The sequence below is a fragment of the Mucilaginibacter oryzae genome (assembly GCF_003148845.1).
GTDB classification, from domain to species: Bacteria; Bacteroidota; Bacteroidia; order Sphingobacteriales; family Sphingobacteriaceae; genus Mucilaginibacter; species Mucilaginibacter oryzae.
Window position 1 is genome coordinate 115,343 of the sequence record NZ_QGHA01000006.1, and the last position, 57,671, is coordinate 173,013.

Sequence of the window (57,671 nt, forward strand, 5' to 3'; positions counted from 1 at the left end):
CTTACCTTTTTAAGGTCGTTTTCGCATGCCGATAGTAATACTGTTGATGATAACAGCAGCAGGCAAAAAACCTGTGTATATCGGGCCGGGCTACGCATAAAAAGGAGGTTTAGTCGAACTTATATTTGGTAAACCACTTATCGTTAAGGGTAAAGCCGAGGTGTATATTCACGTAGTTTTCCTTAACCAAACCATTCACCAGCGAACCGCGTTGACCGATTTCGGCAGAGATGTTGATTTTATAAAAGCTGGTACCATTGTTTGAACGTAATGGCAAACCTATACCAAATGTACCTGCATATCTTTTAATGGTGGTACCATTGATGTGCATATAGGTTTGGTCATAAATGGCGCCTATACGATAGTCAACTGTAGCAAGATAATTCCTGATGGTATTGATGTTAGGAATAAATGAGGCGCCAATATTAAATGTTTTGCTATCCTGAAGGCCCTGGTTTACACCGGCAATAGATAGATCCGACCATTTACCCATGGAGTAATCGGCACCCACTAAAAGCTTACCGTCGTTTTGGAAAGAGATACCGAACCTGTTGATCAGCGGCAGCTTAAGCTTCGATTTCGGGCCTACATTGCTTACCACACTATCAGCAGGAAGATCCTGGTTTCCGTTGGCATCGTTAAAATACTGGCTTACAACAAATGTACTTTGGGTATGTAAACGGGTGCTTGCCGAACCTGAATAACCGAATGTAAGGTGCTGGCTTTCTGAAAAATCAAATGAATACTGCGCGCCAAAATCATAATTTAAGCCGCCGATGGCATTACTGGTTTGAACTTTCGAGTTTATGGCACCTGCAAGGCCCGGAATTTCGGTTGTGGCCAAATCTTTTATATTACCAAAGATATATGATACGTTACCACCTAATAACAGGTGCTTACCTAAACCAAAACCGTAACCGATATAGGCTTTTGATAAGCTGCCATCGCCGCTGTAGGTATAGTTAACCGTGCTGGTATCAGCCGGCGAACCGGAATTACCCAGTTTACTTACCGATCTTTTATAACTATATCCCCGTTCGCTGTAAGGCAACAAGCCGAAACTTAGGGCCGAGCGCTTTGATGTAGGAATGGCGAAAGCCACATGGCTAAGCCTGAAGTTGCTGTTTTTTTGATTTGCCGCACCTGTTTGAGATAGCGTTAAAAAATTGCCATACAAACCAACATCAAAGGTGGTGAGGTTGATAGCACCGTATGACGCGGGATTTATAACGTTGATATTATTAAAAAGGCCTATCCTGTTGGTTGCTACACTAATGCCGCCCATACCGGCGTTGGGGCCCACCAGTTGAGGGTCGATTTCGCCTATGCCGTACCGTGAATATGGAGAGCTTGATGTAGCTGTTGATTGCGCCTGGGCCGAACAAGCGGCAGCAGCCAGTAAAAGAGTTATAAAAAACCGGGTATATTTAATCATTATGCTTTTGTATAGCTGCGTTTAATCCTTTTAAAACCAAATATGGTTCAATTTTTACATAGGGGGCAAAGATGCTATTTTTCAATAGAGTATCAAAAAATTTGCTGTCTCCGCCGCTCAGTATAATATTCAGTTGTTTGTTGCCGGCATTATAACTTTCAATAAAACCGGTAAGCTCATATTTTATTCCGTTCTGTACGCCCGACCGTATGGCCGATGCCGTGTCATTACCATATCCGGCATTAAAACCGGCATCAGCCTCTATAAGCGGTAAGGCCGCGGTATAGTAATTCAAAGCCTTATAACGCATATTTAAGCCAGGCGATATGCTGCCGCCAAAATAATTTCCCGCACCGTCAATACCATCGTAGGTAATGGCGGTTCCGCCAGTTATTACCAAACTGTTTTGACCGGGATACACACTGGCAGCGCCTATAACGGCGGCCAGCCTGTCGGGGCCAAGTGTTTGGGGGGTTAAATAGTGGTTGTTTATTCCGCTCGTCATTAAGGTATTAAAATGCACAAGCCGAATTTTCTTCTCCAGGCTGCCTTGCCATACTTCGCCGATTTTCTTTACAGATGATATAATGCCTTTTTGGGGTTTATATTTATCAAGCAAATGCACCAGCAAAGCCGGCTCAACGGTTTCGTATTGGTTAGCCTCAAGCAATTGGTTTTGTTCAAATACCGCTATTTTGGTGAGGGTGTTACCAATATCGATAACCAGGCAGGCCATTACGCCCTAACTATTGATAGTATCGATTCAAAAATTGCCAGACCATCTTCGTTAGCCAATAAACCATCAGCAGCACGCTCAGGGTGCGGCATTAAGCCAAACACGTTACGGGTTAGGTTAGTAACACCGGCTATATTTTCTAATGATCCGTTAGGATTGGCATCAGCGGTTATGTTCCCTGCTTCGTCACAGTACCTGAACATTACCTGATCGTTATCATTAAGCGCCTTGATCACATCGGCATCGGCAAAATAATTACCTTCTCCATGGGCTATTGGGATACGCAGGGGTTGCTGCGGATCAAGCTGGGCGGTAAGTAGTGATTGCGATGTTTGAGGTTTTAAATAAATATTGCGGCAAATAAACTTGCGGTTGGTATTATGCAGCAACGCGCCGGGTAGTAAACCGGCTTCGGTAAGGATCTGGAAACCATTGCAGATACCCATTACATAGCCGCCTTTAGCCGCAAACTGGATCACTTCCTGCATAATTGGCGAAAAACGGGATATGGCGCCCGAGCGCAGGTAATCGCCAAATGAAAAACCTCCGGGTAAAACAACAAAATCAACGCCCTGCAAATCATGGTCTTTATGCCATAACCTTACAACCTGCTGACCCATTATTTTTTCCAATACATAGATGATATCCTCATCACAATTAGACCCGGGAAATATAACTACTCCAAACTTCATCAGAAATTATTTTTAAAAAGTGGAATGAAACTACTTTAACATAAAAAATAGTTTCACGTTACAAAACTAACATAACCGCCGAAATAAGGACGAATGTAAAAGTTAAATTTTGTTAAACTGAAAGTAGATGATGCTGATAAACAACAGTAAATACAGCGTTTCGTAAAACCAGCGCTTGCCCGCGTACAAAAAATAATAGGCAAAAAAAGCAGAAGCCGGTACCGTACATAATAAAAAATGGCTTAACCTGAACTGGGGGTTGATATAAAATGAAAGCGAGGTGATCAGGAAAATAAAAAAAAGCAACTGGAAGGTTTTACGTGTCTGGATATAACTTTTGAAAAAATTTTGCTGCAGTTTAAAAAAGCAAAGTACCAAAATGATAATAACCGGAACAAGCAACAGGTAGGTATAGGAGGTGATGCTGATATGATCGGGAAATTTTTTACCAAGCGGGAGCCAGATACCACTAAAACGCGGCAGCATATCATTAAGGTAATAAATAACCGCCAGAAAGAAAAACACGGTGGCGTATCCCAGCACCGCGATCAGCCACTCGCGCCAGTAAAAAGCCCTGAAAATAAGCAGTGCTATCCAGATGGCTAAAAACAGGTAGATGAACGGAAAATAAATGAGAGAACCTACCGCCACGATCAGGCCCAGATCATACACGGTAGATTTTGCATCATCACTTTTATAAAGATTGATGAGTTTGAACAACATCCAGATCAATAAAAAATTACAGATCAGCGGCGCGCTCAATGTTAAAAACGGGGTAAACAGGCCAGAAAGGGTTACATACATCAACGCCGGTAAAAAACTGGGCTTACCCAGCAGGTTATGGTGGTTGATGAGCGAATTGATAAGCAGCGCCTGTACAAATACCAGCACGGCAGCCAGCACCACGTTAAGTGCAGGCGAAAAGGCATATTCATATTTTACCGGTACCAGCAGCCGGGCAAATGGCTCAACAAAAATAAACTCCAGCTTTTCGGGCACCTGCACCAGGTAACCAAGGCGCAATGCAAACAGCAAAACAGCCAGCCAAATCACATTTAATGGATTATAATTTCTGAAGAGGTTGATCATAACAAGCGGCTGTAAAAGTAGCAGAAAAAATTGTCTGAATCAGAATTTACAGGATAGTAAACATTGTCTGAATCAGAATTTGAGAATTAACAGCATAACGAATCCATTAATTGGTAGAACACTGAAATTCTTTGATTTTGGGTCAGATGCTTCTGCCGTATTGCTTCACCAGTTTATCCACAATCTGCGCTGTTTCATCCGGAAAATCAACAATTACCTTTTTACTGTCGTTAATCCAGTTATTGAGATGGGCGGGGAACTTGTCATCAATCTCCTTTACTACGGGCACACCCAGTTTAGAAGCCGATAGTGCGTTACATTGCTGCTCGTACTGCCCCTTCATGGGTATCATCATTACCTTTTTTTGGAGGAAGAGAGCTTCGGTCGGCCCTTCAAAACCACCGCCGGTGAGTAAACCTTCGCAACCGGCAAGGCTTTTATTAAAGGCCTCGTTATTTACCGGAAAAATTTCAACGTTGCCTGATTGATAAGCCTGCTTCTGCCGTTTTGAAAAAACCTGCCACTTTACATCTTTAGCGGCGCTTAAGTACTTTAAAAGCGTTTTATCATCATAAGCGGGCAGGTAAACGGTGTAATGGCCAAGGTTGCTGGTTTCCATCTGCCGTATTTCACTGCGGATAACAGGGGTATTGATAAAGCTGTCGTAACGTTCAAAGTGAAAACCCACATGGTAAGTAGTGGGCGAGTAGTTTTTTAACAGCCATTGCGCAAAAGGATCTCTTTTTTCGGGGCGTGGCGTTTTGGGCGATACAAATGAACATTGGTGACTTAAAGATACCGATGGTATCCCCCTCAACTTACAGGCCCAGGCGCTGACGGGCTCAAAATCGTTAATAATTAAATCGTACTGTTTTAAGGGAAGGCTGCGTAAATCGCGCTGAAACCGGCGCAGGTTCATAATTTTCCAGGTGGCCCAGTTATCAACACCGCCGTTGGTTCCAAACACAAAGCTTACCCCATGAAAACGGTACTTAAGCGGCTGCGATAAAGAAACCTCGGCCTCGGTACCGCTCACCAGCAAATCAACTTCGCCGTATTGCTGTAGTAAGGGCACAATTTCGCGCGCCCGGCTTATATGTCCGTTACCTGTTCCCTGTATGCCAAACAGTATTTTCATTAAATATTTTCAAAAAGTTGATGCAGGCGCCCGAAATGCAAATAATGCATTACTTAAGGCAAAAATTTCAAGCGCTTAAATTAGCAAAGAAAATGTTACCGTGAAGTAATTAATGAGGATCCTGTTTAAAACGCTCCAGTAAATTTTTAACATCCAGCATGGCGTTCAAATCTTCCGAGTCGGTTTTATCATCCTCGTCTACATCGGTTTTAAAATTATCGGGATGATATTTGAATATGGTCCAGTTACCCTCGTTGTATTCAAGGGCGCTGAGGCTCTCCACCCAATCGCCGGAGTTAAGGTACATTACCGAGCCTGTATTTTGGGTTGAAGTGATTTCCCTGATCTCGGCATGGTGAATATGGCCGCAAATTACGTAGGCGTATTGCTTATCCACAGCCAAATCGGCCGCGGTTTGTTCAAACTGGTTAATAAATTTTACGGCCTCTTTAAAACGCGCTTTAACTTTTTGCGAAAAACTCATTTTTTGCCTGCCCATAGCAGTCAAAAGCCAGTTAACTATGCTGTTGATCCAGATCAGGGTATCGTAACCAACCGCCCCCAATTTAGCCAGCCATTTGGAGTATTGCATGGTAACGTCAAATACATCGCCATGAAAAATCCAGGCGCGTTTGCCATCAACCTCAAGCACCAATTTGTCAAGCAGCTGGAAAGTGCCCATGTTAAAATCGGTGAATTTGCGCAGCATTTCATCATGGTTACCTGTTAAATAGTAAACAGGTACGCCATCGGTAACAAATTTGAGGATGCGGCGCAGCACTTTGGTATGCTCTTCGGGCCAGTATGATTTACTGAATTGCCAGATATCGATAATATCGCCGTTAAGGATCAGGATTTTGGGTTTAATGCTTTTTAAATACTTAAGCAGTTCTTTTGCGTGACAACCGTAAGTACCAAGGTGCACATCGGATATTACAGCAATATCAACTTCACGTTTTGCCATTAATTATTGGGGACTATTTTAGGGGCCGACAGGTTATGCCGGAAAACAATATATTTTAATTTATAAAACAACGGTTATTCGTCGTCCTCATCTTCGTTAACGGTCAGCTCATACGGGCTTACGTAAAAGCAGCCTACCAGTACCAACAACCCGATAACCAACAGATATGCGTACTCAAAATTCATCACAAAGTTTTTTACAAAGGTCTGAAATATAACATTATGCTACTGTTAAGACTTCGTTAAATATAAAAGGTTACTTTGCCGATGCAAATTTATTTTTGATGCGCTCCAACTGCTTTAAATGATGCTGCAAATGCACCCTGATAAACTTAAACCATTGCCTGGCATTCAGCATCCCCAAAGCCGGGTGTTTATATTTATTAACAGGTAAAGATGTTTTAATAAGCGGCGTGGTGGTATCTATACGGCGGCGGCATTTAATAATAAGGTTTTTGGCTTCTTCTTTACTGATCTTATCCACCGCCACCCTGGCGTTAACCTCGGCGGGTACTTTAGCTTTTACCGGCGGCAGGCAGCCAAAAAGCATCACGAAGCGGCCGGCCAGCGTAAGTCCTTTTTTGTTGGGTTCGCAATTGTCATGGGTACAACGCTCCAGCGCTATTGATGAGCCGAGGGTGGCCTGCATTATGTGGCTGTAAACCTCGGCGTAACTCCAGCTCCCATCTGCCGGGGTTACATCAAACTCCTCATCGGGGATATTATCTAACCAGCGGCGGTATTCGTCGAGGGCGGCATCGATGGCTTTACGTTCTTTGGCGATGTTCATGGATTAATCTTTAAGATCGATACCAGCCTGTTTAAGAATAGCGTGCAGTGTGCCTTTTTTTAATTCTTTTGAATGCATAGGTACAACTGTTCTTTTACCGTTGGTATAATTTACAAACATTTGGTGACTTCCTTTAGTCCGCACGTGCTCAAAACCATGTGCCAGTAAAATGGCAACGATTTCTTTAGGCGTATAGGATTTCACTTACAGCGCAACGGTCAGTGAGTACTCAAGGCTACGGCTATCATCAGGCACAGGTTCACCTTCTTCCTCTAACGTTTCAACGTATAAAGCTATAGCCTCTTTGGCCATTTCAATAGCCTCGTCAATAGTTTCACCCTGAGTAAAACAGCCGGGTAAAGCAGGTACAGACACACTAAATCCGCCTTCTTCTTCCGGGGTAAGCAATATGCGATATGTACGTTGTTTCATAATTCAAATTTAAACAATAATTATCTCATCAAATACCTATCACTTATAACATTACCATCAACTCTTTTAAATGAGTTATCTGTATTAACACATCCTCCGGCTTTTCGAGTTGATAAGGATTAAAGTAAATGGCATCCATACCAAAGTTTAAGGCTCCGCGGATATCGGCTTCTATGCTATCCCCTATCATTACACTCTCGGCCTTAACCGCCCCTGCCAAATCAAGCGCGTGTTGAAAAATGGCTTTATCGGGCTTGTTAACGCCTACATCTTCAGAGATAATGATATGCTGAAAATACTTAGCCAGGTCAGAACCGGCAATTTTTGTTCGGGTGGAATCTTTAAAGCCGTTAGAGATCAGGTGCAACGTATATTTTGATTGCAGGTATTCAAGCGTCTCGTGGGCGTGCGGAAACAGGTTGGTTTTGGTAGGGCAAAGCTGCACGTAAGCATCTTCAAAATCAGGCGGAACCAACTCCGGGTGCAGACCGAGATCGGTAAAGGTTGATTTGAAGCGGGCATCACGCAATTCATCTTTAGTGATCGCCCCGATATGATATTGCGCCCAAAGGCGGTGGTTGTTGCGGGTATAGGTTTCGATGAATAATTCTGCAGAGCGCAGGCCGATCTCCTGAAGTTGATGGATCAGGTACAACTCTCGTAAAGCCTCTTCGGAGTTCTTGTCAAAGTCCCAGATGGTATGATCAAGATCGAAAAAGATGTGTTTGTATTTTATTTCAGATTTGGGATGTTCGATTTCGGATGTTGACATTTTTTTTGGAAATTTCGGATGTTCGATTTCGGATATATTTGACCCTCTATCTGAAATTCAAAATTAAGCAAATTCAAATTTATCAAATCCGAAATCGAACATCCCAAATCCGAAATCAATCTATGCCTTCTCCCCAAACGCCAAATCCCCCGCATCGCCCAAACCCGGCACTATGTACGCCTTGCTGGTCATCTCGTCATCCACGGCGCAAACCCACAGTTTGGCTTTAGGCAGGTTGGCGCGTACATGGGCCACACCTTCGGTACTGGCAATTACGGCGGCAATGTGCAGTTCTTTGATGTTATATTGCGCGGTTAATTCTTTACAAACCTGTACAACGCTTTGGCCGGTGGCCAGCATGGTATCGCACAAAATAAAAACCTGATCGTCAAGGCTGGGGCTCGAGATATGATCAACCTGGATCACGAAGCTGCCATTGCGTTTTACCTTTCGGTAAGCAGTGATGAATGACGCGGACGACCTGTCAAAAAAATTCAAAAAACCCTGATGAAACGGCAGCCCGGCACGTAAAACCACTCCGATAACCGGCTCGTCGGCAGGGATATTGATGCTCGCCGTTCCTAACGGGGTTGCAACCTCTTTAGCTTCGTACCGCAGCGTTTTACTGAGCTCGTAGGCTAAAATCCCGCCCAGTTTTTCCTGGTTAGCCTTAAAACGCGCCTTATCCTGCTGGATAACCGCATCACGTAATTCGGCAAGGAACTGGTTAGCAATAGTATCGGTTTTATTAAGAACAAAGATCATATATCAGTTGGCTAAACGGTTGGCGATTGTTAGTTGCAGTAGGCAGCGGCAGCAGTTTAGTAAAAACCTATGCAATCTACCTGAAAAAAATCAGACTACCAATACTATTGGTAGCAGTTAGTTAAAAGACAATCAATCTATACCCCAAAACCACACATTTATTCTATCGCTTTACATAAATTTGCGGCTATTTTCTGCTACTGCTACTGCTACTGCTACTGCTACTGCCCTACTGACATACAGCTGTCATTATCACCCGCTTATTTTGCCATCAAAACCCTATTGGCAGATTATTTGTATTTTTACATAACAACATGGATTTTAAATTAACATCACAATATAAACCAACCGGCGATCAGCCCGAGGCTATCCGCCAACTGGTTGAAGGTATCCGCAACGGCGACCCATACCAGACCCTGTTAGGCGTTACCGGATCGGGCAAGACTTTTACGGTTGCCAATATTATTGAGCAAACCCAGAAGCCTACGCTCATATTGAGCCACAACAAAACGCTGGCCGCGCAGCTTTACGGCGAGTTTAAGCAGTTTTTCCCCGAAAACGCGGTAAACTACTTTGTATCTTATTATGATTATTACCAGCCGGAGGCCTTTATTCCTACCACCAATACCTACATTGAAAAAGATCTGCAGATTAACGACGAGATTGAAAAGCTGCGTCTCCGCACTACCTCGGCCTTAATGTCGGGGCGGCGGGATGTGATTGTAGTGTCGTCGATATCCTGTATTTACGGTATGGGGAACCCGGACGATTTTGCCGATTCGGTTTTCAAATTCGCGGTTGGTACCCGCATTAGCCGTAACGCTTTTTTACACCGTTTGGTCGAGATTTTGTATGCCCGCACCACGGCCGATTTTAAACGCGGTACCTTCAGGGTAAAAGGCGATACCGTTGATATTTTCCCCGCTTACCTGGATTATGCTTACCGCATCTCATTTTTTGGCGATGATATTGAAGAGCTGAGTTCATTTGATATAGGCACCGGCAAAACGCTGGAAAAAATGACGCATATGGTGGTTTACCCCGCCAACCTGTACGTGGCCCCGCGCGAGCGTTTCCTGCAATCCATCTGGGCTATACAGGAAGAACTGGAAACCCGCAAAAAGCAATTTATTGATGATGGCAGGTTTTTAGAAGCCAAACGCCTGGAAGAAAGGGTGAATTACGATTTGGAGATGATACGCGAACTTGGTTATTGCTCGGGTATCGAAAATTATTCCCGCTTTTTTGATGGCCGCAAGCCGGGTGCAAGGCCATTCTGTTTATTAGATTATTTCCCGGATGATTACCTGATGGTGATTGATGAAAGCCACGTAACCGTTCCGCAGATCAGGGCAATGTACGGGGGCGACCGTTCGCGCAAAATTTCGCTGGTTGACTATGGCTTCCGTTTGCCGGCCGCGCTGGATAACCGCCCGCTTAATTTCCAGGAGTTTGAGAACCTTGCACCGCAAACGATATATGTAAGCGCTACCCCCGGCGATTTTGAACTGGAAAAATCGGGTGGTGTGGTGGTTGAACAGGTGATCAGGCCGACAGGCTTGCTCGACCCGGTTATTGATGTGCGCCCGGTTATCAACCAGGTGGATGATTTGCTGGAGGAGGTTGATAAAACCATTAAACAAGGCGACCGCGTGCTGGTAACCACCCTCACCAAACGCATGGCCGAAGAGCTGGCTAAATACATGGACCGGCTCGGCATTAAGTGCCGTTACATCCACTCGGAAGTTAAAACCCTGCAAAGGGTGGAGATTTTAAGAGGTTTACGTTTGGGTGAGTTTGATGTGCTGATAGGGATCAACCTGTTGCGCGAGGGTTTGGATTTGCCCGAGGTTTCATTAGTTGCCATTCTGGATGCTGACAAGGAAGGTTTCCTGCGTTCGGAACGTTCCTTGATCCAGACTATCGGTCGCGCGGCCCGTAATGACCGCGGCAGGGTGATCATGTATGCCGATACCATTACCGATTCGATGCAGATAACGATGGACGAGACCAACCGCCGCCGTGAAATCCAGATAGCCTATAACACCGAACATGGTATTACGCCGCTCACCGTTGGCAAATCTCGCGAGGAAATCATGGAACAAACATCGGTGGTTGATTTTAAGGGCGGTGTGCAACAGGCTTACGTGGAAATGGACACTGTTACCCTTGCCGCCGACCCGATAGTACAATACATGACCAAAGCCGACCTGAAAAAATCCATAGAAAACACCAAAAAAGAAATGCTTGCCGCAGCCAAGAATATGGATTTTCTGCTGGCCGCCAAGCTGCGTGACGAGATGTTTGCTTTGGAGAAAACGATGGAGGAGAAGTATTAGATTTTTTTTGATGTGCAGATGTGCGGATTTCAGATGTGCAGCTGATTTTGAACCTGGATTTATGGGATTATTGGTTGACAGTTTTGAGAGATTTTAATCATCTGCACATTTGCACATCTATTATTAACTTTGAATAAAGCTGAGTTATGCAATTATCAGATCTTGATTTTTCAAAAACATATTCATACGCCGATTACTTACAATGGACGTTTGAAGATCGTCTTGAATTGATAAAAGGCAAGATTTTTAAAATGACGCCCGCACCGGCGTCGCTACATCAAAAAATCTCAATGAGATTATCAAGTGAGCTTTATTTTTTTCTTAAAAATAAGCCTTGTCAGATTTACGCTGCGCCTTTTGATGTACGCCTCGCTCGCAAAGGAGAAAGCGAAGACAAAAAAATATTTACTGTTGTGCAACCCGACATTTGCATTATTTGCGATCCTTCAAAAGTAGATACCCGTGGCTGTACCGGCGCGCCCGATATTGTGGTTGAAATTCTATCGCCCGGCAACAACCAAAAAGAACTTCGCAATAAATACGAAGTGTATGAAGAATCGGGCGTTAAAGAATATTGGATAGTATCGCCGCAGGATAAAACCTTCCTGAAGTATACCCTTATTGCCAACGGCTATCAACCGTCAAAACTGATGACCATGGGCGATATCATCACTACACCAATTCTTCCCGGTTTTGAGTTAAGCCTTGACATCGTTTTTGCTGATAATTAAAAACATCCGCACATCTGAAATCTGCACATTTGTAATCTGCACATCAAACAATCCGCGCATCTGCCTTCAAAATCATAATCAAACAAATTAACCGTTATATACTTATATTTGTAAGCTTAAAAGTACAACAGCATGTATCTCATTCGTTTCCTGATCATGTCCATCTGTATCCTTTACATCATTCGCAGTTTGGTGCGTTACCTGCTGCCGTTTTTGTTTGAGGGGCTGGTGGATAAGGCACAGCAGCAATATCAACAACAGCAACGTAACTATAACGAGGGTCCAAAACCGGATGGCAAAGTACGCATCGACCATATCCCGCAGCCTAAAAAAGGCAGCGTACCTGATAGTGAGGGCGAGTTTGTTGATTATGAAGAAGTAAAATAAACCTATCAACAAATATGAACACCAACCCGGTATTTAACAGGCGGCAAAATCACAACAATACGCCAGCTTCGGTAACACTGATTATTACCAACTTTATCGTATTTGGCCTGGCTACCCAAATGCTTACCTCATGCGCCGGGATTAAAAGCTTTTTTTGGGTTGTACTGGCAGCGTTGGCGGTTTACAATTACTTCACCATCCGCAAATACCGCGAGGAGTATGAAAAGCCCCAGATCATTGCCTATATATTGAGCCTGGTAGTAATGCTTGGCCTATATTTCGTTCTGCGCTACGCACAGCACTGCTAACATTCCTTAACAAAACTTATAATTCCTATTCTCATTGTATTTTCTATTTTTGGGGAATATATTATCCATTTCAAAAAATTTAAATGAATAACTGGTTCAAGCGTAACGGCATACACTTTGCCATAGCTGCAATTTTTTTAGTGATCTGCTTTATCTATTTAACCCCGGCTTTCCAGGGTAAAACATTAGGGCAAAATGACGTTACAAGGGCACAATCAACCCAAAAAGAAATTAACGATTACAAGGCAAAGGACACCACCATACTCTGGACCAACCAGATTTACGGCGGTATGCCTACCTACCAGATTTGGGCACCTTATAAGGCTAATTTAGCCAGCCATGTAGTAGATGCTGTTAATCGTACATTTCCTGCCCCGGTAGGCACCGTATTGATCTTTCTGTTGGGCACGTATTTTCTATTCATCGTATTAAAAGTAAATCCATGGCTTGCTGCTGCCGGAGCCGTAGCATTTACATTTTCTTCGTATAATATCATTTTGCTCCTTGCAGGGCATGCCAATCAGGCCTTCGCCATAGCTTTTTTTGGGCCAATACTTGCCGGTATTATCCTTACACTGCGCGGCAAACATCTGTTGGGCTTTTCTGTAACGGCTCTATTTCTTGCAATGGAGATTAGGGCCAATCACGTGCAGATGACCTACTATTTGATGCTGGCTTTATTGATCATGCTTGGTATTGAACTGTATCATGCCATCAAAAACAAAACTTTAAATGCTTTCATAAAATCAGCAGGATATATCGTGGCTGCACTCATATTAGCAGTTGCTGTAAACGCCTCCATGCTATGGAGTACAGCAGATTACGGCAACGAAAGTATCCGCGGTAAATCAAACCTTACCAGGCAAGCCACTGAACCCGCTAACGGCTTACCACGCGATTACGCTTATGATTGGAGCCAGGGCGTGGCAGAATGTCTTACATTTTTGGTACCGAACGCCTACGGCGGCAACAGCCAGGGCTCTATCGATCCAGAATCGCATGTTATCAAAACGCTTGCAGCTACGGGTGCCGACCCTAACCAGGTTGTTGGCATTTCAGCGAGGTATTTACCACTCTATTGGGGTAATAAACAATTTACAGAAGGACCTTTTTACTTTGGCGCTGTAATTTGTTTATTATTTGTGTGGGGTTTAATGATTGTTAAAAATCGCATTAAATGGTGGCTATTAGGTGCTGTTGTATTAACGATGTTGTTATCATTTGGCAAAAACTGGCCTTATGTATCCGATCTTTTCTTTAATTACTTCCCGCTTTACAATAAATTCCGCGCTGTCGAATCGATATTAGCTGTCGCAGGTTTCTGCTTCCCAATACTTGCTGTATTGGCAGTAAATGAGGCTATCGTAAATGAAGATAAAGAAAGCCTGTTTAAAAAGTTAAAAATCGCCTTGTACATCACCGGTGGCCTTGCGCTGATTATTGCAGTGGTTCCATCTGTGCTTTTATCGTTTAATGTGAGCGAGCAAACCGCGGGGGTCATCTCGCAAATTGCTCAGCAATTTAAAATTGACGGACAAGCCGTTACCAACGCATTAAGGGCCGATAGAGAATCTTTAGCACAGGCAGATGCCGTGCGCTCGCTGATTTTTATAGGTATCGCATTTGGTTTAGGCTGGGCATTTTTGAAAAAGAAGATCAGCCCGACGATTCTATCAATTGGCATTTTGGCTTTAGTGTTGGTAGACCTTTGGGCTATCGACAAGCGGTATTTAAACACCGATAGCTTTACCCCCAAACAAGATAACCAGGCACCGCAACCTCGCGAAGTTGATCAGTTTATTATGAAAGACAAAGACCCGGACTTTAGGGTATTCGATGCTACAACATACCTTCCCGGCGATGGTGTTACCCCATTTTTTTACAAATCACTGGGTGGATATTCGGCAGCAAGGTTGAAACGTTGGCAAGAATTATTTGACAATCAGCTAACCAAGGCCATAAACCAAGACGTTTTAGATATGATGAACGTGAAATACATCATATCAGCCGATCCGAAAACCCAAAACCTGGGTATGCAGGTAAACCAAACCGCCTGCGGCCATGCCTGGTTTGTAAAAAGCATTAAATACGCTGACAATGCCGACCAGGAAATGCAGGCTATCAGCAGCTTCTCGCCAAAAGATGAGGCTATTGTTGATAAACAATACAAAAGCGTTATTGATGAAAAAGCCCTCGGCGCGGGCGTAGGCGATGGAAAAATAGAGCTAACCAGCTACTCGCCAGATCATATGGTTTACCAAAGTGGATCTACATCCAACCAGGTAGCGGTATTTTCTGAGGTTTATTATAACAAAGGCTGGAAAATGTACATCGATGGCGTTGAAAAACCATATTTCCGTGCCGATTACCTGTTACGCGCGGCACAGATCCCGGTAGGTAACCACAAAATTGAATTTATTTTCCACCCGGCATCCTACTACACCGGCGAAAATATTTCGTTAGCCGGCTCAATATTGCTGGTTCTTGCTTTAGGCGGCGCTGCTTATACCGAAAATAAAAAGAAAGCTCCGGCTGCAAAACCTGCGGGTAAAAAAGCTTAAGGTTTAAATATTAAAAGGAAAAGCGATGGGCTGAAGCTCATCGCTTTTTTTGTATCCAACAATTCAGTTGAATCAAAACACATTGTCATTTTGACGAACGGTGGGGAGGGATTTGAGTGTAGCGTGAGGAGAAATCTTATACGCCCTGCTTTAAAGCACGCATAATGGCTTAGTCGGGCGTATAAGATTTCTCTTTCGCCCCGACGCTCATTTCCACTCCGCTCTATCGATTTGACAAATTTCTATAATAACTTTCATTTCGGTTAATCATTAGTCCTTCTGTTCTTCAACCAATACCAGCCCAAATTAAAAGCGATAACAAAATGATTAAAAACCGTAGGCAATAACCCATAGTTACGTTTCATAATATCAAAGCGCTCCATCAAGCTCTGACGGTGCCTTTTCTTCGACATGCCCCCTACCAGGTATTTGGCTACATAGCGGTTAATATTGACTATTTTTTTTGACTTTTTAGCCGCGTGGATAATCCAGTCGATATCTGAACTTAATTGGTAACGGCGGTCGTAGGGTTCCGCCAAATCCCGTTTGATGTATATAGCCTGGTGACTGATGCTCATGCCGTATTTAAAACCACGCCAGGTAAATTTTGCAGGGGCTTTATGTCGGCGCCGGCCTAAACTGCTGCCATCATCGGCTATCATTTCGGTTTCACCGTAGTAGATATCGGCATCCTCGGCCGATGCAAAAACAGCGTCTACAGTTTCCTCATCATAAAACTCATCGCCCGAATTCATGAAAATTACATAATCGCCGGTGGCTAACGCCAGCCCTTTATTCATGGCATCGTAAATACCCTCGTCCTTTTCGCTGATGAATTTGCTGATGCGATCTTTATATCGCTCGATGACCTGCAAAGTGCCATCGTTGGATAAGCCATCTACAACAATATATTCAATATTAGTGTAAGTCTGGTTAATCACAGAGCGCATGGTACGCTCAATATCGCGTACATTATTATATACGATAGTGATCACACTTAACCGAGGATTAAACATCAGCGCCTCCCTTACTTAAAAGCCTATTATAAACCTCCATGTGTTTTTTAGCGATCACCTCTTCCGAAAAACGTTCCATAATAGTTTCGCGGGCTTGTTGGTTCAGTTTTTCTTTTTCGGGGTGTTTAATCATCCACTCCATGCCATCAGCAAAACTTTCGGATGAGCGGTAGGTGGCGAGGTAACCGTTATACTCATGCCTCACCATATCAGGAATACCACCCGTAGTAAAGGCAACCACCGGTGTACCGCAGCTCAGGCTTTCCATAACCGTATAAGGTAAATTATCCTCGAGCGATGGGATCAGGAAAGCATCGGCAGCGGCGTAATGCAAAGCAAGCTTTTCATCGTTATTGATAGTGCCTAAAAAGCTGGTTTTAAAAGGAAAATCCGGAACGGCTTCGGTGCCCCGGTTACCGAATACCACCAGTTCAATTTTATCGGCATTAGCACCTAAACGCTGCTTAAGCAGTTCCATACTCTCCAGCAGGTACTGCGTGCCTTTGTGGAGGTCTTTGCGCGAGGGCATAAACCCGCTTAAAAAAATGAATTTATCCGTTGGTAAACCAGCTTGCCTTTTGGCTTCTGTTTTATCAACAGGTTTAAAAATATCTGTTTCAAGTGTGTTCGGGATCTGGCTGATGGCTTTACCTTTCATCAGGCTGCTTGATAAAACGGAGGCCTGCATCCAGCTACTTGGGGCAACTAAGTTAAAATCAAGTTGCCGGTAGGCCTTATTTTTTTGCTGCCAGATGCGGTGCGAAATATCATCCTCACCCGGCTTAATGAGCAGCGGACAATTACCGCATTCCTGCTGATAATTGGTGCAGGTGTAACGCACATGGCAACCGCCGGTAAAGGCGTTGCTATCATGAAATGTCCACACCACGGGTTTACCCAGCTTTTTAATTTCGGCAATATGCTTAGGATCCAAAAAGCCATGGTTTACCCAATGCAGGTGGATAATGTCGGCAGTTTTAACATCGGGGTGTTTAATAACCGAACGGCCAAACCAGGTAAAGGAAAAAGGGGTGCGGCTATCGGGCTTCAAAAACCGTTTGGCCAATATGCGCTCAAAAATAATAGCCGCCGCCGTGTACGATTTTTGGATGATGCTGCTGTTAAAAGTGCTGATATTGGCATTATTACCAAATTTATAATGCACAATAATTTTAGAATCGATATTTTGGCTTAATAATGCCCGGTTAAGGCGCATGCATGCCCGCCCAGCGCCGCCGTTACCATCATACGTATTCAAGTGCACTACTTTTAACATGGCTCAAAAATACATTTATTCATCATACTTAAACCAAATGAAAAAACGATACCTCGCGCTGTTTGCAGCCGCCTTGTGGCAAACAGGTGTTAATGCCCAAACCGCCACAAGTTATTTTACCTCCAACCCCACCCTTACCCCTGATGGTAAAACCGTAATTTTCAGTTACGAAGGCGACCTGTGGAAAGCCGACATTGGCAACCCTTCGGCTACGCGGCTAACCGCCATGCAGGGCGACGAAACCAGTCCGCGGGTATCGCCCGATGGGCAATGGCTGGCATTTTCATCCAATCAGTTTGGTAATAACGATGTGTATGTGATGCCGCTGGCAGGCGGCGATATCAAACAACTTACCTATAACGATGCAGGTGACAATGTGGACTCGTGGAGCTGGGACTCAAAATCTATCTATTTTTACTCCGGCCGCTACAACAGTTTCAGCGAGTATAAAGTAGCCGCTACCGGCGGTACACCCGTTCGCCTGTTTGGGCATTATTTCAATACCATTCACGGCGTAGTGGAGCACCCGCAAACCGGCGAGTTGTTTTTCAGCAATACCTGGGAAAGTAATTTCTTCTCCAACCGTAAACATTACAAAGGCGCTTATAACCCGGATATCCAATCGTATAACCCCAAAACCAAAGCCTATAAAAAATATACCGATTGGCTGGGTAAAGATTTCTGGACCACCATTGATAAAAAAGGCAACATCTATTTCGTATCCGACGAGGGTAATGAAGAATATAACCTTTATACGTTTATCGACGGAAAGAAAACCGCTTTAACCCAATTCCCCAGCTCCATTAAACGCCCGCAGGTAAGCGCCGATGGCAGCAAGGTTGTTTTTGAAAAAGACTACCAGCTGTTTATGTACGATGTGGCATCCAAACAAACGCAGAAACTGAGCTTAAACCTGTTCCGTAATAATGTATTACCCAAAGAGCAATCGTTTGATGTTGGCGGGAAGATTGAAGGGGCCGATCTCTCGCCCGACGGGAAAAAACTGGCTTTCATATCGCGCGGCGAATTGTTTGTAAGCGATGCCGAAGGTAAATTCATCAAAAAACTGGAACGCAACACCAGCGAACGTGCTACCGAAGTGGAATGGATGGCTGATAATAAAACGTTAATCTTCGGGCAAACATTAGGCGGCTTCCCTAACTGGTACACCATTGCCGCCGATGGCACCGGCGAGGAAAAACAGCTCACAGCTGATAAAGCAAGCAACCGCCAGCTGAATATGAATAAAGACCGCACCAAGGCTATCTACCTGAGCGGCCGCAACGAGCTGAAGCTGATAGACCTGAAAACACTGACCGCGAAAACCATAGTTACCGATGAGTTCTGGGGATTTTATAGCCCTCAGCCACGCTTCTCTCCAAACGGCGAGTACGTGGTTTATAACGCTTACCGCAATTTTGAGCAGGATGTTTTTGTTTATGAGATTAAAACCGGCAAAATCATTAACCTGACCAACAGTGGTGTTACCGAGGCGGCGCCGTTCTGGTCGCCGGATGGTAAGTATATTTATTTTACTTCGTCGCGCACACAACCTGAATATCCTTACGGATCGAGAGACGCGCACGTTTACCGCATGCCGCTTCAAAAATATGATGATCCGTTTAAGATGGATAAGTTTACAGCGCTGTTCAAAGAGGAGAAAAAGGACGACGACAAGAAAAAAGACAAAGAGAAAAAATCAAACAAAAAGAAACCACTCTCTGAGCAACCCGCTCCAAAGGCCCCAGCCGAGATTACGATAGATACCGACGAGTTGATGAAACGCCTGGAGCGCATCAGCCCGGAGTTTGGGCAGGCGCAGGGATCGTACGTTATCCAGAAGGGGGATAAAACATTGATTTATTACGTATCAAACCATGCCGAAGGCAAGGGGGCGCTTTACCGTACCACGCTTGAAAATTTTGAGCAGCCCAAAACCGAAAAAGTTGGCGGCGGCGATTTCGGCAGCTTCGATATTTTTGGCAACAGCGATAAGTATTTCCTGGTAGCGGGCGGTAACATCTACACCTTAAATATTGATGCCAATAAGGTTGACAAGGTAAACATTGAAGCAAGCTTTACCCGCAATATGGCCGGCGAGTTTGCGCAGATGTTTGATGAAACCTGGGCCGGGCTGGATGAGAACTATTATGATGGCAACTTTCACGGGGCCGACTGGAAAAAGGTACATGATACCTATAAAGCATTTGTCCCTTACCTTAACAGCCGGTCTGATCTGCGGCTGCTGCTGAATGATATGCTGGGCGAGCTGAACTCATCGCACCAGGGCTTTTACTCCAACGGCAGCGAAGAAAGGAAAAACCTAAGCTACCGCACCATGGAAACCGGGATTATTTTTGATAACGACGCGCCGTATAAAGTGAGCAGCATAGCCATCCACAGCAATGCCGATAAGGCAGGGATCGACGTAAAACCCGGCGATATCCTGAAAGCGGTAAACGGTGTTCCCGTTGATGAAAAGCAGGATCGCAACTACTATTTCACCAAACCGCAGCTGGATAGGGAAATTGAACTCACGTTTACCCGCGCAGGCAAAGATGTGAAAGTAAAACTTCACCCCGAATCAACAGGCGACTTGTCTAACAACCTGTACGACGACTGGATCCATACCAATGCCCAAACCGTTACCGATAAAAGCAAAGGCCGCATAGCCTACTCGTACATGAAAAACATGGGAGATGGCGCATTAGAAGATTTTATGGAGGATATGGTTGATGACGCCTATAAAAAAGACGCGCTCATCCTCGACCTAAGATATAACACCGGCGGCAATGTGCATGATAATGTATTAAAATTCCTGTCGCAAAAGCCCTACCTGCAATGGGCCTACCGCGATGGTAAAAAATCACCACAACCTAACTTTGCACCAGCGGCAAAACCAATTATTCTGTTGATGAACGAGCAGACGCTGAGCGATGGTGAAATGACCTCACAAGGCTTTAAAGCTTTAGGCCTCGGCAAGATCATTGGCACAGAAACCTACCGCTGGATTATTTTTACCAGCGGCAAAGGCTTGGTTGATGGTTCGTTTTACCGCATACCTGCCTGGGGTTGTTATACCCTTGATGGTAAAGACATTGAGAAAACAGGCGTATCACCGGATATTTACGTAAAGACAGACTTTACTGACAGATTGGAGAACAAAGATCCGCAGTTGGATAGGGCTATTGAGGAGATATTGAAACAGTTGCCGCCCCCTACCCCCCTGAAGGGAGAAAAATAGTTTAGCAGCTATTTGCACTTTATTAAAGCTCCCCCTTCAGGGGGGTGGGGGGCTTTATTTAGAACCTATCCAAATAACATTTGTACAAAGCGCCGACGGCTTTCAAATGTTATTTTTTGTAATTTCGCCGTTCTAAGGCCAGTAATGGGCTAAACGTCAATTTCTTTTACACCTAAAAATCAAATACAAATGGCTTTTGATTTAGATATGATCAAAAAGGTTTACGACCGCTACAGCACCCGCGTTGAGGCTGCCCGTAAAGCGACCGGTAAACCCCTAACTTTAACCGAAAAGATTTTATATGCCCACCTTAGCGAAGGCGATGCTCAAAAAGCATTCGGTCGTGGGGTTGATTATGTTGATTTTGCACCAGACCGTGTAGCCATGCAGGATGCTACCGCGCAGATGGCCCTTTTGCAGTTTATGCAAGCTGGCAGGCCTAAGGTTGCCGTTCCGTCTACCGTACATTGCGATCACTTAATTCAGGCAAAAATTGGTGCTACCGAAGATTTGAGCACCGCTGTTGACGTTAACCGCGAAGTTTACGATTTCCTGGCCTCAGTATCTGATAAATATGGTATCGGTTTCTGGAAAGCCGGTGCAGGTATCATACACCAGGTAGTGTTAGAAAACTATGCTTTCCCTGGCGGCATGATGATTGGTACCGATTCACATACCCCTAACGCGGGTGGTTTAGGTATGATCGCTATTGGTGTTGGTGGTGCTGATGCCTGCGACGTAATGGCCGGCCTGCCATGGGAGCTTAAATTCCCTAAACTGATCGGCGTTAAATTAACCGGTAAACTTTCCGGCTGGACTTCGGCTAAAGACGTAATCCTTCGTGTTGCAGGTATACTTACCGTAAAAGGTGGTACCGGTGCCATTGTTGAATACTTTGGCGAAGGTGCCCGCTCAATGTCGGCTACCGGTAAAGGTACTATCTGCAACATGGGTGCCGAAATTGGCGCTACCACTTCTATCTTCGGTTACGACGAAAAAGCTGCTGCTTACTTAAAAGGTACCAAACGTGCCGATATCGCTGAATTAGCCGACGCCATTGCCGAGCACTTAACCGGCGACGAAGAAGTTTACGCTAACCCTGAGCAATATTTCGACCAGGTGATCGAGATCAACCTGAGCGAACTTGAACCACACGTAAACGGTCCGTTCACTCCGGATTTGGCCTGGCCTATCTCTAAATTTGCTACCGCTGTTAAAGAAAACGGCTGGCCTACTAAATTAGAGGTTGGTTTGATCGGCTCCTGCACCAACTCATCTTACGAAGATATCACCCGTTCGGCTTCTATCGCTAAACAAGCTATCGATAAAAAATTAAAAACCCAGGCCGAGTTTACCATCACTCCGGGCTCGGAGCAGGTACGTTACACTGTTGACCGCGACGGTTATTTAGATACCTTCGCCGAAATGGGCGGTGTGGTATTGGCTAACGCCTGCGGACCATGTATTGGCCAGTGGGCCCGTCATACCGACGATCCTACCCGCAAAAACTCTATCATCACTTCGTTTAACCGTAACTTCGCTAAACGCCAGGATGGTAACCCTAACACCCACGCTTTCGTAGCTTCACCTGAGATTGTGACCGCTTTCGCTATCGCGGGCGATTTAACTTTTAACCCACTTACCGATACGTTAACCAACGAAGCAGGCGAGCAGGTTAAATTTGACGAGCCTGTAGGTATCGAGTTACCGGTAAAAGGCTTTGCGGTGGAAGATGCAGGCTACCAGGCCCCTGCCGAAGATGGCAGCAAAGTAGAAGTGATTGTTTCTCCAACTTCATCACGTTTACAATTGCTTGAACCATTCAAAGCATGGGAAGGTACCGACATTACCGGCTTAAAACTATTGATCAAAGCAAAAGGTAAATGTACTACCGACCATATTTCGATGGCAGGTCCATGGTTGAAATTCCGCGGTCACCTGGATAACATTTCGAACAATATGCTGATCGGCGCTATCAACTACTTTAACCTGACTGCCGATAGCGTTAAAAACGAACTGACAGGCGAGTACGGTCCGGTTCCGGCTACCCAGCGCGCTTACAAAGCGGCAGGTATCGGTTCGATCGTAGTAGGCGACGAAAACTACGGCGAAGGTTCATCACGTGAGCATGCTGCCATGGAGCCCCGTCACTTAGGTGTACGTGCCATACTGGTAAAATCATTTGCCCGCATCCACGAAACCAACCTTAAAAAACAAGGTATGCTGGCTATCACGTTTGCTGATAACAACGATTACGAGAAGATCCAGGAAGATGATACCATCGATATCACCGGCTTAACTACATTTGCCCCTGGCCAGCAGTTAACCGTGGTATTGCACCACAAAGATGGCTCAACCGAATCATTCCCTGTAAACCACACTTACAATGCACAGCAAATTGAGTGGTTTAAAGCAGGCGGCGCGTTGAACATCATCCGTAAGCAAATGGCATCTTAATTTCGGATATCGGAATTTTGATTTCGGATTTAATATTGAAAAGCCTTCCCGTTTGGGGAGGCTTTTTTGTTGCTGACTGTTTTTAAAGTAAACAGGGCTGTAAAATTTATATATAGAGTTATGTATATCAAAAGAATAAACGTCACCGTTTTACAAGGTTCAACGGTGATCAAACAATTAGAACAGATTAAAATTATAAATGCCTCTACTAATCCGAACGAGGTTAAAAGGCTAAGCCAAATGACCATTGATGAGTTAAACCAGCATGCATTGCAGAAGGCCGAAAATCTCATCACTTCAATTTAGAGATAGCCCTTATCATCAACGACAAATAAGATCAATTGATTGATCTTATTTGTCAAATTAAAATAAAAATCTAAAAATCAACCCATTGGAATATATTTTAAAACAATACAATGAGTTATAATAGCAAAAGCCACGTGAATGATCACATGGCTCTTACTATTTTTAAACCGTTTCCTTAAAATTTATACCTCACAAAGGCCTCCATTGCCTCACAATCAGCTAAACCAAGTCGGTCGTAACGCTGGGCAGTATCGCGCGTGCGGTCTTCCGCACGTACCCAAAACTCCCTTGCATCATCCCATACTGGTTGAAGTTTGGCGGTAGCGTAACTTCGACCTAAACTGTCGGAAGCATTCTGCTTCCGGCTGGCAGACCAATCCACTTCAGAGTAATTACAAGGTTAGCTGAAAGCTTAGCCCGATTTGGTGACGTAAAGAAAAAAGCGCCCGTGAGGACACGGGCGCCGGGATATTGTGTTTAATGTTCTATGAACCATTAACCATGATCCATGAACTCAATCCTTAAAACTTATACCTTACAAAGGCCTCCATTGCCTCGTACTCGGCTAAACCAAGGCGGTCGTACCGCTGTGCGGTATCGCGGGTACGGTCTTCCGCACGTACCCAGAATTCCCTTGCGTCATCGCCCGGGAATACGGGGGTATCTTTTTGCGATTGGTGTTTGAAGATGGCGTTACGCTTGCGGATCACTTCTTGTGGTGATAATGGTACCGCCATTTCAATCTCGTAGGTTTCAAACTCGTGCCATGCGCCGCGGTACATCCACAGCCAGCAATCATCCACCCATGCTTCTTTGCCTTTTAATCTTTCCAGTGCTGCAAGGATAATTTTGAAACAAACCAGGTGGGTACCGTTAGGGTCGGCAAAATCACCGGCAGCGAAAATCTGGTGTGGTTTTATTTTTTGAAGCAGATCGATGGTTAACTGAACGTCTTCTTCGCCTACCGAGTTCTTTTTGGTTTTGCCGGTTTCATAGAAAGGCAGCGCCATAAAGTGGATATGATCGTCCTGTAAACCGGCATATCTCGCGCCCGAGATAGCTTCGGTTTTCCTGATGAAGCCTTTTACATTGCGGATCTCCTGGGTGTCGATCTCATTAGGCTGTTTGGTTGGGAAAAACGCCCGCATATCTTCGTACGATTTTTGGAGATGGGTAGTGTCTTCGCCGATAGATTTGGTAAAGTCGATAGCGAACTCCATGTACCTTAATACGTCATCATCCCATACCGCGGTATTGCCCGAAGTTTGGTAAGCCACGTGTACATCATGGCCCTGGTCAACCAGGCGAATGAATGTACCGCCCATCGAGATCACGTCATCATCCGGGTGCGGAGAGAAAATGATAGAGCGTTTTTTGGCAGGCAATGCCCTTTCCGGTCTTTGCGAATCGTCGGCATCGGGTTTGCCGCCCGGCCAGCCGGTAATAGTATGCTGGATCTGGTTAAAAATATCGATGTTGATATTATAAACCGGTCCCTGTTCAACAGCCAGCTGCGCCATGCCGTGGGTATTGTAATCTTCTTCGGTTAATTTCAGTACCGGCTTGTTGATTTCGTTAGCCAGCCAGATCACCGCCTTCTTTTTCAGTTGGTTATCCCAAGCGCAGTCTTTCACCAGCCATGGGGTGTCAAAACGGGTTAGTTCTGATGCCGCTTCTGCATCCAATACAAACTCTACATTATCAGATAATTGCAGGTAAGTGGCAGGCACTTCGCCCGAGATCTCGCCTTCTACAGCTTTCTTAATAATCTCTGCTTTCTTTTTGCTCCAGGCCATCAGGATAATCTCGCGGGCTTTGAATATCGTTCCGATACCCATAGTGATCGCTTTGGTTGGCACGTCGGCTTTACCACCAAAATCCCTTGCCGCGTCACGGCGGGTCAGGTCGTCAAGCGTTACCATCCGGGTACCTGAGTTTGGCGCCGAACCCGGCTCGTTAAAACCGATGTGACCGGTACGGCCTATCCCCAGGATCTGCAGGTCTAATCCGCCAAGTTCTTCTATCTTTTTCTCATACTCTACGCAAAATGCTACCACCGCATCGGCATCTAATGTACCGTCGGGTATGTGTACATTGTTTTTATCGATATCAATATGGCTAAACAAGTTATCGTACATGAAGGTCACGTAGCTTTGGGCGGCTGTGGGCTTCATGGGATAATACTCGTCCAGGTTGAAAGTGATCACGTTTTTAAAGCTCAAACCTTCTTCTTTGTGTTGGCGTACCAGTTCGCCGTACACGGCTACGGGCGTTGCGCCGGTGGCCAGGCCCAGTACCGCTTTTTCGCCGCGGGCTTGTTTCGCTTTAATCAACTTTGCAATTTTGTCGGCTACCGCTACCGAAGCTGTTTTAGCATCGCTATAAACGCTTACCGGTAGTTTCTCATACCGCGTCTCTTCCAATAAATTTAATCGTGCCATAATTTGTTCAGAACCTGTATTTTATATGTGAAAGTTTAAAAAAGTCGCTATACAAAAAACCCCCGCCCGGGGCGAGGATTTTTATCAAACCAATTAACAAAAATGTTTATCCTCACCGACATGAGGGTAAAGTAATTTACGTATAATAATAAGCTAAGCATTATCAATACAAACTTAATAAAACATAATTTGAATTAAAAGAACTTTTTAAATTTTTTTAATAAGTATTTTCTATCCGAAAAATGTTCTTAAATACATGTTTAGGTTAAAATTTGCAAACGCTGCAGCAGCAAGTGCTACTTTTACGCCAATAGGGCGAAAAAATTCGATAGGCTTAGCAAAGGTAATATCGTGAGGTATGCCTGCGCCTTGCTTCAGACACGAGTGGAAACAGCGATTAGCACAAATATGTTTAAGCGCAGGCATCTAATAGATTCTCCGTCATCCCTAAGTCATACTGACATCCTGACACCATCGGGTTAAAAAATTGTTAAGCTCCAAAACCGGCAATAACTTTTTGCTGACATTAAAACAGTCTCCCCCTGTCAATATCGGCTTTACCGGCACTTGGCATAATTGATGATGCACATTGTACTGAAAACTTAAATAAATAAAACTTAATAACTATGTCATTAAACATTAAACCTATCGGAGACAGGGTTGTAGTGGAGGCTGCAGCCGCCGAAGAAAAGACTGCTTCAGGTATCTTTATTCCTGATACTGCTAAAGAAAAACCTCAGCGTGGAACTATCGTTGCTGTTGGTCAGGGAAAAGTTGATGAGCCTTTAACCGTGAAAGTTGGTGACCAGGTTTTATATGGTAAATATGCAGGTACAGAAATTACCTACGAAGGTAAAGAGTACCTTATTATGCGCGAATCAGACATTTACGCAGTTCTTTAAATCAATTAGCGAATTAGTGAGTTATTGAATTATTGATATTCAAGCCACTTATTCTAAAAAAAGACAAAAATCAAAAAATAATTATTGAGGGTGAGTTTTAAAATCATTAATTCACTAACTCGATAATTCAATAATTAAAAAACATGGCAAAACAAGTTAAATACAATGTTGAAGCACGCGACGCCCTGAAACGCGGCGTTGACATCCTTGCTAACGCGGTTAAAGTAACCTTAGGTCCTAAAGGCCGTAACGTAATTATCGATAAAAAATTTGGCTCACCCGCTATCACTAAAGACGGTGTTACTGTAGCTAAAGAAATCGAACTGAAAGACGCCCTTGAAAACATGGGTGCGCAAATGGTTAAAGAAGTAGCTTCAAAAACTGCCGATATTGCAGGTGACGGTACTACTACCGCTACCGTTTTGGCCCAGGCTATTGTAACCGCAGGTATTAAAAACGTAGCTGCAGGCGCTAACCCGATGGATTTGAAGCGCGGTATTGACAAAGCTGTTGCTGCTGTTGTTGAAAACCTGAAAACCCAATCGCAAACTGTTGGCGAAGACAACAACAAAATCAAACAGGTTGCTTCTATCTCGGCCAATAACGACGAGGTTATCGGTTCGTTAATTGCCGAAGCAATGGAAAAAGTTGGTAAAGATGGTGTGATCACTGTTGAAGAAGCAAAAGGTACTGAAACTGAAGTTAAAACTGTAGAAGGTATGCAGTTTGACCGTGGTTACCTTTCTCCTTACTTCGTAACCAACGCTGATAAAATGGAAGCGGAGTTGGAAAATCCTTATATCCTGATCTACGACAAAAAGATCTCTTCGATGAAAGAATTGCTTCCAATCCTTGAAAAACAAGTACAAACCGGCAAACCATTATTGATCATTGCTGAAGATTTGGACGGTGAAGCTTTAGCTACATTGGTAGTTAACAAAATCCGTGGTTCACTGAAAGTTGCCGCTGTTAAAGCTCCTGGCTTTGGCGATCGCCGTAAAGCGATGTTAGAAGATATCGCCATCCTTACCGGCGGTACTTTAATCTCAGAAGAAAGAGGTTACAAATTAGAGAACGCTGATCTGAGCTACTTAGGTACTGCTGAGAAAATCGTTATCGACAAAGATAATACTACTATCATCAACGGTTCAGGTTCTGCTGAAGAGATCAAAGGCCGCGTAAGCCAGATCAAATCACAAATTGAATCAACTACTTCTGATTACGACCGCGAAAAATTACAGGAGCGTTTAGCCAAATTATCTGGCGGTGTTGCTGTACTTTACGTAGGTGCTGCTACCGAAGTGGAAATGAAAGAGAAAAAAGACCGTGTTGACGATGCTTTACACGCTACACGTGCCGCTGTTGAAGAAGGTATCGTAGCCGGTGGTGGTGTTGCCTTCATCCGTGCGGTTGCTTCTATCGCCGATTTGAAAGGTGATAACGAAGACGAGAACACCGGTATCCAGATCATCCGTCGCGCTATCGAAGAGCCTCTTCGCCAGATCTGCGAAAACGCTGGTATCGAAGGTTCGATCATCGTGCAAAAAGTTAAAGAAGGCACTGCCGACTTTGGTTACAACGCACGTACCGATAAATACGAAAACCTGATTGCTGCAGGTGTTATCGACCCAACTAAAGTAAGCCGCGTGGCTTTAGAGAACGCTGCTTCAATCGCTTCGATGTTATTAACTACAGAAGTTGTATTGGCAGATGATCCGGAAGACGCTCCGGCTGGTGCTCCACCAATGGGTGGCGGTATGGGCGGCATGATGTAAGCCCCCCGGCCCCTAAAGGGGGTGTATCGGAATCTATATACTTCCAAAGCCCTGTATGCAAAAGCATACAGGGCTTTGTGCTTTATTACAGGCTTTTATCGTCACGCAAAAGTAAACGGACGGTCATTAATCAATCATTTGATTAATTTTCAGTTACTATGCTGTATGTAAAGCATAAATTTGCATAACAAATCTGCTACAGCGCCCGTTAGGCATAGGATTTGAATAATGCAGGTCATGAAACGTCTATCTCAAAAAACCAAACAAATACAAAGCACCCTGATTGACTGGGTGCTGTTTAAAGGGCCCGAGCTCTTTGTTTCATTATACAGTTAATAGATAATTATTAACTTTACGTTCAGTTATGTTACTGGACGAATACTACACACAATTTCACCACTGGCTTGTTAACCGCGGCCCCAGTTACTTAGGTGGAATAATCATATTTTTTATTGGTTTATGGTTTATTAAATGGCTCCGCAACCGCCTGAGGATGCGCATGACCAGGCGACAGGTGCATTCGTCATTACAGCCATTCTTTTTAAGCCTCACCATCACCGCCTTGTATGTGCTCCTCGTAATCTGGGTGATGAACATTATTGGCTGGGAAATGACCATTTTCACCACCATTATCGGTGCCTTTTCTGTAGCGGCAGGTTTGGCGTTATCTGGTACGTTTCAAAATTTCGCGGGCGGAGTGCTCATCCTGTTGTTAAAACCCTTTGAGATAGATGACAGCATCGTAGCCCAGGGTCAGGACGGTAAAGTGGTATCCATCCAGATGTTTTATACCGTATTGATTACGGCAGATAATAAAACGGTGATCATCCCCAACGGTAAACTATTTAACGAGGTAATTGTAAACGTAACACGCGAGGGCCGCCGCCGGCTTGATTTTGAAATGCGTGTGGGTTACAGCAACGATATGGAAAAGGCAAAAGCCATCATGCTGCAGGTTGTTAACACCAGTAAAGATATCCTGCATGATCCGGCTTCGCGCGTGGGCGTTATTAGCCTTGATGCCGATTGCGTGAGGTTTACCGTTAATGTTTGGGTTGATCCGGCCAATTTTTTAGTTGCCAAGATCAATTTGCAGGAAGCTATGTTGAAAGAACTGGCAGCAGGCGGCATCAACTTCCCGAAGCCGGGACAGTAATCAATTGCAAGTTTGCCCCATAGTCACAGGAACACAATATTCCCAGGTTTATTTAAAGCAAGTAGCCCTTACAGGGCAATTAAGAGGCTATATTTTTTGCCTGGCTTTAATCTCTAAGTACCTGTTTATCGTATTCACCGTCAGGTTTTGCGGCGTACTAAAAATTGTTTGAATGCCATGCGTTGCAAGCTCCTTTACCATTAGCTTTTTATCATGCGCAAACTTTTCGGCAATGGTTTTTATGTAGATGCCTTCAACATCAGTTGCGGGTTGTTCGCTTAGTGTTTTAAGTTCGGTATTTTCAAAAAAAACCACCAGCAGCAGGTGAAACCTGGCAATCCGTTTTAAAAACGGCAGTTGCCGCTGCAAAGCGGGCATACTTTCGTAATTAGTAAAAAAAACCACCAGGCTCCGCTGCTTTATTACCCGGCGTACGGTGGTATAAAGCGCCTCCATATTGGTTTCCAGGTACCTGGTTTTCTCCTTGTATAAAACCTCCAGTATTTTATTAAGCTGGGTATACTTACTGTCGGCAGGTACTACCGCACCAATTTTTTCGGCTACGGTGATTAACCCGGCCTTATCTTCTTTTAGCAAGGCCACGTTTGATAAAACCAGGCTGGCATTAATGGCATAATCCAGCAAACTCAAACCCTCAAAAGGCATTTTCATGGCACGCGATTTATCAATTACGCAATACACATGCTGCGATTTTTCGTCGGTGTAGGAGTTAACCATCAGGTCGCCGCGGCGGGCCGTGGCCTTCCAGTTAATGGTGCGATAATCATCACCAGCAACATAGTTTTTTACCTGCTCAAACTCCATACTATGACCTATGCGTCGTATTTTCTTGATGCCGATATCGGTAAGGCGGTTGGAGATAGCCATTAACTCGTATTTGCGCATTTGCAAAAACGAAGGATATACTGGTAAAATCTCGGTCTGCTCAAAATTATAACGACGCGAAACTAAGCCCAGCGGCGATTTTACAAACACCCTGATAAAACCAAACTCATACTCGCCCCGGCGGGTAGGTCTTAACAGATAAAGGATCTGTTTATGCTCACGCGGTTTCATTGTTGTTTTAAACCAAACATCGCGCTTCTGAAACTGCTCCGGGATCTCGTCGATAATGCCTACAGCTATATTGAAAGGATAAAAGTTTTCAATATAGATGGCCAGCTCGTTTTCGTCGCCGTTGCTCAAGCGCTCGGGTGCTACACGTTTGGCAAATACGCCGTTGATCGTTCGATAAAGCAGTACCAGATCAAGCAATACCAAAACCATAATTACCCAAAACACCAGTTGTGGAATAGCGCCAAGCCATGGAAAAAAGAAACCCAATACAAATAGCACCACGCTGCCGGACAGGCAGGCGAAGAGCGTATTGTTTAAAAACAGGTTTTTATAAAATAATCCGATCAGCTTTTTCACAGCAGCGTATTAGCGTGGAACTTCAATTTTTTGTATGATCTGAGATATCACTTCATCAGGTGTTACCCCTTCCATTTCTTTGTCGGGTGTAAGGATAATGCGGTGCCTCAATACCGGTGCGGCTACATAAATAATATCTTCAGGCGTTGCAAAATCCCTGCCTTTAATTGCGGCAAGCGCTTTAGCCGCGATAATAATAGCCAGCGAAGCCCTTGGCGATGCGCCAAGCTGTACCGATTTACTGTTACGGGTTTCGTAAACTATTTTGGCAGCAAACTCAAGCAACTTGGGTTCAACATGTAAAGCACGTACCTGCTGCCTTATTTCTTTAATATCGGCAGATGACAATACCGGCTTAACCAGGCTTAACTGATCAGCAGTTTTTTGCTGGTGTTGTCGGGTAACGATGGCAATCTCCTCCTCAAGCGTTGGATATTTGATCTCTATCTTAAATAAAAACCTATCCAGCTGTGCTTCCGGCAAGCGATAAGTACCCTCCTGCTCAACCGGGTTTTGAGTAGCCAGTACGGTAAACGGCTCTTCCAATTTATAGCTATTACCATCAATGGTAAGCTGACGCTCTTCCATTACCTCAAACAAAGCCGACTGTGTTTTGGCAGGAGCTCGGTTTATCTCATCGATTAAAATAATATTACCAAAAATCGGCCCGCGCTTAAACTCAAATTCAGTTGTCTTAGGATTGAAAACCGAGGTACCCAAAATATCCGAAGGCATCAAATCTGGCGTAAACTGGATACGCGAGTAACCGGCATCAATAGCTTTGGCAATCAATTTTGCTGTAAGCGTTTTGGCAACACCAGGAACACCTTCTATCAGGATATGCCCATCGGCCAAAATACCAGCTATTAATAAATCAATAGATTCATGCTGGCCTACGATGATCTGGGCAAGGGTTGCCTTTATTTGTTCAACCGCGGTATGCAGTTTACCAAGATCAGTGCGTTGTTCAAAAAATTCGTTTTCCATGTTTTACCTGGATTGTATATAAAATTGCTCAATAAGTTGGTTCAGTTTAATAAGCTCATGATCGGTAATTTGCTCATGAGTGGTGGCAAAGCTCAAGGCTGTAGTTAAATTTTGTGCAAGCGTTAAAGAGATACCGCTTTTTTTGACAAGCGTTTCGGTAAACTCCCCATCAAGTGCATTGGTTTTCAAGGCATACCTATCTCTCATGTAGCTTAACAGGTAAATAGCCTTTTTATGGGCTATATCGGTATTATCCCGCTTTTCATAATATACCTGGCCTACAACGGTCACAAAATCTACAGTAGAGTTTTTTAAAGGTTCAACAACCGGAATTATCCTTTGACGGCGTTTTATCTCATACAAAACAAAAAACGCCATGCTGAAAAACGCCAGGTAAAAGGCCCAACGTAAGGCCGGATTACGTAAAAACACGCGCATGGTTGTTTCATCTTCCGACCGGCCAAGGGTATAGTACTGGTCCCATATTAAAGTTTTACCATTTTTAACATATGATAGTGCTTTGGCCGCATAGTCCATACCGCCACTGGTTAGCAAACTGTAATTGGTAAACATAAGCGGGTTGGCATTTAAATAAAGGTGCCCTTTCCCAATGTTGTACTCTATAAAATTAGCCTTATGTTCGGTATTTTTTCCCAGCACAAGCGCTTTGCCAGTATCAATTTTACTGAAATAACCGGTGTTTGTCCCCTTATCTGATGTGTAAAGCCGGGTGGTATCGATTTTAGGATTTGAAAAGCGGATACCTATCGCGGCCTGATTAATAAATACCGACTGCGTTTGTAGTTTAAAATTTTTTCCCAATTCTTCGCCAAAGTACGATGCCGCAATAAACACATCATTACCTTCATTAACAAACTTCCGTAGTTTGGCATAATCGTACTCATTAAGGTTTATAGAGTTGCAGATTATAAGATAAGCGCCATGCTTTATACCATGATCATTGATCACATTGTAAAGCGGCTCGCGGTAGGTTTGAACACTACTCCCCGGAAATAAATCATTAATACGGTTGTATAAAATGTAAGTACCAAAAGGGATTTTATCGTTTATATCCAACGACTCTTTCCAATCGATGCCTTTGGGCCTGTTATATTGGGCAATAAGATAAATAATCATTAAGCTGCCCAATGCTATAAGGTAAATCCTTAAACTCTTCATGACAGGCTTTGTTTAAATTCCTGAAAAATGTTATTTATCCGTTGGTACGATTGCCCATCTATCGGAAAATCGCCATACCAAACATATTCAAACTGCCGGGTAACCATTGTAAACTGCTCACGCTGCGTAGTGTTATTCAGTTCATTAATATAGGCTGTATTGGTTTTTCCAATTTTCCAGTTTATCAGGCCCCGATCACTTAGCTGTTTAAGGCTTCGCAGATAGAGTAAACGCACTGCGAGGCGGTAATTTTTGTTAGCTAAAGCTTCATCTATCGCCGCATCAAAACTTATTTCATGAATATTTTCAGCCGATTCTGCGTAAGGCACGGGTGTACTTTTAGGTTGCTTTTTTAACAAATGAGGAAAGCCTATTCCTAATAATTTAAAAACACAGTAAATTACAGCTACTACAGCCAGCCCCAGAATAACATACTTAAAAACAAACACCGCATTTTGGCCCCCGCGAACGCTGCCAAACAATTTTTGAAATACTTCAGCAACCATACTCCAAAAGGATTGCCATAAATGCCATATCCATGCCCAAAAGCGGTCCCACCAACTTACACCAGCTTTAGTTATATGATAGTTAAAATCTTTATCGCTTCTATACTTATCAATCGCAGCATCGTTAAAATGCCTTATTGATACGTTGGCCGTATCTGCTTTTATAATTGCAGGTAGTTTTTTAACAGCTGCCGCAACCTCCTTAACAGCCGGAGTGCTTCCCTTATGCGAAATATTTAATGATTTAAGCATTGCCGATTGTTAGTATTGCTCGGTAGGAAACTGATCTGCAGGTGAATTATGCTTACCAAAAGTTCTGATCCTGCTTATCAGGCTATTTGATTCTTTGTACTCGATTAAGCTGAAATAAACCAGTGTTATTGCAATAACGGGTAATAACCACAAAAATTGACAAATATGTTCAATAACAGATTCTATCCATGAAAATGTAGTGTTGTAATAGGTGCCGGTTAGCCATTGACTGCCATCGTAAAATATAATTGCCGGTATAAACAATACCATTGCAATAATAACAACCAAAACACTCATAAGCAGTAGTACACCAAATACAAACCACCAGTTATCTTTAATAATTTTGAACGCTTTCCTTGTGGCATATTCTGCGTTGCCATTTTCTATCACCATTATAGGTACAACAAGGCCAAATATCGGAGCGAGATATACAAAGGGGAAAAAGCAGAAAAAAAATGATATGATCAATGCTATACTCAACAATATCTGCGTTCCTAAAACCCTAAAAAAGTAATACTTAAAATATTCCCAAACTTCAACTACTGTAACCGGCTGATTACCATTTTGCTGGTAAACAGCCAAATAACTGATAACTGTTAAGGTAAGGGCGGCGTAATTAACCTGTTCAAAAAGAAATTTTAAAACTCCCCAAAAAGAAAAAAATGAAAAGCCACCCTCTTCTGCGCCCCGCCAGCCGGCCAGCACCGTTATCAGTGTAGCGGTTAGGGCAAATAACCCGCATATTACAATGTATGCCTTAAAAAGAGGTTTGAAATTTTGCCGGATAATAACAAACGTATCACCGATAATATCGCCAAAATCACGAGCCTTGTTCAGTTCAATATTCTCCTTCATTGCTGGTTTCAACAATTTTTAAACGATGTGATAAGTATGTAGGATAGACCACAACATACCAGATTATAAACAAAAACGATCCTGCTAAAATGGAGCAGCTAAGCCATAACGACATTTCGGTATGGCGGGTTATAAAACTCTCAAAAACGGCCGCGGTAACCACAATGGGCGAGATGCCAAGCATTATTTTAAGCCCGTCACGGGCTCCTCTTTTTAATGATACCGCCCTGCTATAGGTTTTGGGAAACAACATGCTGTTACCCAATATCAACCCGGCGGCACCTGCCAGTATAATGGTCGAGATCTCGAGTGTGCCATGGATCCAGATCACCAAAACCGATTGCATGCCCAAACCTTTGGCAATAAAAAGGTATTGAAAACAGCCAACCATAAGGCCGTTCCTAAATAAATTCAGCAATGTACCTGCAGATAAGGTAATCCCCAACACAAAAGTAATGGCCGTTACTGTAAGGTTGTTTTTCGCTATCATCCAAAACATGATAAATTCGTTCTGGCTTTTGTAAACACCAAACGGATCGCCCTTGCTAATGTTTTCGTTAGTCATGTTCACATAATCGTCAGAAAGTACCAGCCTGATAAATGTACGATCATACTTAGCCGACAAGATACCGATGAGAAAAAATGTAATAAAAAAAGCAAACGAATACAGTATTTGCATCCGGTATTGGTTAAACAGCAAAGGGAGTTCAGTTTTCCAAAAAAACACAAACCTATTGGTCTTTTCTTTCTTGTTTTTATAAATAGATTGATGAAAGCCAGCGGCAAGACCATTCAAATACAGTGTAGTTTTTGATTTTGGATAAAATGTTTTTGAATAAGCCAGGTCGTCGGTAATGGTTATAAAACGCTCTGCAATATCATCCGGGTCTTTAGCAGGCTCGGTTTCATAACTCTTCCATTTATCGGCGTTCTGTTTTATAAATAATGGCTCGCGCATGTGAAAGGCTCAGTAATTTTCTGTTAAAATAGCAACAATATTTGATGTACACATAAAAGAATTGAATTGTTATTTATATTTATTGCATGCAAACTATAAAAATCCGAACCTCACAAAACATTGAAATTGATTACGAAGTAGCTAACCTTGGAGATCGTATTTTAGCCCGACTGGTTGATATGGTGCTTTTAGTTGGCGTTGCCTACGTTGTTTTTATACCTGTTACTTTAATTTATTCTACCGTTCTGGAGCGGGAAGATCTTCCCGTAGCGATGATTGTGGCCATCGTAGTATACACACTTATAAGCGTTTTTTATGATCTCATTGCCGAAATGTATTTTAACGGACAAAGCGTTGGTAAACGCGCATTAAGAGTTCGGGTAATAGATCTCAGCGGTGCAAGACCTACCGCAAGCCAGTTTCTTTTAAGATGGGTATTCAGATTGGTCGATTTTATCATAACGCTTGGCATTGGGGCAGTGATAGCCGTTGCCGTATCAGAAAAAAAACAACGTATTGGCGATATGGTTGCCGGAACAACCGTAGTCAAAACTCAGCCCAAAGCACAATTGAAAGATTTATTTTTCGCGCCGGTGGATGAAAGTTATGAACCTGTTTTTTCTGAAGTAAGCATGCTTCATGATGATGATGTAACCTTAATATATGAAGTGCTGCACAATTTCAGCATGACAGGCAATAATTTGCTGGTTTATGAAATGGCTATGAAAACCAAAGACCACCTAGGAGTGAGTATCCCAGCCAACATGAACGACTTTGAATTTTTACAAGTAATAGTTAAAGATTACAGCTACATAACCTCCCTTAACAGCATTTAATAATTGAACAGCTTATACAGTTTAATAACGTATGAAACTATAATAATGCTCAATGTTATGCTATAAAATGCTTTCTTAAGTATCTGTGTTTTATTAAAACGATACCTTTTAGAGAGGATCACAAAAAGAGCGGTTACCAATACGGCTATACAGGCCGGATAATATTTAAAACTGTTATATATTTCCCCTTTTAACAACGCAATAACGGCTCTTTGCATACCGCAACCCGGGCAGTCAATCCCGGTTAATTTTTTAAAAGGACAAGTAATTAAATGATTTTGCAGCCATCTGACGATGTTCAAATAGCTGCAAAATGCATTAATAGCGGTCAACTTATTGAGGAGAATTATAATTAACAGGTCGTTCGTAATCACCGGCGCCAAAACCAGTCCTGTTTTTAGGATCCGGACCATATTGATTTTCACCGGGAGTGCCATCTGTACAAGCCAAAATCAAGTTGTAAATAGGGATAAGAATGAACCAACCGCTTTTGCCAACATCATGCATTCTTCTCACACCAACCGCAATACTTGGTATCAATATGGCCAAAGAGTAAATGTTGCTCAATAACGGAAATTTCAAAAATACGCCAACAAAGCTTAATATCATTGAAAAGATGACGTTAAACAATGCGAAATACCAATACTCGCTACGCCTTGCGCGGCCACTAAACAGTGCATAATTTTTTAGTACTTCAATGTAATAGTTCATGGTTTGTTTTTTTTAAGGTTTGAGTTTACGTGTAAATAAGTTCATCGCAAATTAGAAAATATTTCAATCAAAACTTTAATTCACAACGTATTTATTATACAGCAGGCAATTGTAAATTATAGTTAATTTTAACCCCGATGCAGCAAAGAGAACAGATTTCGGTTTTTGATATGTTTAAGATAGGCATAGGCCCGTCAAGTTCGCATACGCTTGGTCCCTGGCGTGCCGCGCAACAGTTTGTTCAATCGCTTGATGAGCAGGGCGCTTTGCCGCTGGTGCAGCAGGTTAAAATATTGCTGTACGGCTCGCTGGCTAAAACGGGCGTTGGGCATGGTACAGATATAGCTATATTGTTAGGCCTGAGCGGTGATGACCCGGTTACTTTTGAGGTTGACCAGGTAACACCTAAAATAGCGCATATCAAAACATCCCATCAATTAATACTGGGCGGTATGCTGCCGGTAAGTTTTTACGCCGATGATGATCTGTTGTTCCTTTTTAACGAAAGCCTCCCCTATCATCCTAACGCGGTAACCTTCCAGGCATTTCTGAATAACGGCAGGGCTGTATCCGAAACCTATTATTCAATTGGCGGCGGTTTTGTGGTAAAGGAAGGCGCTTCGGGCCAAACCAAGGCCGAGGTTGACCTGCCCTTCCCGATTGATACCGCGTCTGAACTGCTGCACTGGTGTATCAAAACCGGCCTACGAATATCTGAAGTTGTGGCCGAGAACGAACTGGCCTGGCGCAGCGAGCAGGAAACCCGTACAGGCATACTCAATATTTTCAAGGTGCTGAAAGAGTGTATTTACCGCGGTTGCCATACTACCGGCCAGCTTCCCGGCGGCTTAAATGTGGCCAGACGCGCGGCTAAGTTGAATGCCCGGCTTATCGGCAACCATCAATACAGTAATTATGACGAGTGGGTGGTGGCTATCCGCGCTACCGGCGATAGTTTTAAAAACACTTTGGATTGGGTAAGCTGTTTCGCGCTGGCCGTAAATGAAGAGAATGCATCGTTTGGCCGTGTGGTTACCGCCCCAACCAATGGTGCCGCCGGTGTGATCCCGGCTGTACTGCAATATTATATAGCCTTTTGCGGGGGCGATACCGAACAAAAAATAATTAACTTTTTATTCACCGCCAGCGAGATTGGCAGCATCTTTAAAAAGGGGGCAACCATATCGGCGGCCATGGGCGGCTGCCAGGCCGAAATCGGCGTATCGTCGGCCATGGCGGCGGCGGCATTAACCGAATGCATGGGGGGCACCCAACGCCAGGTGCTCATGGCCGCCGAAATTGCCATGGAGCATCACCTCGGCCTCACCTGCGACCCGATTGGCGGCCTGGTACAGGTACCCTGCATCGAACGCAACACCATGGGTGCCATCAAAGCTATCACAGCTTCGCAACTGGCGCTGCAAAGCAACCCCGAAAAAGCCAAAGTAAGTTTAGATGCCGTGGTGAAAACCATGTGGCATACCGCGCTGGATATGAACTCGAAATATAAAGAAACCAGCGATGGGGGGCTGGCTATCAATATCCCCATCAGCCTGCCTGAGTGTTAGGTTATATCCTTGTAAATCCAACAAAAAAAGCAGCTTTCCGGGCGGCTTATTTCAGGCGCTTAAAACCAAACAAAAAGCCTTAACAAACTGCTAAGGCTTTTCGGGTCAATGATTAAATGACTTGATTAACCCGGGATATTATATCTTACCGAATATTTCTGCCAGTTTATTCTGCAAATCCTCGCCACGAAGGTTTTTGCCGATGATCTTCCCTTTAGGATCTACCAGAAAGTTTTGGGGAATAGCACGGACCGCATATAGTGCAGCCACCTTGCTGTCCCAGAATTTAAGGTCGGATACATGGTTCCAGGTCAGGCCATCCTGGTGGATAGCGGCTAACCATTTATCTTTGGCGTTCTGCCTATCCAACGATACGCCAAGGATAGTAAAATTTTTATCTTTATAAGCTTTGTAGGCTTTCACCACGTTAGGGTTTTCTCCACGGCAGGGGCCGCACCATGATGCCCAGAAATCGATCAGCACATATTTACCGCGGAATGACGACAGGCTCACCATTTTACCGGCGGTATCAGCCTCGGCAAATTCAGGAGCCGTTGCGCCTAAGGCTACTGCCTTTAATTTGGGTAAGCGCTCGCCAAATTTTTTACCGGCCTCAGTTGCTTTGATAGCCGCCGACAGGCCGTTGTACAGTGGCGCTATATCCACATAATCAGCGCTGTAAGCATATGATTCAAGCGCGTTCAGGCTTACATACGAATCGGGGTTTTCCTGGATAAATTTTTTACTGAGCTGCGCGTCCAGATCGTCAATTTTCTTCTCTTCGGCGTTTAAGGCGCTTAACTGATCGGGGGTGGCGGTTTTACGCTTAGCTTCCAAAGCTTCGTACGCGTCGTTAACCGGCTTTTTGGCCAAACGGAGTTTTTGGTTATCGTTATTGGTTTTAGTGCCGCTAATAACCGCATCGGCAACCTTATCGTCGGTACTTACATTGATGGTGCCTGGCTCAAGATACACGGAGTGATAATCTTCAGAGGCATTCATTCCGCTGCCTTTGGTATTAACCAGGATATAGGCATTTATGGGGGTGTTGCCTACCTGGCCGGTAAATTTAAAATTGCCTTCGTGCAGTACAGCCGAATCAACTACCAGTTTTTTGTCTTTATCGCGATATTCGACGTAAACCTTGGCAGGCGCGTTGTAGTTACCAATTTTACCTTGTATGGTGTAAGGCGCGGTTTGGGCGAAGGCCATGGCAGGTACCCCTGCCAAAGCGGTTAATGTGATTTTTTTTAATGAGGTCAAGTTCATTCTGCAATATAACGGCTTGCAGGCAAATAAATTTAATTGTTTGCAAAAAATTACAATTTGCTCAGAAGCCTATAAAGATGTTTGATGCAGAGAGGCCTCACACGCTTCTCTACAAGGAAAAAGGCGTCATTGCTTTGTTCAATGACACCTTTTTTATTTTTCTCATTAAGTGAGCCACTCACCTGATCAACTCACTCACCAATCAATTATATTTCCCGAACAGTTGTTCAAGTTTAGCGTCAAGGTCATCGCCACGCAGATTTTTAGCGATGATCTTACCCTGCGGATCGATCAGGAAGTTTTGAGGAATGGATGTTACCGAATATAAGGCAGCGGCCTGGTTATTCCAGAATTTCAAATCAGATACCTGTGTCCAGGTCAGGCCATCGTTTTTAATAGCGGCTAACCATGCGGCTTTACCGTCGGGCCTATCCAGCGATACGCCGATAATAGTGAAGTTTTTATTTTTAAACCGCGCGTAATTACGTACAACGTTAGGGTTTTCCTGGCGGCAGGGGCCGCACCATGATGCCCAAAAATCTATCAGCACATATTTACCCCTGAACGATGAAAGCTTTACCGGGTTGCCGTTAACATCGTTCTGGATAAAATCCGGGGCTTCGGCACCAATGGCCGTAACCCTTAACGCGTCTAACTGCACCTTCATCATTTTACCCGCCTCGGTATCTTTAATATTTTGCGATAATGAATTGAACAGCGGATCAATTTCCGACGGATCAGGCGCAGGACCACTTACCGAAGTAAGCGCCAGCAAGCTCAGGTAGCTACCCGGGTTGGCGATAATAAAACTTTTAAGTATTGTTTTTTGCTCGGCCTGCAGCAGTTTGTATTTTGCCTGGATAGCGTTACGGAAAGCGGCCGATTTTTGCTGCTCGGCGGTAGCGGCCTTGGCTTCGGCCATCAGCTTTTCGGCCTTTGCATTGATCACTTTAAGCTGCGCCTGCAATTTGATATTATCAAGGTTAAGCTGCGAACCGGTGATCTGCGCGTTATCTATCGAATCTTTACTGGTGATAGTGATCGTACCCTTTTCAAGGAAGAAATCGAGGTCATCAGCGGTTTTTGAAATCAGCGCTCCGTTATCAGCATATTTGTAAGCGGTTTCAAGATATTTATCAAGCGGCAAACCTTTATAGTTGATAACTATAGTAGCATTTACCGGGTTAATGATCTCGCCTTTAAAAGTAAAAACACCATTTACCACATCGGCCGAATCGGTAACTTTATTAGCGCCAAGCTGGTAAAACAAGTGCGCTTTGGCCGGGGTGGTAACATTGCCCAGTTTACCGTTGATGATAAAGGTATCGGTAGTTTGCGCAAATGTTGCCAGGGGCAGCAGGAAAAAAAGATAAAAAAGTAATTTCTTCATTAAAATAAAACTATACGCTTTGCTAAACGCACCGCGCCGGTTAAAAGTATTGATAATCAGTTTAATTTTTGGTAAGTACGCCACCAAAGGTCTGGTAATTCGCCGGATGTGGCCGTTTTATAGTCGGCATAGCTGCAGGGCACGAGGTGAAAACGTTCATTAGGCGAACCCGACGAAGGGTACGGTACCTGCATCCACCAGCGATCTGATTTTTTGCTTTTTACAAACACCACTTCCTGGTCTTCGTGGGTGAGGCTGGTTTTATAAATCAGGTATTGCGATTTAGGGTTAAGCGGAAAATCGCGCTTGCGGTTATAAAAGCCATCAATAAAATACCAGATCATTTGCGCAAGCTGCCAGGCCGTTTGCCCGTTGCTGTCATAAGCCGGGTTAAACTCATAAAAGCCTATCGAGGTAAGCTTATCGTTAAAACCGGCATACCTGCAAAGCTGGCAGGCCTCTTCACCGTAAAAGCCGTTAGGGGTAGCGTTGGCATTACCCATCGCATCGGCCACACGTATAGCGCCTATATCAAAGCTGATCATGCTGGCATTGCGGATGGCGGGTTCTGTAACAGCGATATTACCGCTTAGCTCGCCGAGGCGGTGTACATCAAAATATAGCTTGTCCATTACCCTTAAGCTGTCCTGGCTTGCAAAATAAGTTTGATAACCTAAATTACTGAAGTTAAACAGGTAATTAGGCTCATGCAGGAAGATCTTATTAAGATAGGAGTTGGAGGTGGTTTCTATACTATCGCCATGGTTATCCTCGTCAAGGTCAAAATGCGAATCGATCACTACCAGGTCAACCTTTTGCTCCAGCTCTTCATAGCCCATATATTGAGCGTAGGTAATATCCTGGCCGCCCCCCAAAATAACCGGGATGATATCTTTTTTAATCAGTTCGGCAACTACAGTTTTTACCGCGAAATAGGTATCCGTAACTTTCTCGCCTGCGCGGATATTACCCAGATCAGCTATTTTAACGTTATAAGCGCCTTCATTAAGCAGGTACAGCTTTTCGCGGATGTAATCAGGACCGAGCGAGCATCCGGGGTTGCCAATTGCGTTCCTGTCGTCCATTACACCGATAATGGCGATATCTGTTTTCTCTTCCAGGTCGGGAAAATCAACGGAGTAATGCACAATTTTATCGCCAAGCTGGCTGGTATAATAGCCTTTTTTAGGGGCTATCTTTTTAAGATCAATCGGCGTAAAAAAATCAGCTAACGACATAGTTTATTGATGTGCAAATATGCAGATATTTAAGCTTAAAGCCGAAGGCTTAAAGCAGAAAGCTTTGTTGAGCTGAATGCCGAAGCAAAAGGCAGAAAGCTTTTTTATTGTTTGTATGAGCTTTTAAATCTTTTTTTGCTTTAAGTGTTTAGCTTTTGCCTGTTCTTCCGTGCTTTAAGCATTCAGCCTTCGGCTTTCAGCTACAAAAAATTGCATATTTGCATCATGATCTTAATTACGGGCGCTACCGGTTTTCTTGGGGCTGAGTTGGCCAAGCTTTTAATAACTACCGGCAACCATGTTCGTTGTACAAAAAGGGCATCTTCTGTTATTCCCGCATTGCTGGTTCCTTTTGGCGGTAGCATTGAGTGGGTAGATGCCGATATGATGGATATTTTCGCCCTTGCTGATGCATTGGATGGCGTTACCCAGGTTTATCATTGCGCGGCATGGGTATCTTTAAAGCAGGCCGATAAAAAGAAAATGATCAATACCAATGTAACCGGTACGGCTAATTTGGTTAACCTATGTGTTGAACGGGGAATCAGGATGGTTCACGTCAGTTCAATAGCAGCAATTGGTTCTGCCAAGCCCGGCGAACTGATTACCGAAAATCATCACCTGGAACAATCCACAGAAAATGACGGCTACGCCATATCCAAGCTGGAAAGCGAAATGGAAGTTTGGCGCGGCATTGCCGAAGGGTTAGACGCCGTTATTGTAAACCCCGCCTTAATTATCGGTGCAAGCGCGGGTGCGGAAGGCAGCGGCGCATTATTTAAAACCGTGCGTAACGGCCTTAAGTTTTATACATCCGGCGGCATTGGCTTTGTTGATGTGGAGGATGTAGCCAAAAGCATGGTAGCGTTAATGAACAGCGATATTACAGCGCAACGTTACATCATCAGCGCCGAAAACCGTGATTATAGAGGTATGGTAACCGAAATTGCGGATGGCTTTGGCGTGAAGCGGCCATCTTTTTTTGCCAAACCATGGGTTATGGAACTGGCCTGGCGCGGAGCTTCGGCTATCGCGGCGATAACAGGTGGTGTACCGGCTATTGATAAGGTTTCGGCACAAACCGCATCGTTAACCCGCAAGTTTGATAATTCAAAAATTAAGAAGGCAATCGGCATCGAGTTTAAGCCGATAAGCAAGACCATAACGGAGATTTGCGCGGCATTAAAACAATAATTTATTTATGCCGACAGCTCTTCAGCTTTAGCGATAAATAAATCGCATTCCATTTGCAGGCCTAACCAGTAACGAGAACTGATGCCTAAGAATTTTTCAAGCCTTACGGCAAGTTTGGCAGAAATATTTCGTTTACCCGCGAAAATCTCACTTAAGTGATGTGGTAAGATATGCAAAGCACTGGCAACATCCTTTTTAAGGATGCCGCGTTCTTCTATTTCTTCCAGCAAAAACTCGCCGGGATGAAATGCCTCTATTTCAATGTCATTACCATTATGATCTAATATCTGATTATTCATCATATAACTCGCTAAATGTAAATTAAGATTTAATCTACAAACTCCCTATACTTCCTCAGCGAATTTTTTGCACCTTTGCACCCAAGATGGAACAGTACTTTATTATTGATTTCGACAGCACCTTTACACAGGTGGAGGCCCTTGATGAACTGGCCCGGATCTCCCTCAAAAACCGCCCAGACCGCGAGGATATCTACAAGCAAATTGAGGATTTGACGAACGCATCGATGGAAGGCCGCTTATCATTCACCGAAAGCCTGGAGCGCCGTGTAAAACTGCTTAACGCCAATCGCGATCATTTAAAGCAACTCATCAGCCATCTTAAAAAGAAGGTTTCTACCTCTTTTTCGCGCAATACCATCTTCTTTAAAAACCACCAGGACGAGGTTTTGATCGTTTCGGGCGGCTTTAAAGAATTTATTACGCCGGTAGTTACCGAGTACCATATCAAAAAAGAAAACATCTACGCCAACACTTTCGTGTTCGACGAAGAAGGCAATATTACAGGTTACGACCGTGAAAACCCGCTATCCCAGGAAGGCGGTAAGGTAAAGCTTTTAAAAGAGCTGCAGCTGCCCGGCGATATCTACGGCATCGGCGATGGTTACTCTGATTTCCAACTGAAGGAATCGGGCATGATCAAAAAATTCTTCGCTTTTACCGAGAATATCGAGCGTAAATCGGTAGCCGAAAAAGCAGATCACGTTACCCCAAGTTTTGACGAGTTTTTATACCTGAACAAACTTCCACGCGCTATCTCTTATCCCAAAAACCGGATTAAATGCTTAGTGGTAGGTACTGTTAACGATGAGGCTGTAGGCTTGTTAAAGAAAGAGGGGTATAACATCCGGCACCGCGAGGCTATTGAAGAAAGCTACCTCGAAGAAGCCGGTGTATTATTTTGCGATGAAGACCATCAACCAAGCGTTGAGCAGGTGCAAAATGCAGGCCGTTTAAAAGTCATAGGCGTATTTGGCCGCTGTAACCGCAAACTGGCCGATGCCGCAACGGATAGTGGCATCATCATTTTCGACGACCCTAAGCATAACCCTCACAATATCGATTTTATCCCCAAACGGGTAATGGCTTTCATGAACGAGGGAAAAACGCATACGAGCTGTAACTTTCCTGATTTGCAGCCGCCGCGCGTTAATAACGCCCACCGTTTAATTCACATTCACAAAAACGTGCCGGGTATCCTGGCTAAGATCAACGATGTATTCGCACGTCACAATATCAATATCGTTGGTGAGTTTTTGGTGACCAACCCGCAGATAGGATATGTAATTACCGATGTGAACACAGGTTACGACACCGAGGTATTAAACGAACTAAAAGCCATTGAGCATACCATTAAATTCAGGTTGCTGTATTAATAAATGTTTGATGTAGAGACGCATCACATGCGTATTTTTAGGACAAGCCTCTTGTATGATTTTACCGTAGTTACTTTGTACGCGGGAGACGGATATTATGTGTCTCTACATAAAAAATAAAATGAGCACCGGGTTTTGAGCCTTTACAAAACTTTAACAAAACATCTCAAAACCCTGTATCCACTATTTTTTAAATGGAACTACCAATACCGGTATCTCCGAGTGTTTGATCACATCATCGGCAACATTGCCTAAAAACCATTTATCGATGCCGGTGCGCTGGTGTGTGCCCATCACTATCAAATCGGCATTGAAATTTATCGCGCACTCTATAATACCATTGGCCGTTAAGCCGTGTTCGGTAAATTTTGATACCTCGAGCCCTTCACCAAAAGCTAAACGCGCGCGTTCCAGGATAACGGTAGAACGTTCGGTTTCTATATTTTCCAGTTCTATGGCTTCCTGTAAGCCAACCGAGGTTTCGAAGGGCATGCCGGTAAGGGTATCGGTTGTATCAGTTACCGGCATTACCGGTTCAACCACATGTACAAGCCCAACCCCGGCGTTATAAGTTTGCGCTATATCAAAACCATATTCGGCAGCGTGCTGTGAAAACTCGCTCTCATCAATGCAAATGAGTATTTTCCTGATTTTCATGGTATAAAAATTTTGCATAAATATAACAACCATTTACCGATATGTTTTCACGGCTCACTATTTTATTACCTTTGTTTATGCATTTTTCCGCCGAAATAGACGACCGACTGACCCGCCTGCAAGAAAAGTACGAAGCCATGGGCCAGGATATGAATTCATACCTGGACGGCCTGCTTTACGCCGATTTTTTAACCTACTGGGATTATATTCACCTGGATACCCTGCTTAGCCTGCAAAGCCCTAAAACACCGTTCCCCGACGAAGAGATTTTTATCATCTATCACCAGATCACGGAGTTGTATTTTAAACTGGCCCTGCACGAGTGCAGGCAGATTGCCGAAGCGGAACATCTTACCCTCGAGTTTTTTACGGCCCGGCTGAAACGCATTAACCGCTATTTCGGCGCATTAACCCATTCGTTTGAGATTATGGTTGACGGGATGGAGAAGGAGCAATTCCTGAAATTCAGGATGTCATTACTTCCTGCCAGCGGTTTCCAATCGGGTCAGTACCGGATGATCGAGATCTATGCTACCGATTTCATTAACCTGGTAGCTAAAGATAAACGCGACGAATTGAGAAATGCCTCTGTTGAAGAGCAGTTTGAATACCTGTATTGGAAGTTCGGAGCTACAGAATTATCTACCGGTAAAAAAACATTGACACTGAAACAGTTCGAAAAAAAGTATTCAAAAACTTTTATTGAGCTGGGTAAAGCCGCCGCGACACGTAATTTCAATACGCTGGCCAAACGCTTTGAGGCAGAAGGTCAGTTAACCTTTGAACTAAAAACCGAACTAAGGCAACTGGATATCAATGTAAACGTGAACTGGCCGCTTTCGCATTACAAATCGGCAGTGCGTTACCTTAACCGCGAACCGGAAGATATCAAGGCCACCGGTGGCACCAACTGGCAAAAGTATTTACCGCCCCGTTTTCAGAAAAGGATCTTTTACCCATGGGTATGGACCGATGAGGAAAAGGATAACTGGGGCAAAGCCTGGGTTGATGACGTGCTGAGCAGTTTATAAACGCACAAGGGGCTGCAATTTCACTTTTTGGATTGCCTGTCAATGCGGCTCAACACTTGCAAACCACCGCTGATAAACGCCTCAATAATATTGTCAAAATGATGCTTTTATGTGTGGTAATCACCAATTGTGAGTACATTTTTTTGGCATAGGGCATAAAAATGCCTACCTTGCCATTTTCTATAATTTATTAATTTTTAACGCCATGACCGAGACATTGGACATCAAGATCAGCAGGACCACTGCTTCCCGTTTGGAACAAACGGATTTCGACAACTTACCTTTTGGAAAAACTTTTTCTGACCACATGTTTGTGGCCGATTACGCGGACGGTGAATGGAAAAATCTCTCGGTCATTCCTTACGGCGAAATTGGTCTCAGCCCAGCTATCTCTGCACTTCATTACGGACAAGCATTTTTTGAAGGCCTGAAAGCCTATAAACATGCCGACGGAAAGATCACCGTTTTCCGCCCGGATAAAAACGCTATCCGTTTTAATAAATCGGCCGAAAGGCTTTGCATGCCTGCTTTGCCTGAAGAAATTTTCCTGCAAAGTATAGCTACTTTAGTTGATATCGACCGTGACTGGGTGCCTTCACAGCCCAACCACTCGCTGTATATCCGTCCGTTTATGTTCGCTACCGATCCATATTTGGGCGTAACACCGTCATCAACTTATAAATACATGGTTTTGGTAGGCCCGGTTGGTCCGTATTTTTCAAAACCATTACGTGTTAAAATTGAAACGCATTATACCCGCGCTGCCGAAGGTGGTATGGGCTACGCCAAAGCTGCCGGCAACTACGGAAGCTCGATGCTACCCGCCCGTAAAGCTGCGGAAGAAGGTTTCGACCAGCTGATCTGGACCGACGCCAAGGAGCATAAGTTTATTGAAGAAATGGGAGCCGCCAACGCGATGTTCCTGTTAGACGGCAAACTGATCACTGCCGAAGCAAAAGATACCATCTTAGACGGCGTAACCCGTGATACCGTTATCGCATTAGCTAAAGAATGGGGCATCCCGGTTGAGGAGCGCAAGGTTTCGGTAGCCGAGATTATTGAAGGCGCTAAAAACGGCAAACTAACCGATGCTTTCGGTGCCGGTACTGCCGCTACTATCGCTCCTGTAGCCTCAATCAGCTACGAAGGTGAAGAGTACATCCTGAGCGATCCGCAAACACGCGAGTTCTCTAAAAAGGTATTCGATACGCTTGATGCCATTAAATACGGCTTAGCACCAGATACCCATGGTTGGAACTATTTGGTTAGCGAATAATCAGCCAAATATAATAAAACACAAAACGCCCCGGGATTTTCCGGGGCGTTTTGTGTTTTATTGAATTATCGGTACCGTCGCTCGGCTATCAGCCGGGTGGCAACTATCCAAAGGCCTCCGGCCTGCATGCGTAATATGGTTCGGGCAGAGGCCGTGCGGTAGTTGCCACCCGGCTGGAATCCGAGCGTCTGAAAAAAGGCTTACATCTAATTTGTGAATTGAGTCTATGTTCGGTGTTTTCACCATAGCCGTTAACCTAAGGAAATATCATATTTATCAGGATACCTGCAAATGCCGTGATACCTTTTTTATCTTTACTAAAATATGATGCAACCTACATTCAATAAATATAACAACAAATTCAGGGAAGCCTTAGCCGGATTAAACCCCGAGCAGTTGGCGGCGGTTAATAAAATGGACGGACCGGTGCTGGTAGTTGCCGGGCCGGGAACAGGTAAAACCCAGATCCTGGCTGCGCGCATCGGCAAGATCCTGACTGATACCGATGCCGCCCCCAACGAGATTTTGTGCCTAACCTATACCGATGCCGGCGCGGTGGCCATGCGTAGACGCCTGTTTGAATTTATAGGCCCCGATGCATACCGCATTAACATATACACCTTCCACGCTTTTTGTAATGAAATTATCCAGGAGAACCTCGAATACTTCGGCAAGCTGAACCTCGAACCGCTTTCGGATCTTGAATCGGCCATGCTCTTCAGGGAACTGGTTGATGAGTTCCCGAACGATCACGTGCTAAAGCGTTTCACCGGCGATATTTATTATGATGTGCCGCGGTTAAAAAGCCTGTTCAGCACCATGAAGCGCGAAAACTGGGATGCGGAAATGATTGAGCGGGCGGTGAACGATTACCTGGAAGATTTGCCCAACCGCGAAGAATTTATTTATAAACGCGCCAATGCGAAAGCAGGCATTAAAGTTGGCGACCCGAAACAGAAAGACATCGACGCGGCGCATGATGTAATGAAAAAGCTGCTGGCGGCGGTTGGCGAATACCAGAACTACGCTGAAAAAATGAAAGCCCGCGGCCGGTATGATTATGATGACATGATCATCTGGGTGCTGCGCGCCTTTCGCGATAACGAAGAAATTTTGCGCAGGTACCAGGAACGGTATCAGTATATTTTGGTGGATGAGTTTCAGGATACCAGCGGATCGCAAAATGAGCTGCTGCGCTTTTTGTTGAATTACTGGGATACACCCAACGTTTTTGTAGTGGGCGATGATGATCAGTCGATCTTCAAGTTTCAGGGGGCCAACATGAAAAACATCCTTGATTTTGCCAACGATTACGTAGATAGCCTGTATACCGTTGTATTAAAACACAACTATCGCTCCAACCAGCATATCCTTGACATATCCAAGGCCTTGATCGACAACAATTTTGAACGGTTAACCAGTCAGCTCAACCTCGATAAAGCGTTAAAGTCGTCACATCCGCGGTTTAATGATCTGCTGGTTGAACCTGTGATCAGGGAGTACGAAAACCCGGATAAAGAATTGGTTGATGTATCCTTACAGATCAAAAAACTGGTGGCAAATGGTGTAGCCCCGGGCGAAATTGCAGTGATTTACCGCAACCACAGCCAGGTGGAAGAGATGATCAAATTTTTAAACGTGCAAAAGATCCAGGTAAACACCAAACGCAAAATTGATGTGCTGATGGATCCCTTCGGCGAAAAGATCATCAATATTTTGCGCTATTTGGCTATGGAGCTCGATTCGCCGTATAGCGGTGATGAATTATTGTTCGAAATCATGCACTATGATTTTTTCAACATCCCCCCTATCGAAATTGCCAAGGCCAGCGTAGCCGTATTTAAAGAAAACTTTGGTACGCTTGCCTATAATCAGCCTAAAACATCTATCCGCAGGTATGTGAGCGAGTTGAAGCCGCCCGCACAGACAGACCTGTTTAAACCCGACCAACAGGAAGCCATGCGCTTTCTGGTGCGCTATATCGATGATCTGCTAACCATAGCCGTAAGCGAAACGCTGCAAAAGCTGTTTGAAAAAGTGATTGCTAAAATGGGCATTCTGAAATACATTATGCAGCAGGAGGATAAAGGCAGCTACATGCAGATGCTCACCAGCTTTTTTGATTTTTTAAAAGATGAAAGCCGCAAAAAGCCAGATATCAGCCTTGCCGATCTGATAGCCACTATCGAGATGATGAAAAAACACGGCATCAGGCTGGAGCTTAACCAAACCATATTTTCGGAGAATGGGATCAATTTTCTTACGGCCCACGGCTCGAAAGGTTTGGAGTTTGAGCATGTATTTTTTATAGGCTGCGACAAACGCACCTGGGATATAAAAGGCCGCAATAGTGGTTTTGGCTTTCCGGATACGCTTACGCAATCAACAGCTGATGATATTGCCCAAAAAGAGGAGGCCCGTCGCCTGTTTTATGTGGCTGTTACCCGCGCAAAACAGCACCTTGCGATATCTTACGCGGGTAAAGATAAAAAGGGAAAAGACCAGGAAGCAAGCCAGTTTGTGGGCGAAATTCTGGCCAGTACCAGTCTGCAGGTTCAATATCCCAAAGTTGCCGAAAGCGACATGATCGATTTTGAACTGACGCAGTATCATGAAGATGATAAGCCCAAGGTTGAGTTATTGGATAGAAACTACATTAATCAACTGCTGCAAAACTATACGCTTTCGGTAACGCATTTAAGCAGCTACCTCGATTGCCCATTGCGGTTTTATTTTCAATGCCTGATCCGGGTGCCGGCAGGTAAAAGTCCATCGGCTACTTTTGGGCAGGCGGTTCACTGGGCCTTAAATAAAACTTACCGCCAGTTAAAAGATAACGACAATGAGTTTTTAACTACCGAAAATTTTATGCGCGAGTTTAGATGGTACATGGCCCGCAACCGCGATTCGTTCACCAAAGATGAGTTTAAACTTCGTTCGGCCTATGGCGAAAAGATCCTGCCGCCGTATTACGAACAAAACGTATCAAATTGGAATAAAATAGCGGTTACGGAACGCTCCATCAAGAATATTGAGGTAGCGGGCGTACCTATTAAAGGCAACCTGGATAAAATTGAGTTCGACGGTAAACAAGCAACCGTTGTTGATTATAAAACAGGGAAGGTTAAAAACGCCAAAGAAAAACTGATGCGCCCAACCGTCGATCTCCCAAATGGCGGCGACTACTGGCGGCAGGCCGTTTTTTATAAGATATTGATTGACCACGACCGGCAAACCGACTGGCAGGTGATCAGCACCGTATTTGATTTTGTGGAGCCCGATGGCGAAGGTAAATATTACAAGGAGAAATTTGTGATAACCCCGGAGGATGTAGAAACAGTAACCGGGCAAATTAAAGATACCTACACCCAGATCATGGCCCATAACTTTAATACCGGCTGCGGCAAAAAGGAATGCGATTGGTGCCATTTTGTAAAAAGCAATTTTAAACAGGCTGATGGAATTTTGAGTATTGTTGCAGAGGAAGAAGAATAGCTTTTTAGACATTCAATCACATGTGCTTTAAAGACAGGCGATTAACCCCTTTCTGGCGAGTCAGGCCGAAAATCGAAATGACTCACCGAATTACTCACCAAAAATTTACGAATTGGCGTATAAAACAGTGCCTGGGTTAAAAATTAAAAGCCTGATTTCGTGCAAAATACAGGCTTTTAGAGTTTTTCAGTATGAAAATCAGCGGAGAGGGAGGGAAATTAACTATAGGCTTTTTTAAGCCTTTAAGCCATATTTTGGCTTGTTTTTATTTGCGGTGCCACAAAATTGCCACAAATATTAGCCTAATAAATCTCCCTGAAATATCTTCAAAAGCTTCCTGCACGGAAGCCGACTTAATTTAAAGAACGATATAGTTTATGTCAAATATTTTATACTGCGATCCCACTAACGAAGGTGTCAACAAAATTTAAAATCTTGGTCAATATTCTATCTCCAACTTCTTTGGATTTCAGGATACTTGGTCGCCCTTCAATCCTAAGATCCAGGACATCATTCCGTAAAGGCTCGCGTTCTGCAAACAAATAATTCTCTATTAGTCTTTCAGTTTTTTCTTCCGAGAGGTTTTCGTCATCTATCAATACTTTCAAAGCTTTTTCTTGTTCTTTATTCCAAAACTTTTCAAATTCTTCGGGAATTGCATCAGAATCTTCGATATCAGGTAAACTCTCCTGAATGAACTTTTCAATCAATTCGCGTTTACTCCTTAGTGACACTTCTGTATTCAAAAGATTGAATATTTCTTCTTTAATATTTTTATCTTTTGAGTTTTGTTTTGATTTAATTAGCAATTGGAGTATATAGGTTACATTGATTGTATCTCTCCTGATCAGTTCTAACTCAAAATCAATATCATTTAAGATGGAGGTCTTTTCTATGGCGGGGCCGCCATTTATAGTCTCTTTTAAATCTAAATATTTACTCGTATAACCATCAAAAACCTGTTGCTCTATATCCAGGTCATCCCAGGTAAATTCTGTATAATGGCTCATTTTTTTATGTAAACGAATCATCGCCCTGAAAGCCAATATAAATTTTAACTTACCTTCTTCGCTGTATAAATCATCAACACTGTCAATCTGGGGTGCAATATCTATTAATTTCTGGACAGCCTGGTTAAATTTTTCAACGTAGGTTTCATACGGTTCAACAATAATTTCGTCAATAGCCTCCTTGTTACTAAATAGAGCTATTGCTTCGTCTGTTTTATCTTTTAGATTACGGAAGCAAACTATGTTCCCCTGCGTTTTATTCTTGTTTAAAATTCGATTAGTACGGCTAAAAGCCTGTATCAATCCATGATACTGAAGATTCTTATCGACGTATAATGTATTAAGATGCTTGCTGTCAAAACCCGTCAAAAACATGTTTGCCACAAGAAGAATGTCGGTCTCATTGTTTTTAGACTTCTTTGCAACAGCATTATAGTAATTATAAAATCCCTCTGTGTCACGAACATTTTCAGCCATGCCAAACATACTATTAAAATCCCGCACATAGCGCTCCAGAAGTTCACGCCTATGTGGTGTATAGCCATATTCGGCTTGTGGTTCGGCAGCAATATTATATTGGTTCAATACATTGCTTTCAATTTCTTCTTCATTTTGGGCGTAGCTAAAAATCGTTGTAATTTTTAGATTGTGCTCGCCCTTTAGCTTTTTACGATTGAAAATCTCATAGTATTGGATAACTGCATCAATATCCTGGACACACATCATAGCACAAAAGTTCCTGCTTTGTGTTTTTTGGTCGTGGTACTGAATGATATAATCTACAATAGCTTCCTTACGCTTAGGGGATTCAAACACTTCTATTTCATCAATTTCTTCTACCTTCAGGTCAATGATATGCTCTTTCTGTTTAAATGTCTGTATATATTCAACTGAAAATTTCAGCACATTTTCATCCCTTATAGCATCGGTAATTACATACTTATGCAGGCATTTGCCGAACAGGCTCGATGTTGTTTTCTCACCGTTTGCGTTTTCAGCCAATATAGGTGTACCGGTAAAACCAAAAAGCTGAATGTTGGTAAAATAGCCTACTATATTGCTATGGGTATCACCGAATTGTGAACGATGGCATTCATCAAAAATAAATACCATCCGCAGGTCTTTTATGGCTTTCATTTTAGAAAGATTCCTGCCTGATATTGCATTATTCAGCTTTTGGATAGTCGTAACTATAATTCTAACATTGGGGTCGTTAAATTTTTGTATAAGGTCATCAGTATTTGTGGCGGAGCTTACTGAACCTTTACTAAACTTCTCGTACTCCTGATTGGTCTGATAATCCAGATCTTTCCTGTCTACTACGAATACAACTTTTTTAATCGTAGGGATTTTTGATAAAATTTGGCTGGCCTTGAAACTTGTTAAAGTCTTACCACTACCCGTGGTATGCCATATATAACCATTTTTTTCAATGTTGTAGCCGTTTAATATTTGATTGTCGGTGACTTTCTTTATAATACTTTCAACGGCGTAATACTGATACGGGCGCATTACCATTAGCCTTTTGTCAGTTTCGTTCAGCACGATGTATTTGCAAATCATTTTGCTGACGTGGCAAGGTTCAAGAAAAGCGTCTGTGAATCCGTTCAGTATATTATTTAATGGCTTATTGTTCTCATCTGTCCAATGGAAGGTTTGGAGATATTCCTGAGGGTTAGTGCCGAAATTACTAAAGTATTTGGTGTTAACTCCGTTACTGATAATAAATAATTGCACAAAATGGAATAAACCTTTACCCGCGCCAAAGCTATGTTTTTGATAACGGTTTATCTGGTCAAAAGCCTCTTTCATTTCTAAGCCTACTCTTTTAAGCTCGATCTGTACTAAAGGCAAACCGTTAATGAGTATGGTTACATCATAACGGTTACTGTATTTTCCTTCCTGCTCAATTTGATTGATAACCTGGTATTCATTCTGGCACCAGTGTTCAACGTTTAGAAACTCGAAATAAAGGTTATCTCCATTATCCCTGATTATATGTTGCCGCTCCCTTAGTGTCCTGGCCTTTTCAAATACGGAACCTTTATTAAGAATGTTTAATATCTTATCAAATTCAGCGTCACTAAGCGTAATATTATTGTGCTTTTCGAGCTGCGCTTTGAGGTTGATGATTAATGATTTCTCATTTGGAATGGTAACATATTTATAGCCCAACTTTTGCAACTGGGCGATTAGTTTTTCCTCTAAAACCTGTTCGGATTGCTTACTCAAAATAATTGTGAATTAGGAGATTGGTATTATTGCTAAACAAATTTAATAAAATAAGTATTACACTTCCCCACCTCCTAATCCATAATTACAGCTTATCTCAGTGTTTTAAACATTTGCTCAATCGCTTTCTTTTTTTGTTCCATATTGGGATGAACATATAGGTTTAAAGTAGTGCTGATATTTGAATGACCAAGAAGCACACTTACGGTTTTATAATCACATTTACTTTCGATGCATCTTGTAGCAAAACTGTGTCTAAGCCCATGAAATTTAAGTTCCGGCATTTTTAAATCTTTCATCAAATTCTTATAATAACTCCTATAGGTCCGCGGTTCAGTTGGTTTAACGTCATTGGTTAATATGAAGAATGATGGATTTACAATTTTTTTGAAGGGTTTTAATATTCGTAAGAGATCTTTGCTTAGAGGAATCTCTCGGATTGAATTTTTGGTTTTGGGAGTATCTAATATAAGTTCAGTTCGCCGTACGCCATCTTCTATAACGTATATCCGCTGTATGGTTTGTCTTACATTTATGATGCCCGTGTCAGTATCTACATCTTTCCAGGTTAAGGCGCAAACCTCGCCTATTCGCATGCCGGCGCTAAGGCATATATACACTCCCAAATTACGAAAGGTAAAATGCTCTTGTATATAGTTCATTATTTTTTTCTGGTCAGCACGGCTGAGTATTTCCATGCTTTGACTTTCCCGTACAGTTGGAAACTGTATGTCAAAAGGGGTATAATTTACCCATTTCTTTTTCGCGCCAAACTTCAATATCATTTTAAGGACTATCAGAATGTCTTTAATAGTTTTCTGGCTTAGGCCAGATTCCAGCTTTTGAAATACAAAATTTTGAACATCAGCTTCCTCAATTTCATATTTTTTACCAAATGCAGGCAATAAATGGTTTTCTGTGAGGAGTAAATATTAATAGTACCTTTTCTCCCAATACAAACACTTTCGCCCTCATATATATATTCATTCACATAGGTCATTAAACCACCTGTTCCAAATACAGGAACCTCGCCGCTTGATAGATGTTTATAATCACGCCCACTTCCAATTGTAAGTACTTCCTTCAATATCTTTTCCTCCCATTCGTCACCAAACTCCGGAAATCTCAAATTAGGAACCTTACCCGCACTTTTATTTTCTTTTGCCATCTCGACTATTCAATTTTCGTTAGTAATTGCATTAAGGATATTAAAAAACAAGTCCTAATTCCTTAAAATACACCTCAATCTCCTCATCAAGTTTTGCTCTTTGTGCTTCAAGCTCCTTAATTTCTCGCATTACGGCTTGGATATCAATTTCTTCCTCTTCTTCAAAGGTGTCCACGTAACGCGGAATATTCAGGTTATAATCATTATCTGCTATTTCGTTTAACGTTGCTAAGTGACTGTATTTTTCTATAACCGTCCTGTTGCGGTAGGTATCAACAATTTTGGTAATATGCTCTTCACGAAGCATATTTTGGTTTTTAACCTTCTCAAAATCTTTACTTGCATCAATAAATAAAATATCGTCCGGTGTCTCCCTGCATTTCTTAAACACCAGGATACAAGTAGGAATGCTCGTGCCGTAGAATATATTAGCCGGTAAGCCTATTACAGCATCTAAATAATTTTTCTGCTCAATCAGGTACCTGCGAATATGTAGCTCTGCTGCACCGCGGAATAAAACACCGTGAGGCAACACAATAGCCATCGTACCATTTTCTGCAAGATGGTAGATCATATGCTGCACAAACGCAAAATCTGCTTTACTTGAAGGAGCTAACTTACCATATTGACTGAAACGGTCGTCACTTAAAAATAAAGGGTTGGCACTCCAGTTTGCAGAAAAAGGCGGATTGGCCACGATGGCCTCGAATGGCATATCGTTTAAGTGCTGGGGGTGCTCAAGTGTATCTTCCTGCTTAATATCAAATTTTAAGTAATGTACGCCATGCAGTATCATATTCATCCGGGCGAGGTTGTAAGTAGTACGGTTCATCTCCTGGCCGTAGAAGTTGGTGACGTCTTTTACCTCCCGGGCTACCCGTAGTAATAAGGACCCCGACCCACATGTTGGATCATATACCGACTTCAATCTGTTCTTACCGGTAGTAACGATCTTTGCCAAGATTTTAGAAACTTCCTGGGGCGTATAAAACTCTCCGGCTTTTTTTCCAGCACCGCTAGCAAATTGGCCTATCAGATA

The 57,671-nt window shown here is 43.4% G+C and carries 50 protein-coding genes and 1 pseudogene (2 of these 51 running past the window's edge); 18 read left to right on the forward strand and 33 right to left on the reverse strand.

Annotated features, from left to right (window positions below; all coding sequences use genetic code 11):
- From lptC to upp, 12 genes are all read right to left on the reverse strand, one after another.
- Positions 1-98, reverse strand: the beginning of a protein-coding gene (lptC, locus tag LX99_RS16735; RefSeq protein ID WP_022831398.1) for an LPS export ABC transporter periplasmic protein LptC. It extends 484 nt beyond the left edge of the window; the window shows 98 of its 582 coding nt (coding positions 1-98); its start codon is at positions 96-98; the stop codon falls past the left edge of the window.
- A gap of 11 nt (positions 99-109) precedes the next feature.
- A complete protein-coding gene (locus LX99_RS16740; protein WP_109608919.1) occupies positions 110-1,435 on the reverse strand; it encodes a hypothetical protein in 1,326 nt (441 codons plus the stop codon).
- Entirely contained in the window at positions 1,428-2,171 is a 744-nt protein-coding gene (locus LX99_RS16745; RefSeq protein ID WP_109608920.1) for a type III pantothenate kinase, read from the reverse strand. Before LX99_RS16745 ends, LX99_RS16740 begins: the two co-directional genes overlap by 8 nt.
- The gene (gene purQ, locus LX99_RS16750; protein ID WP_022831395.1) at positions 2,171-2,863 is read right to left on the reverse strand and encodes a phosphoribosylformylglycinamidine synthase subunit PurQ; all 693 of its coding nucleotides are present in this window, start codon (positions 2,861-2,863) and stop codon (positions 2,171-2,173) included. The genes LX99_RS16745 and purQ overlap by 1 nt, the downstream gene beginning before the upstream one ends.
- Positions 2,864-2,965: 102 nt before the next feature.
- Entirely contained in the window at positions 2,966-3,952 is a 987-nt protein-coding gene (locus LX99_RS16755; protein ID WP_109608921.1) for a DUF6427 family protein, read from the reverse strand.
- Positions 3,953-4,094: 142 nt separating this feature from the next.
- Positions 4,095-5,090, reverse strand: a complete 996-nt coding sequence (locus LX99_RS16760) for a glycosyltransferase family protein (RefSeq protein ID WP_109608922.1) — start codon at positions 5,088-5,090, stop codon at positions 4,095-4,097.
- A 109-nt stretch (positions 5,091-5,199) separates the two neighbouring features.
- Positions 5,200-6,054: a UDP-2,3-diacylglucosamine diphosphatase gene (locus LX99_RS16765; protein WP_109608923.1), complete on the reverse strand. Its 855-nt coding sequence runs from the start codon at positions 6,052-6,054 to the stop codon at positions 5,200-5,202.
- A 255-nt stretch (positions 6,055-6,309) separates the two neighbouring features.
- On the reverse strand, positions 6,310-6,843 hold the full coding sequence (locus LX99_RS16770) for a DinB family protein (protein WP_109608924.1): 534 nt from the start codon (positions 6,841-6,843) through the stop codon (positions 6,310-6,312).
- A 3-nt stretch (positions 6,844-6,846) separates the two neighbouring features.
- Positions 6,847-7,047 (reverse strand): type II toxin-antitoxin system HicA family toxin, encoded by a 201-nt coding sequence (locus tag LX99_RS16775; RefSeq protein WP_109608925.1) that lies wholly within the window; start codon positions 7,045-7,047, stop codon positions 6,847-6,849.
- Entirely contained in the window at positions 7,048-7,275 is a 228-nt protein-coding gene (locus tag LX99_RS16780; RefSeq protein ID WP_109608926.1) for a type II toxin-antitoxin system HicB family antitoxin, read from the reverse strand.
- A 43-nt stretch (positions 7,276-7,318) separates the two neighbouring features.
- Positions 7,319-8,047, reverse strand: a complete 729-nt coding sequence (locus tag LX99_RS16785; RefSeq protein WP_109608927.1) for a YjjG family noncanonical pyrimidine nucleotidase — start codon at positions 8,045-8,047, stop codon at positions 7,319-7,321.
- 120 nt (positions 8,048-8,167) lie between these two features.
- The gene (gene upp, locus LX99_RS16790; protein ID WP_109608928.1) at positions 8,168-8,812 is read right to left on the reverse strand and encodes a uracil phosphoribosyltransferase; all 645 of its coding nucleotides are present in this window, start codon (positions 8,810-8,812) and stop codon (positions 8,168-8,170) included.
- A 314-nt stretch (positions 8,813-9,126) separates the two neighbouring features.
- On the opposite strand from upp, the gene uvrB reads away from it, so the two are divergent.
- From uvrB to LX99_RS16815, 5 genes are all read left to right on the forward strand, one after another.
- Positions 9,127-11,151 carry an excinuclease ABC subunit UvrB gene (uvrB, locus tag LX99_RS16795; protein ID WP_109608929.1) on the forward strand — a complete coding sequence of 675 codons (2,025 nt, stop codon included), beginning with the start codon at positions 9,127-9,129 and terminating at the stop codon, positions 11,149-11,151.
- Between the two features lie 146 nt (positions 11,152-11,297).
- Complete coding sequence (locus tag LX99_RS16800) at positions 11,298-11,882, forward strand: Uma2 family endonuclease (RefSeq protein ID WP_022831385.1); 585 nt, start codon at positions 11,298-11,300, stop codon at positions 11,880-11,882.
- Between the two features lie 132 nt (positions 11,883-12,014).
- Positions 12,015-12,269 (forward strand): hypothetical protein, encoded by a 255-nt coding sequence (locus LX99_RS16805; protein WP_022831384.1) that lies wholly within the window; start codon positions 12,015-12,017, stop codon positions 12,267-12,269.
- Between the two features lie 14 nt (positions 12,270-12,283).
- Positions 12,284-12,577, forward strand: a complete 294-nt coding sequence (locus LX99_RS16810) for a hypothetical protein (RefSeq protein WP_022831383.1) — start codon at positions 12,284-12,286, stop codon at positions 12,575-12,577.
- Between the two features lie 83 nt (positions 12,578-12,660).
- Positions 12,661-15,138, forward strand: a complete 2,478-nt coding sequence (locus tag LX99_RS16815) for a YfhO family protein (RefSeq protein ID WP_109608930.1) — start codon at positions 12,661-12,663, stop codon at positions 15,136-15,138.
- A gap of 263 nt (positions 15,139-15,401) precedes the next feature.
- Here LX99_RS16815 and LX99_RS16820 read toward each other — a convergent pair whose 3' ends face one another.
- Both LX99_RS16820 and LX99_RS16825 read right to left on the reverse strand, forming a co-directional pair.
- On the reverse strand, positions 15,402-16,154 hold the full coding sequence (locus LX99_RS16820) for a glycosyltransferase family 2 protein (protein ID WP_109608931.1): 753 nt from the start codon (positions 16,152-16,154) through the stop codon (positions 15,402-15,404).
- Positions 16,147-17,430, reverse strand: coding sequence for a glycosyltransferase family 4 protein (locus tag LX99_RS16825; RefSeq protein ID WP_109608932.1), 1,284 nt, complete (start codon positions 17,428-17,430; stop codon positions 16,147-16,149). Before LX99_RS16825 ends, LX99_RS16820 begins: the two co-directional genes overlap by 8 nt.
- 37 nt (positions 17,431-17,467) lie before the next feature.
- Between LX99_RS16825 and LX99_RS16830 the strand changes: the two genes are divergently transcribed.
- From LX99_RS16830 to LX99_RS16840, 3 genes are all read left to right on the forward strand, one after another.
- On the forward strand, positions 17,468-20,674 hold the full coding sequence (locus LX99_RS16830; RefSeq protein WP_109609049.1) for a S41 family peptidase: 3,207 nt from the start codon (positions 17,468-17,470) through the stop codon (positions 20,672-20,674).
- A 189-nt stretch (positions 20,675-20,863) separates the two neighbouring features.
- The gene (locus LX99_RS16835; protein ID WP_109608933.1) at positions 20,864-23,131 is read left to right on the forward strand and encodes an aconitate hydratase; all 2,268 of its coding nucleotides are present in this window, start codon (positions 20,864-20,866) and stop codon (positions 23,129-23,131) included.
- Between the two features lie 120 nt (positions 23,132-23,251).
- The gene (locus tag LX99_RS16840; protein WP_109608934.1) at positions 23,252-23,437 is read left to right on the forward strand and encodes a hypothetical protein; all 186 of its coding nucleotides are present in this window, start codon (positions 23,252-23,254) and stop codon (positions 23,435-23,437) included.
- Positions 23,438-23,612: 175 nt separating this feature from the next.
- On the opposite strand, the pseudogene LX99_RS26485 reads toward LX99_RS16840, so the two are convergent.
- Both LX99_RS26485 and nagB read right to left on the reverse strand, forming a co-directional pair.
- Positions 23,613-23,735 (reverse strand): annotated as a pseudogene (locus tag LX99_RS26485) (PIG-L family deacetylase); the annotation flags it as partial.
- A gap of 223 nt (positions 23,736-23,958) precedes the next feature.
- Positions 23,959-25,878 carry a glucosamine-6-phosphate deaminase gene (gene nagB, locus LX99_RS16850; RefSeq protein ID WP_109608935.1) on the reverse strand — a complete coding sequence of 640 codons (1,920 nt, stop codon included), beginning with the start codon at positions 25,876-25,878 and terminating at the stop codon, positions 23,959-23,961.
- 626 nt (positions 25,879-26,504) lie between these two features.
- On the opposite strand from nagB, the gene groES reads away from it, so the two are divergent.
- The 3 genes from groES to LX99_RS16865 all read left to right on the forward strand — a co-directional run bounded on the left by groES (position 26,505) and on the right by LX99_RS16865 (position 29,711).
- On the forward strand, positions 26,505-26,780 hold the full coding sequence (gene groES / locus LX99_RS16855; RefSeq protein WP_022834050.1) for a co-chaperone GroES: 276 nt from the start codon (positions 26,505-26,507) through the stop codon (positions 26,778-26,780).
- Between the two features lie 143 nt (positions 26,781-26,923).
- Entirely contained in the window at positions 26,924-28,555 is a 1,632-nt protein-coding gene (gene groL / locus LX99_RS16860; RefSeq protein WP_022834051.1) for a chaperonin GroEL, read from the forward strand.
- Positions 28,556-28,919: 364 nt separating this feature from the next.
- On the forward strand, positions 28,920-29,711 hold the full coding sequence (locus LX99_RS16865) for a mechanosensitive ion channel family protein (RefSeq protein WP_109608936.1): 792 nt from the start codon (positions 28,920-28,922) through the stop codon (positions 29,709-29,711).
- 87 nt (positions 29,712-29,798) lie between these two features.
- Here LX99_RS16865 and LX99_RS16870 read toward each other — a convergent pair whose 3' ends face one another.
- Genes LX99_RS16870 through LX99_RS16895 form a run of 6 tightly spaced genes read right to left on the reverse strand, consistent with a single transcriptional unit; the run spans position 29,799 to position 35,882 of the window.
- Entirely contained in the window at positions 29,799-31,145 is a 1,347-nt protein-coding gene (locus LX99_RS16870; RefSeq protein ID WP_109608937.1) for a DUF58 domain-containing protein, read from the reverse strand.
- Positions 31,146-31,154: 9 nt separating this feature from the next.
- The gene (locus LX99_RS16875; RefSeq protein WP_109608938.1) at positions 31,155-32,132 is read right to left on the reverse strand and encodes an AAA family ATPase; all 978 of its coding nucleotides are present in this window, start codon (positions 32,130-32,132) and stop codon (positions 31,155-31,157) included.
- Between the two features lie 3 nt (positions 32,133-32,135).
- Positions 32,136-33,311, reverse strand: coding sequence for a DUF4350 domain-containing protein (locus LX99_RS16880; protein WP_109608939.1), 1,176 nt, complete (start codon positions 33,309-33,311; stop codon positions 32,136-32,138).
- Positions 33,308-34,069 (reverse strand): DUF4129 domain-containing protein, encoded by a 762-nt coding sequence (locus tag LX99_RS16885; protein WP_109608940.1) that lies wholly within the window; start codon positions 34,067-34,069, stop codon positions 33,308-33,310. Before LX99_RS16885 ends, LX99_RS16880 begins: the two co-directional genes overlap by 4 nt.
- Before the next feature lie 9 nt (positions 34,070-34,078).
- Positions 34,079-34,924 carry a hypothetical protein gene (locus LX99_RS16890; RefSeq protein WP_109608941.1) on the reverse strand — a complete coding sequence of 282 codons (846 nt, stop codon included), beginning with the start codon at positions 34,922-34,924 and terminating at the stop codon, positions 34,079-34,081.
- Entirely contained in the window at positions 34,908-35,882 is a 975-nt protein-coding gene (locus LX99_RS16895; RefSeq protein WP_109608942.1) for a stage II sporulation protein M, read from the reverse strand. Before LX99_RS16895 ends, LX99_RS16890 begins: the two co-directional genes overlap by 17 nt.
- A gap of 86 nt (positions 35,883-35,968) precedes the next feature.
- Here LX99_RS16895 and LX99_RS16900 point away from each other — a divergent pair, with 86 nt between their 5' ends.
- Positions 35,969-36,718: an RDD family protein gene (locus tag LX99_RS16900; protein WP_109608943.1), complete on the forward strand. Its 750-nt coding sequence runs from the start codon at positions 35,969-35,971 to the stop codon at positions 36,716-36,718.
- Here LX99_RS16900 and LX99_RS26280 read toward each other — a convergent pair.
- Both LX99_RS26280 and LX99_RS16910 read right to left on the reverse strand, forming a co-directional pair.
- Positions 36,715-37,155 carry a DUF2752 domain-containing protein gene (locus LX99_RS26280; protein WP_342769431.1) on the reverse strand — a complete coding sequence of 147 codons (441 nt, stop codon included), beginning with the start codon at positions 37,153-37,155 and terminating at the stop codon, positions 36,715-36,717. The two genes, LX99_RS16900 and LX99_RS26280, sit on opposite strands and share 4 nt — an antisense overlap.
- Entirely contained in the window at positions 37,052-37,429 is a 378-nt protein-coding gene (locus LX99_RS16910) for a DUF805 domain-containing protein (protein ID WP_109608945.1), read from the reverse strand. The genes LX99_RS26280 and LX99_RS16910 overlap by 104 nt, the downstream gene beginning before the upstream one ends.
- Positions 37,430-37,566: 137 nt before the next feature.
- Between LX99_RS16910 and LX99_RS16915 the strand changes: the two genes are divergently transcribed.
- Entirely contained in the window at positions 37,567-38,997 is a 1,431-nt protein-coding gene (locus LX99_RS16915) for an L-serine ammonia-lyase (RefSeq protein WP_109608946.1), read from the forward strand.
- Between the two features lie 138 nt (positions 38,998-39,135).
- On the opposite strand, the gene LX99_RS16920 is transcribed toward LX99_RS16915, so the two are convergent.
- The 3 genes from LX99_RS16920 to LX99_RS16930 form a co-directional block, all read right to left on the reverse strand.
- Positions 39,136-40,266, reverse strand: coding sequence for a TlpA disulfide reductase family protein (locus LX99_RS16920; RefSeq protein ID WP_109608947.1), 1,131 nt, complete (start codon positions 40,264-40,266; stop codon positions 39,136-39,138).
- 202 nt (positions 40,267-40,468) lie between these two features.
- Positions 40,469-41,656, reverse strand: coding sequence for a TlpA disulfide reductase family protein (locus tag LX99_RS16925; RefSeq protein ID WP_146203149.1), 1,188 nt, complete (start codon positions 41,654-41,656; stop codon positions 40,469-40,471).
- Between the two features lie 56 nt (positions 41,657-41,712).
- On the reverse strand, positions 41,713-42,894 hold the full coding sequence (locus LX99_RS16930) for a formimidoylglutamase (RefSeq protein ID WP_109608949.1): 1,182 nt from the start codon (positions 42,892-42,894) through the stop codon (positions 41,713-41,715).
- A gap of 225 nt (positions 42,895-43,119) precedes the next feature.
- Between LX99_RS16930 and LX99_RS16935 the strand changes: the two genes are divergently transcribed.
- Entirely contained in the window at positions 43,120-44,088 is a 969-nt protein-coding gene (locus tag LX99_RS16935; RefSeq protein WP_109609050.1) for an NAD-dependent epimerase/dehydratase family protein, read from the forward strand.
- Positions 44,089-44,093: 5 nt separating this feature from the next.
- Here LX99_RS16935 and LX99_RS16940 read toward each other — a convergent pair whose 3' ends face one another.
- The gene (locus LX99_RS16940; protein WP_109608950.1) at positions 44,094-44,390 is read right to left on the reverse strand and encodes a HigA family addiction module antitoxin; all 297 of its coding nucleotides are present in this window, start codon (positions 44,388-44,390) and stop codon (positions 44,094-44,096) included.
- An 83-nt stretch (positions 44,391-44,473) separates the two neighbouring features.
- Here LX99_RS16940 and LX99_RS16945 point away from each other — a divergent pair, with 83 nt between their 5' ends.
- A complete protein-coding gene (locus tag LX99_RS16945) occupies positions 44,474-45,763 on the forward strand; it encodes an HAD-IB family phosphatase (RefSeq protein WP_109608951.1) in 1,290 nt (429 codons plus the stop codon).
- A 183-nt stretch (positions 45,764-45,946) separates the two neighbouring features.
- On the opposite strand, the gene LX99_RS16950 is transcribed toward LX99_RS16945, so the two are convergent.
- Complete coding sequence (locus LX99_RS16950) at positions 45,947-46,420, reverse strand: universal stress protein (RefSeq protein WP_170122729.1); 474 nt, start codon at positions 46,418-46,420, stop codon at positions 45,947-45,949.
- Positions 46,421-46,497: 77 nt separating this feature from the next.
- Between LX99_RS16950 and LX99_RS16955 the strand changes: the two genes are divergently transcribed.
- The 3 genes from LX99_RS16955 (at position 46,498) to LX99_RS16965 (ending at position 52,222) form a co-directional block, all read left to right on the forward strand.
- Entirely contained in the window at positions 46,498-47,451 is a 954-nt protein-coding gene (locus LX99_RS16955; protein ID WP_109609051.1) for a tryptophan 2,3-dioxygenase family protein, read from the forward strand.
- A gap of 205 nt (positions 47,452-47,656) precedes the next feature.
- Positions 47,657-48,727: a branched-chain amino acid aminotransferase gene (locus LX99_RS16960; RefSeq protein ID WP_109608953.1), complete on the forward strand. Its 1,071-nt coding sequence runs from the start codon at positions 47,657-47,659 to the stop codon at positions 48,725-48,727.
- Positions 48,728-49,051: 324 nt separating this feature from the next.
- Entirely contained in the window at positions 49,052-52,222 is a 3,171-nt protein-coding gene (locus LX99_RS16965) for an ATP-dependent helicase (RefSeq protein ID WP_245927952.1), read from the forward strand.
- Positions 52,223-52,611: 389 nt separating this feature from the next.
- On the opposite strand, the gene LX99_RS16970 is transcribed toward LX99_RS16965, so the two are convergent.
- The 4 genes from LX99_RS16970 to LX99_RS16985 form a co-directional block, all read right to left on the reverse strand.
- Positions 52,612-55,464: a type I restriction endonuclease subunit R gene (locus tag LX99_RS16970; RefSeq protein WP_109608954.1), complete on the reverse strand. Its 2,853-nt coding sequence runs from the start codon at positions 55,462-55,464 to the stop codon at positions 52,612-52,614.
- A gap of 92 nt (positions 55,465-55,556) precedes the next feature.
- Positions 55,557-56,369 carry a tyrosine-type recombinase/integrase gene (locus LX99_RS16975; RefSeq protein WP_109608955.1) on the reverse strand — a complete coding sequence of 271 codons (813 nt, stop codon included), beginning with the start codon at positions 56,367-56,369 and terminating at the stop codon, positions 55,557-55,559.
- Positions 56,288-56,632: a restriction endonuclease subunit S gene (locus tag LX99_RS16980; protein WP_109608956.1), complete on the reverse strand. Its 345-nt coding sequence runs from the start codon at positions 56,630-56,632 to the stop codon at positions 56,288-56,290. Before LX99_RS16980 ends, LX99_RS16975 begins: the two co-directional genes overlap by 82 nt.
- A gap of 40 nt (positions 56,633-56,672) precedes the next feature.
- Positions 56,673-57,671, reverse strand: partial view of a type I restriction-modification system subunit M gene (locus LX99_RS16985; RefSeq protein WP_109608957.1) — the 3' portion only. The gene runs 561 nt beyond the window's last position; only the last 999 of its 1,560 coding nucleotides appear in the window; its start codon lies beyond the right edge, outside the window; it ends in the stop codon at positions 56,673-56,675.

Excerpts from the sequence above, each read along its gene's own strand:
- LX99_RS16740 (WP_109608919.1), bottom strand. The coding sequence starts at position 1,435 with ATGATTAAATATACCCGGTTTTTTATAACTCTTTTACTGGCTGCTGCC.
- LX99_RS16745 (WP_109608920.1), bottom strand. The coding sequence starts at position 2,171 with ATGGCCTGCCTGGTTATCGATATTGGTAACACCCTCACCAAAATAGCG.
- purQ (WP_022831395.1), bottom strand. The coding sequence starts at position 2,863 with ATGAAGTTTGGAGTAGTTATATTTCCCGGGTCTAATTGTGATGAGGAT.
- LX99_RS16755 (WP_109608921.1), bottom strand. The coding sequence starts at position 3,952 with ATGATCAACCTCTTCAGAAATTATAATCCATTAAATGTGATTTGGCTG.
- LX99_RS16760 (WP_109608922.1), bottom strand. The coding sequence starts at position 5,090 with ATGAAAATACTGTTTGGCATACAGGGAACAGGTAACGGACATATAAGC.
- LX99_RS16765 (WP_109608923.1), bottom strand. The coding sequence starts at position 6,054 with ATGGCAAAACGTGAAGTTGATATTGCTGTAATATCCGATGTGCACCTT.
- LX99_RS16770 (WP_109608924.1), bottom strand. The coding sequence starts at position 6,843 with ATGAACATCGCCAAAGAACGTAAAGCCATCGATGCCGCCCTCGACGAA.
- LX99_RS16780 (WP_109608926.1), bottom strand. The coding sequence starts at position 7,275 with ATGAAACAACGTACATATCGCATATTGCTTACCCCGGAAGAAGAAGGC.
- LX99_RS16785 (WP_109608927.1), bottom strand. The coding sequence starts at position 8,047 with ATGTCAACATCCGAAATCGAACATCCCAAATCTGAAATAAAATACAAA.
- upp (WP_109608928.1), bottom strand. The coding sequence starts at position 8,812 with ATGATCTTTGTTCTTAATAAAACCGATACTATTGCTAACCAGTTCCTT.
- uvrB (WP_109608929.1), top strand. The coding sequence starts at position 9,127 with ATGGATTTTAAATTAACATCACAATATAAACCAACCGGCGATCAGCCC.
- LX99_RS16800 (WP_022831385.1), top strand. The coding sequence starts at position 11,298 with ATGCAATTATCAGATCTTGATTTTTCAAAAACATATTCATACGCCGAT.
- LX99_RS16805 (WP_022831384.1), top strand. The coding sequence starts at position 12,015 with ATGTATCTCATTCGTTTCCTGATCATGTCCATCTGTATCCTTTACATC.
- LX99_RS16810 (WP_022831383.1), top strand. The coding sequence starts at position 12,284 with ATGAACACCAACCCGGTATTTAACAGGCGGCAAAATCACAACAATACG.
- LX99_RS16815 (WP_109608930.1), top strand. The coding sequence starts at position 12,661 with ATGAATAACTGGTTCAAGCGTAACGGCATACACTTTGCCATAGCTGCA.
- LX99_RS16820 (WP_109608931.1), bottom strand. The coding sequence starts at position 16,154 with ATGTTTAATCCTCGGTTAAGTGTGATCACTATCGTATATAATAATGTA.
- LX99_RS16825 (WP_109608932.1), bottom strand. The coding sequence starts at position 17,430 with ATGTTAAAAGTAGTGCACTTGAATACGTATGATGGTAACGGCGGCGCT.
- LX99_RS16830 (WP_109609049.1), top strand. The coding sequence starts at position 17,468 with ATGAAAAAACGATACCTCGCGCTGTTTGCAGCCGCCTTGTGGCAAACA.
- LX99_RS16835 (WP_109608933.1), top strand. The coding sequence starts at position 20,864 with ATGGCTTTTGATTTAGATATGATCAAAAAGGTTTACGACCGCTACAGC.
- LX99_RS16840 (WP_109608934.1), top strand. The coding sequence starts at position 23,252 with ATGTATATCAAAAGAATAAACGTCACCGTTTTACAAGGTTCAACGGTG.
- nagB (WP_109608935.1), bottom strand. The coding sequence starts at position 25,878 with ATGGCACGATTAAATTTATTGGAAGAGACGCGGTATGAGAAACTACCG.
- groES (WP_022834050.1), top strand. The coding sequence starts at position 26,505 with ATGTCATTAAACATTAAACCTATCGGAGACAGGGTTGTAGTGGAGGCT.
- groL (WP_022834051.1), top strand. The coding sequence starts at position 26,924 with ATGGCAAAACAAGTTAAATACAATGTTGAAGCACGCGACGCCCTGAAA.
- LX99_RS16865 (WP_109608936.1), top strand. The coding sequence starts at position 28,920 with ATGTTACTGGACGAATACTACACACAATTTCACCACTGGCTTGTTAAC.
- LX99_RS16875 (WP_109608938.1), bottom strand. The coding sequence starts at position 32,132 with ATGGAAAACGAATTTTTTGAACAACGCACTGATCTTGGTAAACTGCAT.
- LX99_RS16880 (WP_109608939.1), bottom strand. The coding sequence starts at position 33,311 with ATGAAGAGTTTAAGGATTTACCTTATAGCATTGGGCAGCTTAATGATT.
- LX99_RS16885 (WP_109608940.1), bottom strand. The coding sequence starts at position 34,069 with ATGCTTAAATCATTAAATATTTCGCATAAGGGAAGCACTCCGGCTGTT.
- LX99_RS16890 (WP_109608941.1), bottom strand. The coding sequence starts at position 34,924 with ATGAAGGAGAATATTGAACTGAACAAGGCTCGTGATTTTGGCGATATT.
- LX99_RS16895 (WP_109608942.1), bottom strand. The coding sequence starts at position 35,882 with ATGCGCGAGCCATTATTTATAAAACAGAACGCCGATAAATGGAAGAGT.
- LX99_RS16900 (WP_109608943.1), top strand. The coding sequence starts at position 35,969 with ATGCAAACTATAAAAATCCGAACCTCACAAAACATTGAAATTGATTAC.
- LX99_RS26280 (WP_342769431.1), bottom strand. The coding sequence starts at position 37,155 with ATGGCACTCCCGGTGAAAATCAATATGGTCCGGATCCTAAAAACAGGA.
- LX99_RS16910 (WP_109608945.1), bottom strand. The coding sequence starts at position 37,429 with ATGAACTATTACATTGAAGTACTAAAAAATTATGCACTGTTTAGTGGC.
- LX99_RS16915 (WP_109608946.1), top strand. The coding sequence starts at position 37,567 with ATGCAGCAAAGAGAACAGATTTCGGTTTTTGATATGTTTAAGATAGGC.
- LX99_RS16920 (WP_109608947.1), bottom strand. The coding sequence starts at position 40,266 with ATGAACTTGACCTCATTAAAAAAAATCACATTAACCGCTTTGGCAGGG.
- LX99_RS16925 (WP_146203149.1), bottom strand. The coding sequence starts at position 41,656 with ATGAAGAAATTACTTTTTTATCTTTTTTTCCTGCTGCCCCTGGCAACA.
- LX99_RS16930 (WP_109608949.1), bottom strand. The coding sequence starts at position 42,894 with ATGTCGTTAGCTGATTTTTTTACGCCGATTGATCTTAAAAAGATAGCC.
- LX99_RS16935 (WP_109609050.1), top strand. The coding sequence starts at position 43,120 with ATGATCTTAATTACGGGCGCTACCGGTTTTCTTGGGGCTGAGTTGGCC.
- LX99_RS16940 (WP_109608950.1), bottom strand. The coding sequence starts at position 44,390 with ATGATGAATAATCAGATATTAGATCATAATGGTAATGACATTGAAATA.
- LX99_RS16945 (WP_109608951.1), top strand. The coding sequence starts at position 44,474 with ATGGAACAGTACTTTATTATTGATTTCGACAGCACCTTTACACAGGTG.
- LX99_RS16950 (WP_170122729.1), bottom strand. The coding sequence starts at position 46,420 with ATGAAAATCAGGAAAATACTCATTTGCATTGATGAGAGCGAGTTTTCA.
- LX99_RS16955 (WP_109609051.1), top strand. The coding sequence starts at position 46,498 with ATGCATTTTTCCGCCGAAATAGACGACCGACTGACCCGCCTGCAAGAA.
- LX99_RS16960 (WP_109608953.1), top strand. The coding sequence starts at position 47,657 with ATGACCGAGACATTGGACATCAAGATCAGCAGGACCACTGCTTCCCGT.
- LX99_RS16965 (WP_245927952.1), top strand. The coding sequence starts at position 49,052 with ATGATGCAACCTACATTCAATAAATATAACAACAAATTCAGGGAAGCC.
- LX99_RS16980 (WP_109608956.1), bottom strand. The coding sequence starts at position 56,632 with ATGGCAAAAGAAAATAAAAGTGCGGGTAAGGTTCCTAATTTGAGATTT.